Below are 57,671 nucleotides of genomic sequence, written 5' to 3' on the forward strand. Positions count from 1 at the left end.
TCCCAAACCGAAGACCGCCATCGCCTGCCCACGTTTTTCACGGGGGTAGGCGTCGAACAGAATGGATTGAGACAACGGGATCAGAAAGGCGCCGAACATGCCTTGGGCCAGGCGAAAGGCGACGATGGTCTCAAGGCTCCAGGACAGGCCACACATGACCGACATCGTCGCGAACCCGGTCACAGCGGTCAGGATCAGACGTCGACGGCCGACGCGGCGGGCGACAAAACCAGTCAGTGGCATGACCACAACGGCCGACACAATATAACTGGTCAGTATCCATGTGGCCTGATCGGTTGTTGCGCCGAACGCCGCCTGAATATGGGGCAGCGCGACATTGACGATTGTGCTGTCGAGCACCTCAAGAATAGCGCTGAGGACAACAGCAACCACAATCACCGGATTGATGTGGCCTGCTGCCGGGGATGTCATTTTTGGGCCTGCGGTGTGGTATCCACGGTCACCTTGCTACTGCCGCCCACGCGCAATGGGGCATCCGTGGGATCAAGTTCAACCCGCACCGGAAAGCGCCTCGTCACCTTGACCCAATTGCCGCTGGCATTTTCGGACGGCAGAAGCGAAAACGTATCCCCCGACCCCCGTCCGATTGACGCAACTTTGCCCGTCAGGGTGACGCCCGGCATCATGTCGATCTTTACCGTGACCTGCTGACCCGGACGAATGCGCGGCAGTGATGTCTCTTTGAAATTGGCATCCACCCACCAATCAGACGACTCGACGATCGAAAACTGCGGCGCGTTAGCTGAAACCGACGATCCGGGCCTGAGAGTCAAGTTGGCGATCCACCCATCTGCCGATGCAAAGATCTTGGTCCAATTTTGATTGGCCTGAGCAATTTCCACTTGGGCTTGCGATGACAGTATATCGTCCTGTTTGGCCGCCAAACCACTTTGTAAGGCCAACAGGGCGGATTGGCTTGTGGTAAGTTGCGCCGCGGCGCGCGCAAATTCCGAACTGGTCTGATCCAGTGACGCCTGCGCCAGATCACCATCTGAAAACAGCGCCTTAGCACGTTCCAGATTGCTCTGAGCCGTATTGTAGGCCGACTGCGTGCTGTCGACCACTGCTTGTGCAGCCGCGATCTGCGTACCGTAAGACTGCGCCTGCTGCACCGCGCTGTCGAGGTTGGCCTTGGCCTGATCGACCGAGGCTTTGAATTGCGTATCGTCGATTGTGAACAGCAAGTCCCCGGTTTTGACCGGCTGGTTCTCAATCACAAGCACTTCGGCAACCTGACCGGTGATTTGTGGTGCCACGTATATGATGTTCGCCCCCACATAGGCGTCATCGGTCGAAGGGTATCGTTCCTGATGGCGCCAGTACAACAGCAGCCCGACGGCAATTGCGCCCAAGATGACCACCGCGCCAACGACCTTAAGAGATTTCATGAACCAGCCCCCTTCATTTGGCTTGGCCGAACGTCACATTGGAAACGTGTGCATCCGAACCGCCAGATTACCCATGATCCAAACAGTTCCAAGAATGATGATCAGCAGCACCATCGTGGAAAACAGGATAAGGTCCAGATCTTCGCGGCTGCTGCGACGTCGGTCGATGTGCAGGAAATAAACCAGCTGTACGATCAGCTGAGCCAACCCAAGCAGACTGATTGCAAGGTAAACGCCCTTTGTCTCAATGCCGTAACGATAAGCGATTCCGAAAACTGCAAAGGTCAACAAAAGCGACCCACCATAGCCGATCACATAACGGCGGCGCTCGCGGCGATGCATTTCGCTACGTTTATCCATAAGTCAGCCCTCCGAAATAAACGATCGTGATGATGCCGATCCAGATGAGGTCCAGAAAGTGCCAGAACAACGCCAGCCGCACCACGCGTGACATCAGGAGATCAGTCAGGCCAAAGACCCTTAGCTGAATGCCCAGCACGATCAGCCAAATGCACCCTGCTGTAACGTGCAGGCCGTGAAGGGGTACCAAGCCATAAAACGCGGACAGAAAACCGCTACGCTGAGGGATACCGCCCTTTTCCGCCATCGCCATGAAATCGCGGATCTCCAGAACCAGAAAACTGAGACCAAGAACCAGAGTCACGAAGAACCAGAATATGATCCGCCACCGCGGAAGATTGTATTTGAGCGCAAGCATCGCCAGACCCACGGTAAGGCTGCTGGTCAAAAGGATCAGCGTCTGCGCAAAGATGCTTTTAAGGTCGAACAGCTCGTGCGGCCCGGGTCCGCCTGCCTGTGCGTCGATCATCGTGATGTAGATCGCGAACATCAGCCCGAAATAGACCAGATCGCTCATCAGAAAGACCCAGAACCCAAAGGTGACGACTTCGCTTGCCTTGTCGGCACTTGCGTGCCGCCGTCCAAGGTTCAGGCCGGGATAGCTGTGGGTGGGCGCGCGTTTCATGTCACGGCCTCCAGATCAGAGCGGGCCAATCCGCGATTTTCCGGGGCAGTTTCGTGATCACGGTCAACGGGCGTAGAATTGTGAACCAGATCCAACCAGGCTTCGTGCTGCTTACGCACGTCGTCTGCCGGGATGACCCGCTCTGTTTCGGCCTTAAACGTCCACGCGATAAAGGATGCAAGCATCAAGATTGTCATCAACGCTGCCAACCACCAAATCCACCAGACCAGCGCAAACATCCAAACCCCGCTGAGCACGCAGAGACTGAACCCAATGCCAGTGTTTAACGGAACCGAGATATCCTCATAGGCATCAGGCGACGGATACGCGTTGCCGCGCTCTTTCGCGGCGGCGAAATCGTCTCGATCGGTCACATGGGGGATGATGGCAAAATTGTAGGAGGGAGGCGGGGCCGGGATCGCCCATTCCAACGTGTGCGCATCCCACGGATCACCGACCGGAACGCGTGCGTTTTCCCGATTACGGATACTGACCCACAGTTGCACGACCACCGACAGCAAAGCCGCCAATATGATCAGCGCGCCGACGACGGCGACGATCATGTACGGGTGGAAACTCGGGTCCTCCCAACTGAATGACCTGCGTGGCATTCCCATCAGGCCGACGAAATACAGCGGCAGGAATGTAAGCATGAACCCGACGGTCCACAACGCAACCGAGATACGGCCCCAGAACTCGTTCAGGCGGAACCCGAATGCTTTGGGGAACCAATAGTTGTATCCGGCAAGCAGTCCGAACAGCACGCCTGGCAACAGGACGTTATGGAAGTGGGCGACCAGGAACAGTGTGTTGTGAACCTGATAGTCCACCGTCGGGTTGGCGAGGATCACGCCGGATAGCCCACCTATAACGAACAGCATCAGGAAAGACAGGCCATAGAGCATGGGAACGGAAAACCGGATGCGCCCCCGGAACAGCGTTGCCATCCAGTCATAGACTTTCACGCCGGTCGGGATCGCGATTAGCATTGTGGCGATGCCAAACACGGCATTGATCAGCGCGCTTTGACCCATAGTGAAGAAGTGGTGCAGCCAGACGGTGAACGACAACACCGCAATCGACATGGTGGCGATAACCAGTGAGTTGTAGCCATACAGGCGCTTGGCCGAGAATGTTGCGAAGATCTCAGAGTAGATACCGTAGGCTGGCAGAACCAGCAAATAGACTTCGGGATGACCAAACAGCCAGAACATATTGGCATAGTTCATCATGTTGCCACCAAGGTCGTTGGTGAAAAAATGAAAGTCCAGATACCGGTCTGCTGCAAGCATCAGTGCGGCAACGCCCAGAGGCGGCATGGCAAAGACGATCAGGATTGAGCTGCAGATGATTGTCCAGCAATACATCGGCAGCCGCATGAATTTCATGCCAGGCGCGCGCAGCTTATAGATCGTGACCGCAAAATTGATGCCCGTAAGTGTTGTTCCGATGCCTGAAACGACAATGGCCCAGATCCAGTAGTCCGGACCGACACCAGGGTTGAACGCCGCACCAGTGTACGGCGGGTATGCTGTCCAGCCGCCAGTCGAAAATTCGCCCACCACAAGCGAGACCATCAGCATCATCCCGGCTGAGACGGTCAGCCCAAGGCTGATTTGGTTCATCACGGGGAAAGCCACATCGCGAGCGCCGATCATCAGCGGTATCAGGAAATTCGCAAGACCGAACACAAATGGTACGGCGACGAAGAAGATCATAATGGTCCCGTGAGTACTGAAGAGCTCGGCAAAATGCTCGGCCTCTAGAAACCCGTCGCCCTGCCCTGCCGCCTGCTGCGCACGCATTACCACGCCTTCCAACACACCGCGCGCCAGCATGACGATTGCAAAGACGATGTACATGATGCCGATCTTCTTGTGATCCGAACTGGTCAGCCAATCGCGCCACAATGGTCCCCAAAGACGAAACCACGTTAATGATCCGACGACGACGATGACACCGACGATCACTATCGCAGCGGCCGTGTTGGCGACAATCTCATTTGTGTTGGGATCCTGAATAAGCCCTGTGATCGGAAACGCGTCCCAATCCAGGCGGCCGAAGAAGCCAGAACCATTGGTGGTCATTGCTGCGCCTCCCGTCCGAATTCTACCGTCCCTGGCTGCTGGTCGGCGGTCAGAGCATTGTTGCCGTGATACCGATGCACAATTGAATGAAACAGGTTGCTGTCCTCCAGCGTGAAATACAACGCGTTATCTGGCATTTGCGCGGTTCCCAACGCGGCCTGCACCTCGTCCCGGTCCGTCCGCATGGCTAAAATGCGATAGGTCTCGTCATTCAGCGCAATGCCGTTGCTGCGGACCTTGTCGGCCCATTCGTTGAATTCCTCAGCGGACATGGCGACGGTTTGGAACTTCTGTTTGGTGAACCCGCGCCCGTTATATTGGGTGTTCTCGCCCTGCATTGTTGCAGCCACATCCGACACGACATGCAGTTCTGTCGTCATACCGGGCATTGCATAAATCTGGCCAGCCAAAGCAGGGATCATGAAGGACTGCATCACAGTGTCGGTCGTCAGTGTCATTGCGACCTGCTGTTTGACGGGAATGCCAAGCTCTCCGACGCTGGCGATGCCTAGGTCAGGGTAGATGAACAGCCATTTCCAATCCAATCCGACGACCTGAACGTTCAGCGCAGGCATTTCGCCAAAGCGATCCGAATATGGGTCCAATCGGTGGGTCGACGCGTACAGATAGAAAGACAGCAGCGCGACAATCAGGACCGGCACGCCCCACATAACGAACTCCAACGGACCGGAGAAATCCCACTTGGGCCGGTATGTGGCTCCGCCTTCTTTGCGGCGGCGATACCGAAAAGCAATCAGCGGCACCAGAACAAGAACCGGAATAACCGCCAATAGGATCAGGACAGTTGCCCGGAAAAGGTGCACTTTTTGGACAGCGGCAATCGGACCTTGTGGGTCCATGAAACTGTCACTTGCACCGGCAGCTTGCGCCGTAGCAGAGAGAGCCGCAGCGACAATCACAACTTGCATCGCCTTTGGTGACATTCGGAATAGGGCCACGCCTGATTGTCCTCCTAAAGCAAGCTCTCGCGCCAACTATCGGCAGACAAATGAAATTTCTCAAGGCTTTTTCCCAAATAGGTCGGTGCTCTGCTACCGACCCGGATCAACGGTGGGGATGGGCGCAGACAAAACCTCAGGAAAACCGCTGTTGACTTGCGGCTTTGACCAAGCCAGACCTTAAGCGATGCGATGGATCATGTTCGTCCTGGGTCTTTGGTGCCTGTCCACAAGCGCAACCGCACAAGATCGTGCTGCGGTTGAAAGACAATTCCAGTCTTGGCTGCAAGACACCATCTGGCCGAAGGCCAGGGCCAAGGGTGTTTCCAGGCGCACGATGCAGCAGGCCTTTGACGGTGTGACGCTGAACTGGAAATTGCCCGATCTGGTGCCGCCGGGGCAACCGATCAAAACCCCGAAACGGCAAAAACAGGCTGAATTTGGCTCTCCGAGTCGCTACTTCAAGGCGGGTTCCGTACAGGGTGCGACATCAGTCGGGCGGCAAATGGCCCGGCGACACGCCGCAACCTTGTCGCGCGTCGAGGCCGAAACAGGCGTGCCCGCCCGCATCATTCTGGCCATATGGGGTCGTGAGAGCGGCTATGGGCAAGTTCCCATTCGGCACAACACGTTCCAGGTGTTGGGCACCAAAGGGTTCATGAGTACCCGCGCTGACTATTTTACCAAAGAGCTGATCGCGGCACTGCAAATCGCCGAGGCGGGCGATGCACCACCGGGCACAATGAAAAGCAGTTGGGCGGGCGCTTTGGGTCAACCGCAATTCATGCCCTCCAATTTCCTGACCTATGCGGCCGACGGGAACGCGGACGGGAAGGCCGACATTTGGACCTCAGCCGAAGATACAATTGCTTCTATCGGGAATTATCTGGCGCAGCATAGTTGGAGGACCGGGCGAGATTGGGGGTTCGAGGTCATAGTTCCTGACACCATATCCTGCGCACTGGAAGGCCCTGACCAAGGCAGACCCATTCGGGACTGGGCCGAAATGGGAATTACCCGTGTGTCAGGCAAGCCGTTTCCAAGACATGAATTGGCCGGAGAGGGGTATTTGATGATGCCCGCGGGGCGGAACGGCCCTGCCTTTGTCGTCACACCAAACTTCTATGTCCTCAAGGAATACAACAAAAGCGATCTTTATGCCTTGTTCGTTGGACACGTCGGAGACCGCATTCAATATGGCGTTGGCGATTTCACAGGACGCTGGGGCAAGGTGGGAAATTTGTACCGGTCTGACATAGCGTCCATGCAACGCACACTGGAACAACAAGGACACGACGTGGGCGGGGCAGATGGCCTACCGGGTTTTAAAACCCGCCGCTCGATCGGGCGTTGGCAAGAATCGATCGGCCAGACTCCGACCTGCTTTCCTGATGCGGGAATGAAGGCCAGCCTGAAACAGTAGCGATTCGCCCTGTTCCAGAGCCCCCTCAGCTGTTTGACCCGACGGAAACAACCAAACGAAAATCGGCACCCTTCACGAAAATGTCACGAAGCCTCCGAGTTTCAACATAAAATTTCCACTGCACCCCCGTTTCCATTCACATTCCACCTCTGGTTGCCCAATTTTAAGGCAAAGGCTTTAACCTTTTTTGAAATAATGCCACGTTCGACATCAGTGAAAGGCGACTTTTGCAAACACGTTCCCGACTGCAAACCGAAAGACTGCGACGCGGTGTTCATTGCGATCTGAAAAAGCAAAATTCGAACCAGTCCCGGTCTCTTTCTGGGTCGGACAAACATGGTGGCCCTCAGCCATCCTGAAGGGATGCGCGTGGGTTGCTGAAAAAAAAACGGGAGTTGAAAAACATGAACAAGTATATTCGTACATCTCTTGCGGGGCTATTGACCTCGACCATGATAACCGGTGCTGCATTTGCCGCCGGAACCCATCCGACTACCGGCGAAGCGTTGGCGGATGACCAGACCTTTACCTATCGTATTCTGGACGAACACAGCTCGGTCGATCCTCAAGTTGTTGAGGATGTTTCCGGCGCCGAGATCGTGCGTGACCTGTTCGAAGGCCTGATGAACCAGGACGAAGACGGCAATCTGGTCCCCGGTGTTGCCACCGGTTACACCACCAACGACTCCAAAGACGTTTACACCTTTTCCCTGCGCGACGATGCGAAGTGGTCGAATGGTGATCCGGTAACCGCCAGCGATTTTGTTTTCGCCTGGAAACGTGCCGTCGATCCCGCCCTGTCCTCGCCCTATGCATGGTTCATGGAACTGATGTCGATCGAGAACGCATCTGAAATCATCGCAGGTGACAAGTCGGTTGACGACTTGGGCGTTAAAGCCATCGACGACCACACGCTTGAAGTGACGCTCAGCGCACCGCTGCCGTACTTCCCGCAAATGACCACGCATTCGACCACTTTCCCTGCCCCGCAGAAAGTTATCGAAGAGTTTGGCGACGCCTGGACCAAGCCTGAAAACATCGTATCGAACGGTGCATACGTCCTGACCGAGCATCTGCCGCAGGAACGTTCGGTTCGTGAGCGGAACGAAAACTACTGGGATAACGACAACACGATCATCGAAAAAGTCGTGGCACTGGTCATCAACGACGAAAACGTCGCGCTGACCCGTTACCTGGCAGGTGAGCTGGACCGCACAGAAGTTCCCGCAGGTCAGTTCCCACGCTTGCAAAAAGAGCACCCGGAAGAAGCAATCAGCTTCCCGCGCCTGTGTAACTATTATTACACGTTCAACCTGTCCGATGGTGGCCCCGAAGCCTTCAAGGACCCGAACGTCCGTCAGGCGCTGTCCCTGGCAGTTGATCGTAAGATCATCACTGAGAACATAATGGCAGGTGGGCAGCCGCAGGCTTATACCTTTGCCCCGGCAGCAACCGCTGGCTTTGACGTTCCAGACGTAGAAATGGCGTCCATGTCGCAGGCCGAGCGCGACGAACTGGCCAAGGAACTGCTAGCCGCAGCTGGTTATGGTCCCGACAACCCACTGAGCTTTGAGATGGTTTACAACACCTCGGAAGCGCACAAAAAAGTTGCCGTGGCCCTGAGCCAGATGTGGAAGCAAAAGCTGGGCGTCAATGCCGAGCTGGCCAACATGGAATGGAAGATCTTCCTGGAAGAGCGTGGCAACCAGAACTTCGATATGGCACGCGGAGCATGGTGTGGCGACTATAACGAAGCCTCGACCTTCCTCGATCTGCTACAGTCGGATTCCGGTTATAACGACGGCAAGTACAACAACGCCCGGGTTGATGAACTGCTGTCCGAAGCCAAAACCTCTGACGATGCCGCACCTCTGTACACCGAGGTCGAGCGTATCATCGCGCAAGAGACGCCCGTTATCCCGATCTATCACTATGCTGGCGTCTACATGATGGACAGCGATGTCGGTAACTGGCCGGTCAAAAACGTAGAGCAGAACTGGTATTCCAAGAACCTCTACAAAACCGCCGAATAATCTTCCTTAGACCAAGCTTTGCCCCGGAGTTCTTTCCGGGGCAAAGCCAATAATGGGGGCATGAAATGCTTGCCTATATCGTCCGGCGATTGCTGATCGCCGTCCCAACGATCCTTTTGCTGATCGTTGCAAGTTTCTTTCTGATGCACTTCGCGCCAGGTGGGCCCTTCACCTCGGAACGGCCTCTGCCGCCCGCGGTCCTGGCCAATATCGAGGCGCGGTACGGATTGGACCAGCCGCTGTGGAAACAGCTTTGGGATTATCTGTACAACATCGTCGTGCATTTTGATTTCGGCCCGTCCTTCAAATTCAAGGACAGGGACGTGAACGACATCATCGCGCAGGGTTTCCCGATCTCGCTGACCTACGGTTCGCTGTCCTTTCTGGTGGCAACAACCGTCGGAGTCGCGCTTGGGATTGCCGCTGCGATCAAGCACAACAGCTGGATCGACTACTTCGCTGTTGGTCTGGGCATCGCGGCACAGGCGCTGCCGAACTTCATCATGGGCCCGATCCTGATCCTGACCTTCACTCTGTGGCTCGGATGGCTGCCGGGCGGCGGCTGGAATGGCGGCCAGTGGCCGTATCTGATCATGCCGGTTATCGCGCTTGCCACCTCGTATATGGGATCCATTGCGCGGATCACGCGATCATCGATGCTGGAAGTTCTGAACTCGAACTTCATCCGCACGGCCCGCGCCAAGGGTTTGCCAACCAGAACCGTGATCTGGCGCCATGCGCTGAAACCAACCTTGCTGCCCGTCGTGTCTTATCTGGGTCCGGTTTTCGTCTACGTACTGACGGGTTCGGTCTTTGTGGACATCTATTTTTCGACCGGTGGACTGGGGCAGGCCTATGTGGGGTCCGCGCTATCGCGTGATTACGCGGTGCTGTTGGGTGTCACGATCCTATATGGCGTCCTGACCGTACTCGTAAACCTGCTGACCGACCTGGCCTATGCCTGGTTCGATCCGAAAATCCGTTACTGAGGGGCTGGCAATGCTTGGTAAATCACAAAAAGCCGCCCACCTGGCCGATGACATCACCGATTACACGGTCATTCAGGGGCGTTCACTCTGGCAGGACGCACGGATGCGTTTTGTTCGCAACAAAGCCGCCATGGCGAGCCTGTTCATTCTGGCGATGATCGTGTTGTTCACGATCATTGGCCCCTACTTTGCCGTTTGGAGCAACGAGGAAATCGACTGGAACGTCATGGGCGATGTTCGCGGCATGGGAATGCCGTCCGCAGAGACTGGACATTTCTTCGGCGTCGACGATCTGGGTCGCGATCTATACAGCCGCATCATTCAGGCGACGACGACATCGCTGCTGGTGGGTCTGATCGGTGCCGCAACCGCTCTGATCGTCGGTACATGTTACGGTATTGCCGCAGGGTATATCGGTGGCCGCACCGATGGTGTGATGATGCGCTTCGTCGATATCCTGCTGGCCATTCCGGCAACTCTGGTCATCATCCTGTTGCTGGTTGTCGCGGGTCGATCATTCGTCATGCTGTTCATCGCACTTGGTGCGGTTGGTTGGCTGACGATGGCACGAATTGTCCGGGGGCAAACCCTGACTCTGAAGAACCGAGAGTTTATCGAGGCCGCACGTGCGGCTGGGGTCAGCGAATTCACCATCATGTATCGCCATATCCTGCCCAACCTTCTTGGCGTGGTGATTGTGTATGCTTCGCTTCTGGTGCCTGAAATGATCCTGACCGAAAGTTTCATCTCGTTCCTCGGCCTTGGGATTTCCGAACCCTACACGTCGCTGGGTCGATTGATCGCCGAAGGGGCCGGGACGATGGGCTATGGCACCTTGTGGCAACTGTTGTTCCCGCTGACATTCTACGTCGCAATCATCATCACCATGTTCTTCATTGGTGATGGCCTGCGTGACGCTCTGGACCCGAAGGATCGCTGATATGAGCCTGTTTTCCGTAAAAGACCTGGGCGTCCAGTTCAACACCGCCGATGGCGTGGTCGAGGCCGTCAAAGGCATCAGTTTTGACATCAATCCAGGCGAATGCCTGGGCATCGTGGGCGAAAGTGGGTCCGGCAAAAGCCAGACATTCATGGCCGCGATGGGCCTGTTGCCACCTGCCGGGCAGGCAACCGGTTCCGCCATGCTGAACGGTCAGGAAATTCTGAACCTGCCGGTCAACAAGCTGAACCAGATCCGTGGCGACGATGTCGGCATGATCTTCCAGGACCCGCTGACCGCCCTGACCCCGCACCTGCGGATTGGCCAACAAATGCGCGAAGTTCTGCAGGTTCACGAAGGGCTGCAAGGTTCGGCTGCTCGGGCGCGATGCCTGGAATGGCTGGACCGTGTACGCATCCCCGAGGCCAAACGGCGCCTGGACCAGTATCCCCACGAACTGTCAGGCGGTATGCGCCAGCGCGTGATGATCGCAATGTCCATGCTGTGTAACCCGAAGCTGTTGATTGCGGATGAACCCACAACCGCGCTGGATGTCACCGTTCAGGCAGACATTCTGGACCTGATGGTACGCCTGCAAAGGGACGAAGGAACGGCGATTGCCCTGATCACACATGACATGGGCGTCGTCGCGCGTATGTGCGACCGCGTTCAGGTCATGCGTCTGGGTCAATTCGTCGAAGCCGGTGAGACGCGCGAAATCTTCCGTGCGCCCAAGCATGAGTACACACGAACATTGCTGGAAGCGATGCCGCGTATTGATGCCGGCGATGCGCCTAAAGCTCTTGATAAGGTCGATGACCCTCTGCTGAAAGTTGACGACGTCAAAGTGCACTTTCCAATCCATGTCTCGGGCGGATTGTTCGGGCACAAAGTCCCGCTGAAAGCCGTTGATGGAGTTAGTTTTGACATCCGCAAAGGTGAAACGCTGGGCGTTGTAGGCGAGTCCGGTTGTGGCAAGTCCACGCTGGCGCGCGCTGTTCTGCAGTTGATTGAACCCAGCGCAGGTAATGTCAGCTGGCTGGGCCATCCTATTGTCGGGTTGAGACGGCGCGAACTGAACAAGTACCGCAAGGACTTGCAGATCGTGTTTCAAGACCCTCTGGCCAGCCTCGATCCGCGGATGACCATCTCGGCCTCAATTGCGGAACCGCTGAAGACCTATCGCCCTGACCTGACCGAGCGGGAACGCAAGAAGCTGGTCGCCGAAATGATGGAAAGGGTCGGCCTGAAAGCCAACATGATCAACCGCTATCCGCACGAGCTTTCGGGCGGTCAGAACCAGCGCGTCGGCATTGCGCGGGCGATGATCAACAAACCCAAGCTGATCATCTGTGACGAAGCCGTGTCGGCATTGGACGTGTCAATTCAGGCGCAGATCGTGGAACTATTGCGCGAGTTGCAGCAGGAATTTGGTCTGTCGATGATCTTCATCAGTCATGACCTTTCCGTGGTACGCGCTGTGTCGAACCGGATCATGGTCTTGTATCTGGGCCGGATCGTGGAGTTGGGCGACGGAGAAGTGATCTGCTCCGATCCGATCCACCCATACACGAAATCGCTGATCTCGGCCGTGCCAATTCCGGACCCGGACGTAGAGCGCAGTCGCACACGCCTGAAATTGCCCGGCGAACTGCCCTCACCGATGGATCCGAAAGCCGCGTTGCGTTTCCTGCCCAGTCGTTTGGCGGCTGGTGAGAATGACTATGTTCCGCAACTTAGCGAAGTAAAGCCCAATCATTTTGTGGCCGAGCACGACTCGCTCGAAGCGATCATGGCTAAGGCATAACTTTCCTGCCCCGAAGCAAGTCCTTGCATTCGGGGCAGGTTCTTCCTGGCAATATCAAGGACGCAAAATTGTTTCCTTTTTGAAGCCAATACATGCCGATAAGCGCGCTTTATACTAATTTAGCGCCGCAACCGAGGCTATGATTTGGCCGCCTTGAACAAGGCATTTTGACTTCCCAATTCAACGGTGGCACGATTTCTCCAACTTGGCTGGCTTTGCCTATTTGCGTTGATTGTTCCAACCGCGCGCACTATTAGGTGGCGTCGACAAAGCGCATTCATTCGGACAAGACATTTAGTTGAGAGGTAGTATGGGACGTAAGGTCACAAAGGCAGTTTTTCCGGTAGCGGGTCTTGGCACACGCTTTCTGCCCGCGACAAAGTCGGTACCTAAGGAAATCATGACCCTGGTCGATCGCCCGCTGGTTCAATATGCCATCGACGAAGCCCGGGCCGCCGGGATCACCGAATTTATCTTTGTGACATCCCGCGGAAAATCGGCGCTTGAGGACTATTTTGACCACAATCAAATCCTTGAACAAACGCTTAAGGAAAAGGGCAAAGACGACCTGTTGGAAACGCTGAATGCCACCAACATGGAAAGCGGGGCGATCGCCTATATCCGGCAGCACAAGGCCTTGGGGTTAGGTCACGCTGTTTGGTGCGCGCGCCGCTTGATCGGAGATGAACCATTTGCGGTCATGCTGCCTGACGACGTTATTGCCGCGGAAAAACCGTGTCTGCAGCAGATGATGGAAGCTTATGAAGAAACCGGTGGCAACATGGTTGCCACAATGGAGGTTCCTTCCGAAAAGACAAGCTCTTACGGCGTTCTGGATGTAGGCGATAACATCGGGACAGTTGTCCGCGCGCGCGGCATGGTCGAGAAACCGAAACCCGAGGAAGCACCGTCCAATCTGGCGGTTATCGGCCGTTACATTCTGCGTTCATCGGTGCTGTACAACCTCAACCAGAATAAGCAGGGCAGTGGCGGCGAGATTCAACTGACGGACGCAATCGCCGAAGACATCAGAAACGGTGTCCCGGTCTTCGGGTACAAATTCGATGGGCAGCGGTTTGACTGCGGGTCCAAAGCGGGTTTCCTGCAGGCGACCGTCGCCTTTGCGCTGGCGCGCGATGACCTTCGAGAGGATTTGCAGAAATACCTGCACGACGTTGTCGCCACGGGTCAGGCAGCTCAGTAACCAGGGATGACGGCCTCGAAGACGAGGTAAACGGTATCGTTTAAAGGGCAAACTGCGGGCATTGCAGTTTGCCTTTTTCTTTCGGTGTGGATGAAAGGCCCAGGGGGCGATTGGACAGCCCTTCACTCAGCCAGAATATTGGCACGACATTAACCGAGCGTTCTTACCGGTCAGGTGGGATTCATGTGAGGCACGGCAGTCTGGCGCGCAACGCAATTGTCGATCCGACAACCAACGGAGAATGCCCTTTGTCCCAAAATTCGCCCAAATTGAACCTGCCATTCCTGCAACCTTCGCAAGCGCAAAAGCACATCACACATAACGAAGCCCTGAGACGCCTTGATCTGATCGTCCAGCTGAGTGTTGCGTCTACTAATGCCTCAACCCCGCCCGCAGTTCCGGCACAGGGTGAGCTTTATGCCCTTGGATCGACACCCATCGGCGATTGGTCGGATCATGCCGGAGACCTTGCAGCCTGGTTGGACAATGGCTGGCATTTTATAACCCCCAAATCCGGCTGGCGCGCGTGGGACCAAGAGAATAACCGTCTGACAATTTGGGACGGGTCAGCATGGATCGAACCCCCGACTACAACGCAGAACCTGCCAGGCATCGGAATCGCCACCGGGTACGACACGACCAACCGTCTGTCGGTGCGCGCTCCGGCAACCTTGCTAAGCCACGAGGGTGCCGGGCATCAACTGAAGATCAACAAGGCAAATGCCGATGAGACCGCATCCCTGTTGTTTCAATCCAATTGGACCGGGCATGCCGAAATGGGTCTGTCCGGCAGCACGGGCTTTTCCATCAAGGTCTCGCCGGATGGGAACAATTGGTTTGAGGCGTTGAGCTTTGATCCAGCGTCCGGGGTGGCCTCTGGCACGGCCGTGCAAAACAGCGCAGAGGACACAACAGCGGGCCGCCTGATGCGGGCTGACTATGGGTATGGGCCCGGAAATCTCTTGGGGGCGGTCATGCAAAGTGGCGGAACCCCGACCGGCGCTGTGATTGAGCGAGGAGCCACACCAAGTGGTGATTTCGTCCGGTTTGCTGATGGCACCCAGATTTGCACCGCTACACTGGATGCAACGACCTGCTCAAACACCGCAGGTGCACTGTTCGCAAGCTCGTCGGAAGCATGGGATTTTCCAGTTGCCTTCGCGGCCGGCACGAACCCGGCACTCAGCGGCAGCGGGGGCGCGATCAGCAGGTTCATGGGTTTTGATGAACCGTCCGAAACTCAGGTCGTGTACAAAGTTCTTTCGTCTGCTTCTGACGCGACGGTTTTACCACCAACGGCGATAGCTATTGGCCGCTGGTTCTGATCCGCCAGACTGCCCGGGTCTTTGTCCGGGCGGTCACTTCGCGCGAAGTTCTGCCTCGGCTTGCTTCAGAAACCAGGTATAGGTTTCGCGAATCCCGTCTTCGATCCCGATAGTCGCGCGCCATCCCATGTCGGCCAGCCGGGAAACATCCATCAGCTTCCGCATAGTACCGTCCGGCTTGCTGACGTCTTGCGTAATCCGCCCGGTGAACCCGGTGATCTTTGCCACCATCGCCGCCAGTTCCGCGATCGAGATATCTTCGCCACATCCCACGTTGATATGGCTCAGCATGGGTTGGGTATTTGCCTCATACGCAGCACGGGGCAGGTCCACTACGAACAAAGACGCCTCAGCCATGTCGTCAACATGCAGAAACTCGCGCCGGGGCTTACCTGTGCCCCAGATGACAACTTCGTCCAGCCCATCCCGCTGTGCCTCGTGAAATCGGCGGATCAGGGCGGGCAGAACGTGGCTGTTTTCAGGGTGAAAATTGTCACCAGGTCCGTACAGGTTTGTCGGCATCACGGAACGATAGTCCACGTCGTGCTGCCGATTGTAGCTTTCACACAGCTTGATACCGGCAATCTTTGCCACGGCGTAAGGTTCGTTTGTCGGCTCTAGCACACCGGTCAGCAGGGCATCTTCGCGCATTGGCTGCGGCACTGCTCGCGGATAGATGCAGGAACTGCCCAATTGCAGCAGGTTTTTGACTCCCGCAGCAAACGCCTGATGTATCACGTTACACTCAATCATCAGGTTTTTGTAAATGAAATCCGCTGGGTAGGTGTTGTTGGCGTGGATACCGCCGACTTTGGCCGCTGCAAGAATGACAACGTCCGGCCGCTCGGCCTGCATGAAATCGGCGACAGCGGCCTGATTGGTTAGATCAAGTTCCGCATGAGTCCGTGTCACAAGCTCCAGTGACTCACCTGATTCTTGGCGGTCTTGCAAGCGACGCAGGATTGCGCCTCCGACCATGCCGCGATGCCCGGCGACGTAAATCTTGCGCATGCCCCCGGCCTCAGCCATTTTCCAGTGTGACCGGCAATTCGTAACCATGCTGTTTCAGCAAGGCATGACGTTTGGCTGTCTTCAGGTCCTCGGTGATCATTTCAGCGCACATCTGCTGAACCGTCAGTTCCGGCTCCCAGCCCAGTTTGTTTTTGGCGTTCGATGGATCGCCAAGCAATGTTTCGACTTCTGCCGGGCGGAAATATTGCGGGTCGATGCGCATGATCACGTCACCAGGTTTCAATTCAGGTGCACTATCGCCTTCGACGGACTTGACAGTGGCAACTTCATCGACACCTGTGCCTGAGAATTCAAGCGTCACACCCAGTTCAGCGGCGGACCATTCGATGAACTGACGCACCGAATACTGTACACCCGTTGCAATAACGAAATCCTCGGGGGCGTCCTGTTGCAGCATCAACCATTGCATCCGGACATAATCCTTGGCGTGCCCCCAGTCGCGCAGGCTGTCGATGTTGCCCATATACAGGCAGCTTTCCAGACCCTGGGCAATGTTGGACAAACCACGGGTGATCTTGCGCGTCACAAAGGTTTCGCCCCGGCGCGGGCTTTCATGATTGAACAGGATGCCGTTGCAGGCATACATGCCATAGGCTTCGCGATAATTCACTGTGATCCAATAGGAATACAGCTTGGCCACCGCGTAAGGTGAGCGTGGATAAAACGGCGTTGTTTCACGCTGGGGTGTTTCCTGGACCAACCCGTACAGCTCGGACGTAGACGCCTGGTAAAAGCGCGTGTTTTTCTCAAGACCCAAGAACCGGATCGCTTCAAGCAGGCGCAGAGTACCTATCGCATCGACATCGGCTGTATATTCCGGCGATTCAAAACTGACCGCCACGTGGGACTGCGCGCCAAGGTTATACACTTCGTCCGGCTGCACCTCTTGAATGATGCGCGTCAGGTTCGATGTGTCGCTTAGGTCACCGTAATGGAGGTGCAGGCGCGGATTGGGCACATGCGGGTCCTGATATATGTGGTCAATACGCTGTGTGTTGAACGAAGACGCACGGCGCTTGATCCCGTGAACTTCGTACCCTTTTTCGAGCAGAAATTCGGCAAGATATGATCCGTCCTGCCCGGTAATACCAGTAACCAATGCTGTTTTTGTCATAGCCGAATTCCGAGAATATCTGATTTGCTTTTTTGCAGCCTCTGAAACAGCAATAAACTCCTGAATGCAACCCTGCGCCGCGGTCGGGCTTTGATTTCACATGAGTTGACCGACGCCTGCGCAAATAGTTTCAGGTCGACGCGTACAGAGGCACCGATCCCTTTGCGCCTTCCGAAAGCGCTTTGCTCTGATCGCTGCGAACCTTTTCATACAGCGCTAGCGCATCGGCAGAAAACAACTCGGTTGGTGGCTCAACGTGAACAAAGTTGCTTTGGCCGTCCTGCCCGCGCGCGAGCATGGCATAGTCTCGCTCTGCAACCAGCTGCTTGGCATTCGGGTTGAGATAACGGATAGCAAGACCAATTCGCCGGTCACCCGATTGATTGGGACCCGAACCGTGGATCGTCAGCCCGTGATGCAGGGACATCTGCCCTGGTGCCAATTCGATGTGGGTCTTGTCTTCCTCGGCGACATCCACTGCAACCTCTTGTCCGCGCGACAGAAGATTGGTGTCTGAATACGTATCGTTATGCGGAAGGATCGGGTTCTTGTGGCTGGCGCGCACAAAATCCATGCATCCACTTTCGACCGTTGCCGGCGAAAGCGCAATCCAGGCGGTGACCTGATCCGGGGTTTCGCCCATCCCCCAATAGGTCAAGTCCTGGTGCATCCCAACGGTGTGGGCGGTGTGGGGTTCTTTGATGAAGAACTCGGCGGACCAGACCATGATGTCCGGCCCTAGAACACCTTCGACCACATCCAGAACACGAGGATTCATCGCGACCTGTGCCGCCAGCGGCATCACCAGATGCGCATTGACCCGTTTATAAGTGTTCAGCGGCAAGGGCAGGTCTGCGCCAAGCCAGTCCTGTTCTATCCGCTCAAGCTCAGCTCGGGTTGCGGCGGCCTCGTTTTCGGAAAAGATGGTTAGCGGGAAAAGAAACCCATCCTCCCAATATTTGTCGGATTGCGCCTGGCTAAGTGCGACGTCGCGCGTTGGGGTGCTTTCAGACATCTGGCATACCTTTTTGATAACTTGCTTTCCCAGAGTTTTTACCCTGCGATGCCCGCAGGGCGCTTATCCTACCTGCGACGATAAGTTCAGCTTTGCCTTTGGGGCAAGTCACCTCGCGTTTCATTTCTGACACGCTTTCGTGCTTTCAATGCTCCGACCTGATCCATGCTGATCCGACCCCGTGATTGGATCGAGGGCACCCCCTGCCCCCCCGGACCAAAGGAGTCGCACGTACGCCAAATACCGTAGTTCCCATTTCAGCATCCCAGCTGTGCAAAGACACCTGTGCTGCCCGCATTCACCAACCCGCCACCATCGCCGCAGCGGATAACACGGGTGTTCGGGTCTATCATCTCGGGCTGATCGCTATAGGCGATCAAGCCGCTTCCCAGCACCGTATACAGCCCGCTGGGCTGGGGTTCCGAGAAATAGCCTTGGACCTGAACAATGCCGACCGCACCGGCGAACAGTCCGACTTCCAGACGCTCGGCCTCGATCCCTTCGCGTGTTGGCTGCCCGACGACCCGGACAAGATCACCCGCCGACAGATGTTGCGGCTCAAGCCCACTGACAACGCTTGCCCCGATCACAGTCCGGTCCTGGGTGTCAGACCCAAGATATGTGCCGGACAACCGCGCCTGATGCCCATTGCTTGTCAGTTTTTCAATGTGTGAAGCGCGCACTGACTGACCTTGCCACAATCCGCTGATAGCGACCCAATCGCCGACCTGAATGTCTGCCCGCCGTTCGAACGCAACGTCGGTCCCAAGTACCGATATCGTGCCGTCCTGCACGCTAGACACTGGTCCGACCAGCGGCAGGACCTGACGGATGTGTTTTGCGTGCCACCCACCATTTTCCTGAGTTACAACAACCGCAACGGTATGACCCGGCTTCAACTCGCCCGCAGTGATCAGAGGAACCGAGTCGGCAACCGGCATGTGGCCATCGAACAAAATATGCTGCCCATTTACTTGGATGCTGCCCAGATGGGTGATCGTGCCCACGATACCGGTGCCGATAATGCCACCTTCACGATCAGTTTCACCTTTGTCTTCGGCCTGAGTCGGAGCAGGCAGCCAAGACACCATAAAAAACGCCGCGAGCACACGAAGAAACACACCCATGCCTACTCATCCTCTTTCGTGTTTTTACTTGGCACCCTTTGCGGAGAGGGCAGGACAAAAGCGCCCATTGCAAACCGACCGCTGTGATCGCCGTCACTGTCCTTTTCCTGTAACGCGCGAGCGAGGGCATTGATTTCTAGCAACAATGATTGCGCCCGATCTGACGAAAATTGGCGCAACTCTTCAATTGATTCAGGCGACATATGAGAATACCGAACCGCGCGGTCGAAATTTCGCGGTACATCCGGCTCGGCCAGCAGGTTCTGTGTTGCCGCCGCAAGGTGCGCAGACAGTGTCGCCTCGTAGGCCGCCACTTGTTCAGCGCTGCCAGCAGAAGGAAGAAAGGCTTGGGACAACAGGCGAAGATTGCCTTTGCCGACCTGTTCCACGTTCTTTTGGTCGATCAAGGTTTCCAGAACGGTACCTGGGGCCATGTCCACACGCGCGCGCCGCACCAAATCATCAAATCCTGGGCCAGTTTCGTCGCCTTTGCGGCTCAGCAGCCGTGGCGCGCCCAAGTCGTCCAGAAATTCGGGCGTCGTCGACCAAAAGCTGATGACCAGTGCCGCCGCATTACAACTGCGTTTCAAAGGGGCATCATCGTCGGTGTTGCGCAGCCTTTTGACATCCTTGCGATGCAGGCCCGTCAACAGGCTGGCGCGGCTGTCGCTTAGCTTTCCGTCTGTGCTTTGCTCAGCTGCCGTCAGCAGGGCTTGTTTGAGCGCTTCGGTCGCGGTGCCAAGCGTGACCCCATGCGCAACCATTGCCTGCGCCAGTGGGACCAGCAACGCAGACAGGGCGGTTTCAAGAGGAGGTTTGGGATCATTCGACATTTGGGAACTCGTCACGGATTGGTAGTTGATAACATTTTCCTAGAATTAACGAATTCAACGCTTTCGTGTTCAAAATGTGATCGAATGTGATCTTTAATGGGAATTTTTCCCATTATCACTAAGGTGTGACCCCTTCTTGAACTGGAGAATGCCATGCACCTTATCGCAACCGATCCCCAGACAAACTACCCCCCCCTATCTCAAACCGATTTAACCCGCACAAAAAAACCGGGTGCGTTGGACGCGCTCAGCCCCGAAGATCAAGAGCTGTTTCTATCCTTTGGTTGGGGCCCGCAGGTTCCGCCACGCTATGCCACCATCGCCGACGCGCTGCGCCAGTCGTTGCGAGATCAACCCGATGCCACCGCGGTGGAATGCGCGGACCATAACCTTAGCTACCGGGCGCTGGACGAGGCCTCGAACCGATTGGCAAATGTCATGCGCGCCCATGGCGTGAAACGCGGCGACGCGGTGTGCCTGTTCCTGCATCGTTCGGTCGAAATGGTCGTAGGTATCGTCGCCGCCATAAAGCTTGGGGCCGCTTATATTCCGCAGCATGTCGGTGTCGCGCCGACGGAAACCTTACGCCATGTTGCGAATGTAACTGGTGCAAAAATCATACTCAGCCTGAGCAAACTGGCAGATCAAATCCTCGTTGGACTAGACCAGACCCTGATCACAATTGATACGACGATGTTCGACCCGATACTGGACGCCCCGGCCCCCGGCCCTGCTTATCGGGCCAGCCCCGACGATTTGGCGATGATAATGTTCACGTCCGGCACTACCGGCGTTCCAAACGGCGTACAGGTCAGCCATCAGAACCTGGCCAACATCCTGCTGACCGCCCCCGGGGATCTGGGGATGCGACCGGGCTTGCGGGTCGGACAGATCCTGTCGATCTCATTCGACATGGCAGCGTGGGAGATCCTTGGCGCTTTGTCCAATGGCGCAACTTTGGTGATCCGTGGCAAATCGATTCAGGAAACGGCCGAGAAGGTGGATGTGCTGATCGCCACGCCTTCGATCCTGAATGCACTGGACCAGACCCGCTGTACGCAGGTCAAAGCTGTCGCCGTAGCAGGCGAACCCTGCCCCCGACCGCTGGCCGATCGCTGGTCAACTTTTTGCACTTTCTACAATTCCTGTGGTCCGACCGAGACCACCATCATCAATACGGCCGAACCGCATCACCCCGACAAACCAGTTCTGTCGATCGGGCGCCCGACACCAAACAACACGGTCTATGTTCTGGACGACGACCTGCGCCCTTTGCCCATCGGCGAAAAGGGCGAGATGTGGGCTGGCGGCGATTGCGTCACAGCCGGTTACCTCGCCAACCCCAAACTGACGGCCGAGCGTTACCGACCCGACCCATTCCGGCCGGGACATATGATGTTCCGCACCCGTGATCTGGGACGCTGGACTAAGACCGGTGAGTTAGAGCATTTCGGGCGCGTTGACGACCTAGTCAAAGTACGGGGTTTTCGGGTTGAGCTGGACGGCGTTACATCCGCGCTTGAGGCCTCGCCCTGCTGTCAGCAGGCGGTGACGTTGCAATATGACAGCCGCAATCTGGTCAGCTTTATCTCACCGTCGTCGGCCTGCCCCAAGCAGGCGGCACAATCCGTCTCGGATCGCTTGCCATATTACTGCAGCCCCGCCGTTGTAGTCCCGATGGACACGCTGCCCCGCACTCCGCGCGGCAAACTGGACAAGCGTCTACTGCTGGATCTCGCGCGCACCCATATCGCGACAACTGGTGCGGAGTTGAGCTGATGACGACACAGACGACAAATCTTGACACAGGTGGCCTGAACTGGCGGCGGGTGACCCGCCACCCGGCCCTGATGGAATACCGCCGCCTGGTGATGCTTGTTGCATTGGTGAATCTGGCCGCCTTTGGGTTTGGATTGCGCGATGGGACTTGGTTCGCTGAGAATGCATTCACGCTCGGCCCTATTGCGGATATGGCGCTGATCAACCTCAGCCTCGGTATCCTGATCCGACAACAGCGGGTGGTCAACGCCCTGTTCTGGCTGGCCACACGCATTCCCACATCATGGCCACTTTGGATCCGTTGGGGGGCCGGCAAGGTGTTCCACTTTGGCGGGTTGCATTCCGGCGGCACCGTCACTGGGACCATCTGGTTCGGTTTTCTTCTGTTTGCGATGATTTGGAACCGCTCCAACGGCGCCGCCGTGCCCTCAGACCTGACACTGGGCCTGAGCGCCACAATGGTTGTCTTGATGACATTGATGGTGATTTCGGCCCTCGGCCCGATCCGCGCCCGGTTTCACAATGCATTCGAGAAAACGCACCGCTTTGTCGGCTGGACGGTTTTAGGATTGTTTTGGGCGCAGACGATCTCGATCACTAAGGACATGGGGGGCATGTTGTTGCACAGCCCGGCCTTTTGGATGCTCTGCCTGGTCACCTTGTCGATCCTGTCCCCTTGGCTGACCCTGAAACGCGTGAATGTCCGGATCGAAAAGCCGTCAAACCATGCGGTGATTGCGCAGTTTGACTATGGAGATACTCCGTTCCCCGGCAGTTCGAACGCGATCAGCCACACCCCGTTTGGCGAGTATCACTCATTCGCCAATATCCCATCCCCGGACCAGCCGGGTTACCGATTGGCCATCAGCCGTGCGGGCGACTGGACCGCGCGTTTTATCGACAATCCGCCCAAGAAGGTTTGGGTCAAGGGTATCACCACATCAGGTGTCGCACGGATCGAAGTGTTGTTCAAAAAGGTGGTGTATGTAGGCACCGGTTCAGGCATCGGACCGATCCTGCCGCATCTGCTGGCTAAAGAGGTGCCAAACCGCCTGATCTGGTCCACCCGCAGCCCACGCAAAACCTATGGTGACGCGCTGGTGGATGAGATCGAGGCCAACACCGAGCAGCCTTTGATCTGGGACACCGACGAAGACGGCAAACCGAACCTTTCGGCCCTTGCCTTGCAAGCCGTTCGCGACAGTGCGGCTGAGGCGGTCATCGTGATCTCAAACCAAAAGCTGACCCGCAAGGTAGTGCATGACATGGAAAGCCTTGGCATTCCCGCCTATGGCGCAATTTGGGATAGCTGATCATGTTTGAGACAATTGAAACCGAAACACGGGGGCGGGTCGCAACGATCCGCTTCAACCGTCCCGATCAGCTGAACGCGTTGAACACTCAACTAATGAACGAAGTCCTGGCCGCCGCGACCGCGTTCGACAAGGATCCCGGCATCGGCTGCTTGATCCTTATGGGCAGTGATCGTGCTTTTGCCGCCGGGGCAGATATCGGCGAGCTTGCGGTGCAAACCTACGCAACTATGCAAGCAAGTGACTACTTTGCCGAATGGGATAAGTTTGCAGCGCTTCGCCTGCCCAAGGTGGCGGCGGTCAGTGGCTATGCCTTGGGCGGTGGATGTGAAGTTGCGCTGATGTGTGACGTCATTCTGGCCTCGGGCACTGCCAAATTCGGCCAGCCCGAAATCAAAATCGGCTGCATTCCCGGCATTGGTGGCACGCAGCGGCTTACACGGCTGATCGGTCGTGCCAGAGCTATGGACATGATCCTGACCGGGCGCATGATCGACGCGTCAGAGGCCCTGCAGATGGGCTTGGTCAGTCGAGTTGTCACGCAGAATACCCTTTTGGACACAGCACAAGAGGTGGCCGAAACCATTGCAGATTACGCTGATGATATCGTCAATATGGCGCGCACCTGCGTAAACATGGCCGACCAGAGCACACTTGAATCGGGTTTGCGGTTCGAGCGGCAGATGTATCACGCGCTTTATGGATTGCCGGCCCAACAAGAAGGCATGAATGCCTTTCTGGAAAAGCGAAAACCGCAGTTCAGGCGCAGGACCCTGTGATCTTATCCCACGTCGTTAATCACCGCTCGAAAAAAGAGCGGTGATATGACCAATCTTATCGCTTCAGTGCGTTTTCCCAGCCGTGCTATACTCAAAGTCGGAAACCTTGCGGGCCATGGATTCAGAGTCCACAACCAGGTTCGCAAAGATCGTTTCGACCCATGACAAAGCGCCCGAAGTCAGCAAGAACGTCTCTGGGATGACGATCCATTCGCCGATCCACATACCACCCGAACGTTCGTGTTGATGGGTGGTGAATTCGCCGATCTGTTCAGCCCGCTGTCGTCCAAGCCGGGCGACGGCCTCTCCGAATTCTGACGCGCGCTGGTTCTGTTTGTGCGCCATAGCCGAAGACGCGCCTTTACCGGCTTCATGCACCTCGGAACATTCGGAAATATCCGATGAAGACAACAGATTGACGTTATGCGAGATCTTGCACAGCGTCGCACACAGCCCTCCCAGCGCAGTTACAACATCGGCAAGCCCGTCACGGGCGTTTTGCCAATGGGGTTCAACTACATTCAGACCCAAAGTGGCCGCAACGCCTTCCTTGATGCGATGTCCGGTCCCGTTTTCGTAACCGCGCAGATCGCCAACGGGGCCACCAATCTGGGCATTCAAACCGCGAACGCCCGCTTCTTCCAACGCTTGTGAACGCCGCTGCAGTTCAACTTTCCAGACGGTCAGTTTGGTTTCAGCCCGAATAGGCAAGGCATGCTGTCCATTTGTGCGACCGATCATGATAGTATCACCAAGCTGATCGATGTGTTGCTCAATAGCGGTGGTCAGTCTTTGCAGTCCGGTCTGGATGTGCTCCAGACCGATCTTCATTTGCAGGGCCAGAGCGGTGTCCATAATGTCCTGCGTTGTCGCCCTATAGTGGACCTTTTCCGCATGGTCGCCGACCTGCCTTCGCAATTGTTCGACAAGACCAACGATCGGGCGCCCGACAAGCATCATGTCTTCGTGCAACCGCTCGGTATCCAGATTGCAGACTGACACCGCATCCAACGCATCTGCAGCCTCTTGCGGGATTAGGTTTTCCAACGCCTGGTGATGGGCCAGTGTCTGTTCAACCTTCAACCAGGCCGAGATCGTGGCGTGTTCCGACCAGACGGACCGCATATCGGCGCTGGAAAAGCAGTCGCGATAGAGGGAGTGCTCAAGCATCTTCTAATGCTCCCTTCGCGATCTTGCGCTCTTTCATGATCCCGCGGATACGGTAGGCAATTGCCCCTGCGCCGATGACCAGGAAGGCCAAAGCGATCGGACGTTCAACGAAGATCAGGGCGCCACCCTCCGACATCAGCAACGACTGACGGAATGTCTCTTCAGCACCTTTGGCCAGCACGAACGAAATGACAAATGCCGCAACGTTGAAGTCGTATTTCCGCATCAGCCATCCGGCAAAGCCCGCGCAAGTCATGACTGTGACGTCAAACATTGATCCACGTGCAGAATAAGCTGCGACAAACGCGGTCAGGAAGATCAGCGGGTACAGGACATTGGTCGGGATCTTCAGGATAATTCGCGCAACCTGAGTGGCACCGAAGTAACCGATCAGACCATAGGCCACGATACCCAACATCCCGCAGGCGAACAGTTTGTAGACCAGCTCTTTGTCGGTCAGGAACAGGGTTGGTCCGACCTGGATGCCGTGGATCAGGAAAACACCCAAAAGGATCGCACCAATTGTCGAACCCGGGATGCCCAGCGTCAGCAGCGGGGCCATCGACGGACCGGACACCGCGTTGTTTGCAGCTTCGGGTGCTGCGACACCTTCCAGCGCGCCCTTGCCCCACTTCTCGGGGTTTTTGGCGCGGCGTTTGCCTTCACCGTACGAAATGAACGCCGCAATAGCCGAACCCAGACCTGGCAGCACACCGATACCTGCACCGATGAAGCCTCCACGGAACGCATGAGGCAAGCAAGGTTTGTACTCTTCCCATGTCAGGCTGTTGCCGTCTTCCGTGCTTTCATTTTCTTTGGTTTCACCGGTTGCCTTGCGGCGCGTTTCCAACTGGGCAAAGACCTCTCCCAAAACGAATACACCGATCATCAGGGGCACAAGGCCAATCCCGTTGGACAGGTCGAACGAGCCAAAGGTATAGCGCTCTTCGCTTGAGATTGGGTCCAATCCGACCATGGCGATCAAAATACCCATCAGGGCAGATGCCAATCCTTTGACGATTGAGCTGCCGATGACCGAACCGATGACCACGAAGGCTGCAAAGTAGATCGCAAAGGTTTCTGGCGGGCCAAGCTTAAGGGCAATAGCCGCAATGAAACCGACACCGACGACCAGCAGGATATCCCCCATGAGGTCACCGATGACTGATGATATGGTCGCGACCTTCATCGCCTTTCCAGCCTGCCCAGCGCGCGCAAGGGGATAACCGTCAATCTGTGTCGCGGCACTGGCTGCAGTGCCCGGCGTGTTGAACAGAATTGCCGCGATCGATCCGCCATAGCGACCGGATTTACCGATCACATACAGGAAGGCGAGCGCGAATAGTGGCGACATGTAAAAGGTGATGGGCAGCAGCATGGCAATCGCTGCCGATGCGGTCAGACCGGGCGTGGCCCCAACGACCATGCCCACAGCTGCGGCCAGCACGATGGCAAACAGCAAACTGGGGTCGGTTATGACCGAAAGAAGTGCGGGGAAAATTTCCATGACGATTTACCCCTGTATCCAGCTGAGCAGGTCAAAGACCTCGCCATAAGGCGGGTACACACCAAGCAGCACAAAAAAGATGAGGTGGAAGATCAACGGGCACAGAACGACGGAAACCGCCAGACCGATCCAGCTGCGAACTCCGAAGAAGTACAAAACGACCGGCGCAGCGATCGCTGTTGGCAAAAGATAACCAAACCAGCGGAATGACTGCTGATAGATTAGGGCGATGATGAACAGACCGATAATCTGCAGGGTTGCGCCGTTATCCTGTTCCTGACCGGTATCGCCAGCCGGTTGACGGACGGCACCTAACAGTAACAGGCCGGAAAGAAACAGCAGTGCGATGGATGCTGAAAATGGTACGATGCCAGCCCAGGTATCCCCTGGCGAAGCTGCTGGCACTTGCCAGGCGCCCCAAATGGCAACGATGGAAATAAGGGCAAGCACAAGGCCTTCTGCATAGGCGCGCATATCGTTCCTCCCTGATTGCGTTAGATACAAAAAGGCCGGGGGAAGAATATCCACCCGGCCCCGAGGACTTTAGTTGGTCAGACTTTCGACCAGGGGAGCGGCGTCCTCTTTCATGGCGGACAGCGTTGCTTTGGCGTCCGCACCATTCTGATAGACCGGGCCTGTTCCGCGCGAGGCCAGCAGTTCGGCAAATTCGGGTTTCGCGGCGATCTGCTCCAGCGCAGTTTCCATCGCGGCAACGACCTCGGCCGGTGTGCCCTTCGGGGCGAACACGATCACCGGCGAAGAAACAGCGGCAAACGGAATGCCCAGTTCGCCAAACGCAGGCACGTCTTTCATGATGCCATCACGTTCTTGGCTGTTGACCGCCAGGGCGCGAAGCTGCTCTTCAAACCCGGCCAGTTGCTGAACACCTAGGAAACCAAAGTCAGCCTGTTCACCGATCAGTGCCGCACGGGTCGGTCCGCCACCTTTGAACGGTACGTCCTGAGCTTCGATGTCGTTACTGGCCAGAAAGCCCATGCCGCCAACGTGGTGGAAGCCTCCGCGACCCGAATGGGCCCAACGCAGTTGACCGGGGTTGGCTTTGGCCGCGTCGATCACGTCCTGAACGGACTCGAACGGGCTGTTCAGCGGCACCATCAGCGACGTTTGCAGCTGACCGACCTGAGCAACAAACTCAAAGCTGTCCAGTGCATCTATATCGGTGTCACGTGTCATGGTCGACAACAGGAACGAACCGCCCGAAGTCATCATCAATGTATAGCCGTCAGGGCGTGCACCCACGACCGAGTTCGCACCATTCAGACCGCCCGAACCGGGCTTGTTCACGACGACAACTGGAACGTCCAGAATGCCTTCGGCTGCTGCCGAAATAGCGCGGGCATAAGCGTCTGTACCGCCGCCGGCTTTGTAAGGAACAACCAGGTTGATCGGACGTTTCGGCCAGTCGGCTGCGAAACTTGCTGTTGCTGTTGCAGTCACGGTTACTGCCGCCAGAACAGCAGTGAGAATTGTTCTACGCTTCATAGCATCCTCCCTAAGATGCGATCAAAATTAGCTTAAATTCAGTGTTAAAAAAAATGCAAAGATGTTATCTTATCTTGCAAAATCGTAAAGAGTCCGCCTAATGAATATCAAAGCCCTTCGCGCCTTTCGTGCAACCCTTTCCGAAGGAACGCTCGTGGCCGCATCCGAAATCCTGCACCTGAGTCAGCCTGCAATCAGCCGACTGATTTCCGGGCTTGAGGCAGAATTGGGCCTGACCCTGTTTGACCGCAGTGGCCGCAACTTGACGCCGACACGTGAAGGTTTGGCGTTCTACCGTGAAGCGGGGCGTATCTTGGACAACCTTGATGAAGTGCCCCGCATCGCTGCAGAGATCAAAGCCGGACGTACAGAAACACTGCGCGTGGTCACGATGCCGCGTATCGCCCGGGCAATTTCGGCCCCCGCACTTGCGATGTTTTTGCAAGCCCACCCTGATACAAACGTAACCTTGGATATCCGGGCGCGGCGCGAAGCCAGCAAATGGCTTGCCGGACGTGAATATGACATCGGCATCGGGGCATTGCCGGTCGAGCATCCGGGCGTCAGGACAAAACCCCTGCTGCGGGTCCGGGCGCAGGCTGTTTTGCCTGTTGCGCATGCATTGTCTGATCGCAAGTCGGTAACCGCCACTGATCTCGCCCGCGAGCCGGTCATTCGACTGATGAACGGGCTTCTATTACGCGAACAGCTTGATGACATCTTCCGGTCTGCGGGCGTCAATCCCAGACATACCTGCGAAGTCGCGGCGTCCCAGCTTGCCTGTTCGCTTGTCGCGGAAGGCGCCGGTATAACCATTGCTGACGAGTTGGTCGCAGCACAGGAAACAAAAGAACGTCTGGCCCTGGTTCCAATCGCACCAGAGCGCTGGATGACCTTTGGTTTGTTGTACCCCGCAACGCAGGAGAAATCTCAGGCGCTTCAGGATTTTGAGGACGTCCTGTTTTGGCAGGCGTCCGAGCTATGCAAGAACAGCCCAACTTTGTCTCTTGCCTGACAGTCGTTGTCAGGCAGATTCAGGCCCATGTTCCATGCCATGCATAGGCCAAAGCAACGATTGCAACAGAGCCGATGCTCAAGCATCTTGAAACCCCCGATCCACGATCATTCATGGGCTGCGCGAATTGCGTGGCGCAGCTGACGGACACCAAAATGAAAAAGTTGAGCGCAATCGTCGCAGACTGCCGGGTCATCAATTTACCCGATAACAATAGCAGACGGCTTCATATGACCAACTTGATGAACAGGCACGACATCAGTTTTTCATTTTCAGAAGGCAGCGCCGGACAAAGCCATGCCTTAAACTGCGCCCGCGCCCACCTTGCAGCGCTTGAGACAATCAAAACGCTCCCGGCATTGGTTCTGGAGGATGATGTCTCCGCGTCGACCGAAGACCTGACCATTCCTGAAATTCCAAAAGATGCGGACGTTGTTTATTTGGGGGTTTCGCCCTTCGGCTGCTTTCCCTGGACACGTCGCTATGTTCAACGTTTCAGCCACCGCGCGTATTACAACCTTGCACTCGCTTCGACTGAGAACAGTAATTGGCTGAGGCTGCATTCTATGGCCGGCGCAGTAGCTATTCTCTATGTGTCACCAGCAGGTTTGGATGCGTGGCGGTATTCCATGCGGGCGGCCATAAAACAGAGTAAGCCGTTTGATGTGTTCACCGCCTACAAGATGACTTCCCTGAACGTTTATGCACCTCATCGCCCCGTTTTTTACGAAGAACCCAGCCTGCAGCGCCCTCTTAAGCATGTTACCCCGGAACAAAGACTGCAATGGACGACAACACCCTTGTCGCCCGTCAAAGAAGGCACAATCGTCACTATGCCCACCAAAGGCGGGGCAATGCGCGCTCGGGCTGAAGTGTGCGGAGATAACCGTCTTGAATGGTCATTGCTTCAATGAGGTCGGAAAAGGGGTATTCTCAAGTTGCTGGCCACGTAATGTCAGTGTTGTTAAGTAAGGTGCGCCTGCTGATACCACCTTCGACACAACGCCTGGACCCACAGATTGCAACCAAGTCGGAGTGCCAAAGCCTTGACATGCCCCTTTGCAAGGAAACCAACGTCTTTTCAGTACAGCGTTGCAACCGATTGCAAACCCGACGCAATAAGGCGTAGTATTTTCCCATGAATTTGACTGAAAGCCACCCCCGAACCCATCGGTGCCAGCCATGAGTGTGACCCTCAAAGAAGTGGCCGCACTGGCCGGTGTATCTCGCTCTGCCGTATCGCGGACTTTTACCGAAGGCGCGTCCGTATCACCAAAGACACGTAGTAAGGTGGAGAAGGCTGCAGCCGAACTGGGGTACAGCCCAAACGCGTTGGCTTCTTCGCTGACAACCGGACGCACCAAGTTGATCGGTTTGATTTCTAACAACTTCCACAACCCCATTTTTCTTGAGGTCTTTGACCAGTTCACCCGCGCTTTGCAGGAACGCGGCCTGCGTCCGCTGATCGTGAACCTGACCGACGAAACCGAGCCGACAAATTCGGTCCGAATGCTGCGGCAGTATTCTGTGGATGCTGCCATCGTCGCCTCATCTACCTTGCCCCCCAGCTTTGCCAAGGCGTTCCACGATGCAGGTGTTCCGGTAGTGCACACTTTCGGTCGATCTGCGACGTCACCTGAGGTGCATGTTGTAGGCATAGACAACGTTGAATGCGGACGCATGGCCGCGCGCGAGCTGTCGTCGCGGGGGTATCGCCGTATCGGCTATCTGGGCGGCCCAAAAGATGCGACATCGGCGATGGATCGGTATCGCGGCTTCATGGAAGAAGTTGAAAAGCACCCGAAACTCGAAGTGACGCATTGCTTCGCAGGCGCCTATTCATTTGAAGCCGGGCGAGAAGAAATGCTTCAGCAACTGGCGGAAGGCCCTGCAGAAGGGTACTTTTGCGGCGACGATATTCTGTCCATAGGTGCCCTGTCCGCATTGTCCGATCACGGGCTGAAACCGGGCAAAGACATCGGCATCATCGGCCTGAACGACATGGAAATGTCGCGCTGGGAAAGCGTGGACCTGACGACGATTCATCAGCCGATCAAACAAATCATTACCGCATCCGTCGATCTGGTCGAAGAGATGCTGAAAGACCCCGAGCGTTACCCCGAGGCCCGTATTTTCCCCTGCCGTGTGATCGAGCGGGGCACATTGCGGCCCCGACCCTGATCAGCGAAACATCGGTGGGCGCGCGTCCGTCCATGCCCCGTCATTTTTCGCAGACGCCACTGCGGCATGCACGGCTGCGATCGACCGCACTCCGTCGGCAGGTGTAGGCAGACCATCACGCGCCTCTCCGCGAATAGCGTCGGCAAGATCGCAATAGATGTTGGCCACGGCCAGCGGGAACCCTTCGGGATGGGCAATCGCCACACGGGACAATCGTTGCGCATCGTCGTGAAGACCGCCCTCTCCTTTTTCGATGATCTGTGTACGGCCACCGACAGGCGTATAGATCAACTGATTGGGCTGCTCGGACGTCCAGCGAAGACCTCCGGTTTCGCCAAAGACCTGAATGTCAAACCCGTGCTGACGCCCAATTGCCACCGAAGAGGTCCACAACCGCCCGACAGCACCGCCTTCGGTCCGGAAGTTGACCATGGCGTCGTCCTCAAGTTCGCGGCTTGAAATGGTCGATGCCATATCGGCAGACAGGGACTTTACTTCATCGTCACTGATGAAGCTGGCCATGTGCAGCGCATGGATACCGCAATCTGCGAACTGGCCAGACACACCCGCCATCGCCGGATCATAGCGCCACCGCACCCGCGGGTTATCGGCGTCTGTCGCGTCACCATGGTGGCCATGGCTGAAATTCGTCACAACCAGACGAACCTTGCCAATATCCCCGGCGCGAACCATCGCACGCGCCTGGCGCACCATCGGATAAGCAGAGTAGCAATAATTCACCGCACAAATCTTGCCCGAGGTCTCTGCCACGCGGACGATCTCTTCACCTTCTTCCACGGTCATCGTCATCGGCTTTTCGCACAAAACATTGAACCCGGCTTCAAGGAACGTTTTGGCAATCTCAAAGTGGGTGGAGTTCGGAGTGGCGATGGTCACCAGATCAACCCGGTCGGGACGGTCCTTTTCCCCGGCCAGCATTTCCTGCCAGTCGCCATAGGCGCGATCCGACGCCACCCCAAGTCGTTGCGCATATTCTCGCCCAACATCGGGTCGGTGATCCAAAGCACCCGCAGCGAATTCAAACATCCCATCCGCCAACGCTCCTAACCGGTGTGCGGGTCCGATCTGACTGCCTTCACCACCACCAATCATGCCCCATTTCAGCTTTGCCATGGTTCTCGTCTCTCTTAGATGATCTCTTAGTTTTTGTGTTCAGACAGTGCTGACGTCCTGCCACTGCCGTTGCTCTGACGATTTCAGCGCGGCGGCAAGGACGCAGTTGACTTCATGCCCATCACGGAATGTGGGCCAAATCGTTTTGCCCGTGTGAATGGCCTCAAGAAAATCTTTGGCCTCGATGATGATCTGGTCCTGATAACCTGTTCCATGACCGGGGCCCTGACAGAAAGGCTCATAATCGGGGTGCGCCGGACCCGTCAGGATCTTGGTGAAGCCCCTTTCTTCCTCTGGTCCTTCGCGCCGATAGAGCCACAGGGCGTTCTGATCTTCCTGATCGAACCGGATTGCGCCTTTGGTGCCTGTAATTTCATAGGCATAGCCCATCTTTCGGCCTGTCGCGATTCGGCTGACATATATATTACCCATCGCACCACCGGCAAACCGGCACATGATCTGCGCGTGGTCATCATTGGTGACAGTGCCGCCTGGGCGTTCACTATGAACCGTTTCGACTTCGGCCATAACCTCGACAATCGGACCGATCAGGGCCAAAGCACCGTTGACCATATGTGGGGCAAGATCCCCAATTGTACCGTTGGCCATTCCGGACGTTCGCCATGTAGCCGGAGCGTCGGGGTCGGCATAGAAGTCCTCAGTATGCTCACCACGGAACCAGGTTATGTCCCCCAATTCACCGTTGGCTATCAACTGACGGGCAAACTGTGTTGCGGGCGTTCTGACGTAGTTGAACCCGACCATATTGGTGACGCCTGCGGCCTCGGCCGCGGCAACCATCGCGCGCCCATCATCGAGCGACGACCCCAGTGGTTTTTCGCACAACACAGGCTTGCCCAAGGCTAACGCGGCCTCTGCAATCTGTCTGTGCGTTGTTTGAGGCGAGGCAATCACGACAGCCTCCACTGCCGGGTCATTGACCAGCATAGACCAAACCGAGGTCGCGCGATGAAAGCCGTAAGCCGCACGGTATCGCTCGGCGCTTTCGGGCGTGGACGCACAAATCATCTCAAGTCGTGGCCGCAAGGCTGTGTTGAACACTGCGCCTACGGCTGACATCGCGACTGAATGAGCTTTGCCCATATAGCCACCGCCGATTATTCCAATTCCGATTTCAGGCATCTGCAACGGCTCCGAACAATGTATTTGCAACCGGTTGCAAAATCAGTATCGTGTGAATCGATTCAACGCAAGGACCAACGATCCTCGCCAGCCCATTTTTGCCGGAGGACATGACGTGAGCGCTTTGATAGACGGTATCAAAGGAAACCGGTTCGCGGTCTTTGGACGCGCGGGCATGGACCTGTATGCCTATCCCGTTGGTGTTAAAAGCGAAGACGCCGACACGTTTCACGCCGATCTGGGCGGTTCATCGGCAAATATCTGCGCGGGGCTGGTCAAACTTGGCAGCCAGGCATCCTTGATCACTTCGGTCTCAGATGATGCGGTTGGCCGCTTCTGCCTGAATAAACTTGCTCACTACGGTGTAGACACGTCCTATATCCGCGTCGTCCGTGGTGAATACCGCATGTCTCTGGCCGTTTACGAAAGCCGGATCGAAGAATTTCAGAATGTCATCTACCGCAACGGCGCAGTCGACTTTCAGGTGACCGAGGATGACATGGACAAGGTCGACTACGGCAAATTTTCTGCCGTGATATCTGCCGGAACGGTGTTTGCCGCTGAACCCTCGCGCAGCGCCACGTTTCGCGCGTTCGAAAACGCCCGCAATGCGGGTTTGCCGGTAATTTTTGACATAGACTACCGTCCCTACAGTTGGCCATCACCTGAGGTTGCCGCCGAAGTCCTGTCGCGCGCGGGCGAAGCAAGCGATCTAATCGTCGGCAATGACGAAGAATTTGGGTTCATGGCAGGCGACATCGACAAAGGCTTCGCCAAAGCCAAGGAGTTGGCGGCGAAACCGGGCCGGATCGTGATCTACAAGATGGGCGAAAAGGGCGCGGTCACTTTGCTCGATGATCAGGAAATCGAAACCGGCATCTATCCCGTCACAGCAGTCAAACCCAACGGTGCTGGCGACAGTTTCATGGCTGGCCTGCTGGCCTCGATCGCCGCTGGAAGCGAGCTTAAGGTTGCGGCTATGCGCGGCTCAGCCTGCGCCTCAATCGTAGTGTCCAAGCCCGGCTGCGCTCCGGCCATGCCAACAACTCCGGAACTGGACGCATTTCTTGCCGCCCATCCCGGCCCAACGACATAGGAACCTCTCATGCACATCGCTCCCTATGACAATCAGAACAAACCGATCGTCGACGCCGATGATCCAACGGTTCCGCTGAATTACTTCAACATCGTCAAACTGAAAAAGGGCGAAGCATTTGAATATCAGGTGCCCGGATATGAGACGTGTATCGTACCCGCCACGGGCAGTGTCGATATCGATGTAGAAGGCGAGCAGTTCGCCAAGCTGGGCAAGCGGGGCGAAGACGTCTGGGATGGGGATCCGGAAGGCGTTTATGTGCCGGTCGGCGCTAAGGTCCAACTGGTCTGCGTGTCAGATGAAACCGAAATCTTCATAGCGGGCGCCAAGTACGACAAGGTACTGGATCCGTTCGATGTGCGTGAACACGACCTTGTGCAATACGGCAGCGACGACACGAAAACTCATCGCAAAATCAAACACATCCTCGGCCAGAAACAGCACGACAAAGTGGGTCGCCTGCTGATCAGTGAGCTGTTCACCGTGGGTCAGGGCGGCTGGTCCGGCTTCCCCAGCCACAAGCATGACACGAACCGTCTGCCCGACGAGACGCGGCACGACGAGACCTACAATTTCCGTTTCAAACCCAACTGGGGATCGGGCCTTCAGATGTTGCAGCGTGAGGACAACGAACCGGGCGATGCGTACCACATCGTCGACGGCTCAACGATCTGCATCGACAAGGGGTACCACCCCTGCTGTGTTCTGCCGGGATACGAGATGTACTATTTCACCATCCTGGGCGGTCTGACTCAGCGTTCGCTGGTTCAGTACTTTCAACCAATCCATGCCTATCAGGTCGAGACCATTCCGGGCATCAAAGACATGATTGCCAAATTCAAATGACCCTCGCCACGCTCAAAGACGTCCTCACCCCCGCATACGAAAACGGCTACGCTGTTGGCGGGCTTGTTACGCTGGGATGGGAGGATATGCGCGCTTATGTAGCCGCAGCCGAGGCTGAAAATGCGCCGGTGATCCTACAAGCCGGCCCAAGCTGTCGCGAGCACACACCCCTGCCTGTTTTGGGCAAGATGTTTCGCTTCCTGGCCGAAAATGCCTCGGTTCCGGTCGTGGCCCATCTGGATCACGGTTATACATTCGAGGACTGCAAGATCGCATTGGACAGCGGGTTCACGTCGTTGATGTTCGACGGATCGCGTAAGCCATTGCAGCAAAACATCGACGAAACAGCAGCCATTGCAGAAATGGCCCATGCGGCCGGTATTTCCTGCGAAGGTGAGATCGGCTTTGTCGGCTATTCCGGCGGCGAAGGATCGAACGGGACAGATCCAAACGAGGCCGCGCAGTTCGCTCGTCAAAGCAGTGTGGACGCAATGGCCATCTCAGTCGGAAACGTTCATCTGCAACAGAACAAAGAAGGCGGTTTGGATGAAGTCCGCATCGCCGAAATCGACGCTGCGACACGTGTTCCGTTGGTCATTCATGGCGGCTCTGGCGTGCCTGTGGAACAACGAAGCCGATTGGCGCGGGAAACGTCAATCTGCAAGTTCAATATCGGAACCGAATTGCGCATGGCGTTTGGAAACGCTCTGCGCGAGGCAGTCAACCGAGACACTAACAGATTTGACCGCGTGACGATCCTGAAAGAAACCCACGACCCAGTTGAGGCGGCAGCTCGCATGGTCATTCGGGCCTTTGGTTCCCCTGCGCAAAGGTAGGCGTGGGCGTTACGCGTCGCGCTCCATGATCCATTCAACTTCGGGGGCCGGAACAAAGCGCCACTTGCGCAGCGGACCGGCCATAACATTCAGATAATACATCTCGAACCCATAAGGTGCGCCGCATGGGTGATGACCGCGGGGCACGCAAACAACATCGCCATCGGATACAGCCATAGTCTCATCCAAATGCCCATCATCGGTATAGACACGCTGAATCCCGAACCCATTCGCCGGGTTCAGACGGTGGTAGTAGGTCTCTTCCAAATAGGTGATCCGCGGAAAATCATCTTCATCATGTCGATGGCTGGGATACGATGACCAATGCCCGTTTGGCGTAAAAACTTCGGTCACCAGCAAGCTATCAGCATAGTCCTCATTCTCCATCGCGATGTTGTTAATATAGCGCGTATTTACGCCCTTGCCGCGCTCGGTCAACGTAATGCCTTCGGGGCCGATGCGGCGGGCCGCGTGGCCACCTTTTCCGGGGGCTGTACACACCGCAATCACGCAATCCGTTTCGGCTGTGGCCGTCCATTCTGTGCCGTTCGGCAGATAAAGACAGTGCGGCGGCGTCTTCTCAAAAACGTTCATCCGATCGCCCAAAACACCCCAGTCCCGCTCAGCTCCGGCGATGCGGGCCTTGCCCTCGACCATGACCAGAATGACCTCGCGATCACCCGTTGCCTCGGCCACTGTATCGCCTGCCCGAAGGTGGTAAAGCCCAAACCCCACATAGCGCCACCCGGCACTGGCCGGAGTTATGTCATGAACTTTTCCTCGACGCCCAAAGGGCTTTTTGAGTAGGTCAGCCATGTTTTCTTCTCCGTATTGGGCGGGTTTGACTAACCCGCCCTTATTGCCTCAGGCGGCTTGCCTTGATTGCAGTGCCGAGAACGTCTCGGCCAATTGTGGTTCGGTCCAGCCTTCAGACACAGCACGACGCAAAATGTCGGCCTGACTTTCCGGGGCGTTGCCACCTACGGGCGGGTCCGTATCCAGATTGGTTGGGAAGGGATACCCCTCGGCTGTGGCAGCAATGGCCGCGTCCAATTCGGAAGCGACCAACGCGCCGCGCTGTTTCAACGCAACAAGCGACGGAAACACCACCTCGGACATAGACCGTCGGTCAACAACTTCCATTGCGCGGCCAAAGGCGGATGAGATTTGCAACAAGTTCGCCATCCGGTCGATATCCGCACTGCGATTTTCACCTGCCGCATGGAACAGTGCCGGATTGAAGAACACAGCATCCCCCTTGTCCAGCGCCAGCTGGATATAGCAGTCTTCGAAATGCGCGCGGTGGCCCTCGTCATGAAACGCCAGATAGCCCGGCGGATAAAGCTGCGAGAACGGCAGCAGCTTGGTTGGCCCGCTTTCGACCGGCATATCGCAATGGGCGACCGCCCCCTGCAACGTCAGTGATGCCGTGACCAGATGTGCATGTGCGGGATAGCGCGCAGCACTTTCTGCGCTCTGAAATCCAAGGTGGTAATCCCTGTGCGCCTGCTGCGCGTTACCGCCTGGACGCACTTGATTGATCTGTGCCGTGACCTGATAGTTTGGCCCCAACCACGCCTCGCAGGCTGCAGCAACAGCCGTGTTCCCGAAATAGAGGGCAAAGCCCTCGGGGTCGCGCAGGCATTGCTTTTGCAGGGCGTTCCAGATCCGATCATTGGCCCCGGACGCCGCAAAGTGGTCACCCTCTCCCGCGCCGCTTTGGCTTTCGTCAACTATGATCTGGCGAAAGACATCGGTTGCGCGGTCAATCACGGACGTATCGGCGAACGCACGTTTCAGAACGATCACGCCCGACGATTTGTCCAACACATGGCCCCACTCAGCCAGCAGAGCCTTACGCTTACCTACGTTTTCCAGCGCAGGGCGCAGCTCGTCCATGTCATAGACTGGAACGTTCTTTTCGATCGTCGTGGCGTACGGGACGACATCGGCTGTAAGTTTCTGCGAGGTCAACACCTTGAATTCATCCAGATCACAGGATTCCCGGTCGAAATAGCCGATAAAACCTAACTGTTGATCTACCATGATCTTCTCCTTTTTCATGGCTTAGGTGTTAACCCCGTAGGGAGAGTCGTTACGCCTGGACCTCCAAACCCGCCTGTCCACAGGCTTCGAGAATGTGCTCGTAACCTTTCTTGGAGTATTCATATGGCGGTGCCTTGGCCGGGTCCTGTTCGGCCTCGACAACGATCCATCCGTTGTAACCCAAGGATTTGAGCGCATTCGCCACGGCCTGAAAATCGATACAACCATCGCCCGGCACGGTGAAAGCTCCGGCAACGACCGCGTCCAGGAAACTGCGGTCATTTTCTTTTACGTCCTGCACAATGGCCGGGCGGATGTCTTTGAAATGCACATGATGCACGCGATCACCCCAACGGTTCAGCGTTGCCATCACATCGCCACCACCGAATAGCAGGTGACCAGTGTCAAAGCACAACTTTACTTCGGGTCCAGACCCTTCCATCAACCAGTTCACGTCATCCTCTGTCTCGATGACCGTGCCCATGTGATGATGATAGGCCATCGGCATACCCTGGTCGGCCATCCATTTGGCCAGCTCGGTGATCTTGGCGGCATAGGCCAACACTTCGTCTTTGGTCAGCCTGGGTCGGTTGTTCACCGGCGTACCCGCTTGACCCTGCACGGTATTCGAGCATTCCGCATAGACGATGCACGGGCTGTTCAAGGCGACAAACTGCTCAACCTGTTCCCGCACGGCCTCACGTTCTGCAGCGAAATCATTGACCAGCGAGGCACCCGAGCACCACCCGCCACAGAGCGCGATGTCGCTGCCTTCCAGATAGGCACGCAACCCTTCGGTATCGCTGGGCATCCGCTGACCACGCTCCACACCGGTGTATCCGATCTCGCGCGCCTCTTTCAGCGCCTGTTCCATCGTATACGCAGCGGTCAGGTCCGGCAGGTCATCATTCTGCCAGGCGATCGGAGAAATCCCGATTTTCACGCTCATTTCGTGTTTCTTTCCTTGATCGCCAGCTCATAGGCCGCGCGTTTTTCGTTCACTTCGGGGCGGATGCTGACTTCCGGAACCGCCACTTCCCACCACGTCCCGCCGTATTCGGTCGAGGGGTACGGATCGGTGTCGATGACCACCACATAAGGCCCTTTGACATCGCCACGCTTGGCAAGCGCGTCTTCCAGTGCCGCAATCGAGCTGACCTTGACCGAGGTCGCGCCCATTGCCGCGGCGTGGGCCGCGAAATCGATGGCCGAGGGGTTCTCGTGCACAGCATGATCCAGCAGATTGTTAAACTCGGCTCCACCTGTGCCCATCTGCAGACGGTTGATACAGCCAAAGCCGCGATTGTCGGTAATGACCACGGTGAACGAGATACCCATCATCGCAGCCGAAGCCATTTCCGAGTTCGCCATCATATAGGTGCCATCGCCGGTAAAGCAGATCACATCGCGATCCGGTTGCGCCATCTTGATGCCCATCGCACCGGCAATCTCATACCCCATGCAACTGAAACCATATTCCATGTGATAGGCACCCGAACGCGGCGCTTTCCACAGCTTGTGCAGTTCTCCGGGCATGGTGCCCGCCGCGCACATGACGACAGTATCGTTGTTCGAGGCACGCTGGACCGCACCAACCACCTGCATATCGGTCGGCAGCGCATTGCCGTCGCCAGGGGCATCGGTCAGTTTGTCGACCTTGCCGTACCAATCCGCCTTAAGCGTATCTGCCACAGGATCGGCACGGTATCCTTGCAAAGCCGAACCCAGCTCCTCAAGCCCAACGCGCGCATCTGACTGCAGGGGCATCGCGCCGTGCTTTTCAGCATCATAGGCAGCGGTATTCAGGCAAATCATTTCGCGCTGTGGGTTCGAAAACAAACCCCATGAGCCGGTCGTGAAATCCTGCAAGCGCGAGCCAACGGCCAGCACCAGATCCGCTTCAGCGCAGACCGAGTTTGCCGGTTCGCCACCGGTCACGCCCACGGGTCCAAGGTTCAGTGGATGATCCCATGCCAGGGCGGATTTGCCTGCTTGTGTCTCAGTGATCGGGATATTGTGCGTTTCCACAAAACTCTGCAGCGCATCCGTCGCGCCCGAATAGTGAACTCCGCCCCCGGCCACGATGACCGGGCGCTTTGCCGCTTTGATGGCAGCGACGGCGCGGGCCAGTTCGCCTTCGTCGGGGCGAATGCGACGCTGGTACCAGACGCGGGGCTCAAAGAAGCTTTCGGGATAGTCATAGGCCTCGGCCTGAACATCCTGACAGAAGGCCAGTGTTGCCGGCCCGCAATCAGCGGGGTCTGTCATCGTGCGGAAGGCGCGCGGCAGAGCGGTTAGCAGATGCTCTGGCCTTGAGATGCGGTCGAAGTAACGGCTGACAGGTTTGAAACAGTCGTTCGCGCTGACCGTTCCGTCCCCAAAGCTCTCAATCTGCTGCAACACAGGATCAGGACCGCGCGTCGCGAAGATATCCCCGGGGATGATCAACACCGGCAACCGGTTCACATGTGCCAAGGCGGCGGCTGTCACCATGTTGGTCGCACCCGGTCCAATGGACGACGTCACCGCCATCGCACGCGTGCGCCGCATCTGCTTCGCATATGCGATAGCACAATGCGCCATCGTCTGTTCGTTATGGCCGCGATAGGTCGGCAGGCTGTCTTTTACAGCATGCAGCGCCTCACCCAGGCCAGCCACGTTGCCGTGGCCGAAAATAGCCCAGACACCTGCGACAAACGGCTCTCCGGCCTCGTTCATCTGCGCGCCCAAGTAGCGGACCAGAGCTTGCGCTGCGGTCAATCTGATAGTCTTGCCCATATTGATCCCTTTCAACTTGAGGCCACTCAGGCCAATTCGTTGAATACCAGTTTTTCGAAAGCTGGGTCTGCGCAGGATCGCGTCAGACCGTTCCGCCCAAAGACCCTTCCAGCTGGGCCAGTTCCTGACCACCTGCCATCAGGTCCTGTAGTTCTTCGGGCGAGATTTCGCCGCGTTTTGCGGTGCCCAGTGTTTGGCCACGGTTCAACACGGTAAAGCGATCGCCCACAGCCAGCGCGTGACGCACGTTGTGGCTGATGAAAACAACCCCCACACCCTGGCTGCGTACTTTGTCGATGGTCGCCAGAACGTTTGATGTCTGACGCACACCCAGTGCCGATGTCGGTTCGTCCAAAATCAGGATTTTGGCACCGAAATGCACGGCCCGTGCAATCGCAACCGTCTGACGTTCGCCCCCGGACAAAGTGCCGACGGCCTGATCTGGCCCACGCAGGTTGATGCCCATCTTGCGCATCTCTTCCATGGTGATTTCGTCGGCCAGCTTCTTATCGAAGAAGCTCATCCCAGCGACTTTGCGCGTGGGTTCGTTGCCCATGAAGAAGTTCCGGCTGACACTCATCAGCGGGATCATCGCCAAATGCTGGTGCACGGTTGCGATACCAGCTTCAATGGCATCGCGCGGGTCCTCGAAGTGCATAGGTTTGTCTTCGAAGATGATCTCACCTGCTGTCGGCTTGTGGACCCCGGACATTGTCTTGATGAAGGTCGATTTACCCGCACCATTGTCGCCTAGCAGACAGTGACACTCCCCTGGCTTCAGATCAAAGCTGACCCCAGCCAAAGCAATTACGGAACCGAAGTGCTTTTGGATGTCGATCATCTGGATGATCGGCTTTTTGTCCTGTGCATCACCGTGGTGGAATTTTGAATCTTCGGTCATCTCAGCGTTCTCCTGTGATGATGCGACGAATGTAGGTGTTCAGAATCACGGCACCCAGCAGGATCACACCCAGGAACACCCGGAACAGAGAGCTTTCGACCCCGGCAAAGAACAGCCCCTGCTGCACCACGCCAAAGATCAGCGCCCCAAGGGCCGCACCCAAAACCGAGCCGTATCCGCCGGTCAACAGCGCGCCGCCAATCACCACGGCGATGATGGCCTCGAATTCCTTCAGCAACCCGCGATCCGCACCGGCGGAACCGAATTCCATCACCTGACAGGTCGCAAAAACCGTCGCGCAGAAGGCGGTGAACATGAACATCAGAACTTTGACTCTGTTCACCGGAACGCCCGAGTTTCGCGCGGCCTCAGCGTCACCGCCAGAGGCGAAGATCCAGTTGCCAAACTTTGTTTTGGTCAGAAGCACATGGCCGAAGATGATAATCAAGATGGCCCAAATGATCAGCATCGGGATCCCATCAACCACCGGCTGACCCTCGCGCGTACCGCGTTCGAAAGTTTCTATAATGCCATTATCGCCCAGCCAGACGAAAAAGCCCTGCCCAATCTTGCCGCCAAACATCGATGCCAGCCAGTCACCTTCGGCCACATCCCGGATGCCGCCAATGATGGTCTTCCGCTCGATGGTTTGCGGCAGGAAAATGGTAAAGCCACGCAGAATGAACAGGAAGGCCAGCGTTACGATAAAACTTGGCAACCCGGTGCGCACGACGATAAAGCCGTTCAGGGCCCCAATCGAGACGCAAAGTACAAAGGTCACCATAATAGCAATCCAGACCGGCCAGCTAAGAGTAACCGAGAAAATCGCGATCATCATGCCTGCGAACCCGATCATTGAGCCGACAGAAAGGTCAAACTCGCCCGCAATCATAAGCAAACAGGCACCAACAGCGATGATCATGAACTGCGCGGAAACCACGGACCAGTTCATCACGCCCTGGCTGGTGAACATGCCGCTGTCAAAAGCGAACAGCAGGAAAAACGTGAACACCGCGACTGTGCCGACCATTCCGCCCAATTCGGGGCGTATCAGGGCCTGGCGCAGGGGTGAGATCTCTTTTACCCGCTCGTCGCCGCCGACTGCGGATTGCGCTGACTCAGCCATTGTTGCCTCCTTGGCGCGTTCGTCTGAATGCTTGCATCAGGTGGTGCGGACACACGTCATGCGTCCGCACCGTTTTGAAGGTCAGCGGTATTCGCCCGCGAACTCTTCGATCTTTTCCAACCCGTCAGCGGTCACAAAACCGGGGCCAGAGTTGATGTTGTTGCCCGGCAGAACGCCGTAACGGTGGTAGTTTGTCATCACGACAACTGGCAGGTAGGCCTGCAGGAAAGGCTGTTGGTCGATGCCCCACTGGATCACGCCGCTTTTGATGCCTTTGACGATTTCGCCACCCAGATCGAAGGTGCCGAAGTAGATGTCACCGGCCATGCCATTTTCTTCCAGTGCCAGAATGGTCGGGTCAGCCGAAGTCGGGCCAAGTGTCAAAACGGCGTCAGTGTCGGGGTTTGCCGACAGGTATGCCAGAACGCGGTTCTTGATCTCGGCCGGATCTTGTCCTGCGTCGATCATCTGCTCGCCCAGTTCGATGCCCAGACCGTCTGCAAAGCCCTGACAGCGTTCTTGGCTGGATGGCTGCACGATGTAGTGGTTCACGCACAGGAACGAGCTGATGCCATCGCCTTTGGCGCGCTGGCCAGCAGCCAATCCAGCGTCATATTCCGGCTGTCCGACATACATCAGCGCACCAACTTCGCGCGCCTTTTCCGGCGTGCCGGTGTTCATGATGATGACGTCGATACCGGAATCCACGGCGGCTTTGATCGGACCTTCCAGAATGTCCGGGTCGGCAAGCGTGGTGATGATACCATTGGGTCCCGAAGCGGCGGCTTGATCGATAATCCGCGCCATGTCGGCAAGGTCACCGGTGGGCGGGTTGCGATATTCAACCTCAACACCCATCTGATCGCCCGCCAGGGCAATACCGTTCTTGATGGTGTTCCACCAGCTGTCACTGTCCGGAGCATGGCTGACCAGAATATATTTCTCGCCTTCCGCCGCAACACCTGTGGCGCCGGCAAATGCGACTGCGCTGGCCATCAGCACACCTTTTACGATTTTTTTCATTTCCATTCCTCCCAATAGAAAATTCAATCTTGGTGCCGGGTCCGCCCGGCCATTCGGCTAAACCGAATCTCGTCTGCTCCGATCGGTGATCGGGCTTCCTTCAGTTTCCGGATATCCGATCATTTTGCAACCGGTTTCAAAAAACTTCCTCCATCGCAACGGGCCTTTCGGACTGCGCCGAGCGCGTTGCAGCTTCGGCCATCGCCAACGCCGCGACACCATCCTCAAGTGTTACCGGCACGTCCGAGCCGGACTGAATGGCGCGCGTAAACGCATCCCATTCGGCGCGATAAGCGGCCATGTAGCGTTCAAGAAAGAAGTATGTTGGCTTCGCTCCGGTCACGCCGTCGGCTGTTGATTTAACAACTGAGTTCTCAAGGACATTATGCGCCTGCAAAAGACCTTTTGAGCCTAGTAGTTCGACCCGTTGATCATACCCGTATGCTGCCCGCCGCGAGTTCTTGATCACGGCCAGACTGCCATCCGGATAAGTCATTGTTACCACAGCCGTATCCACGTCACCGGCCTGCCCTATTTCCGGATCGACGACCGAGGTTCCCACGGCTGAAATGGTGACAGGAATTTGTCCCGTCAGGTAGTTGGCCATGTCAAAATCATGGATCATCATGTCCCGGAACAACCCGCCTGATACCTTGACATAACTTACCGGAGGCGGCGCCGGATCAAACGACGTAATGGACAATAGTTCAGATTTACCGACCTCGCCCGCATCATAGGCGGCTTTCAGCGTCTGGAAATTTGGGTCGAAGCGACGGTTGAAGCCAAGCATGACCGGTTGACCAGTCGCGCCCGCGGCTTTTTGGCAAATTTTTGCTCGCTCAAGGTTCAGATCGACGGGTTTCTCGCACAGGACCGCTTTGCCGGCCTGCGTTGCCGCTTCGATCAGATCGGAATGCGTATCGGTAGGCGTTGCTATCAGAACCGCATCAATGGTGGAATCACCGATAATCTCGTCAGAGCTTTGCACCCTGGCTCCGTACTCAGCAGCCAATCCGACAGCGGCATCATTCACCGCGTCTGAAATAGCTGTCAATTCGGTTTTGGGGTGTGCCGAAATCGCTTCCGCATGCACGCGACCAATACGTCCGGCCCCCAGCAATCCGATCTTCAACATACGGTCCCCCGAATCAATTCTCAGGTGACACAATCAATATTTTTGCAACCGGTTGCAACATTTAATTTCGACCGCCCTATTCTGCCTTGAAAGGCTCAAGGCTATCTCGGAACTGTTCGATGAATTCCAGAGTCACCAGTGAAGGTTGCTTCAAAATTGGTCGAACAAGAGAAAGAGTATGCGGCAGAAATGGCTTGAACGGTCGATAGCTTAACCCGTGGGCTGCGTATTGGACGGCGTCCAGTTCGCTCACGACGGAAACGCCAACGCCTTTCACGGCCAATTCACATGCCGCCGTGAACTGCCTGACTTCAATATGGGAATTCAATTCCACGTTGGCACTTTGAAACGCTTTTGAGAGCCGTCCAAAAAAGTCGCTGTCGCGTCGCGTGTGGATAATTTTGCGGTTTACGAGGTCCGTCGGAGTAACCTCGGTGAGGTTTTCCAATTCACTTCCGGTGGCGAACACACAAACCGTCCGGACCTCGATATCCCAGCTTTCGACGGCGGGGTGACCGTTAAAGCTGTCTGTGATCCCGAAATCATACTGCTCGCCGATCATCCATTCGAGAATGCGCTCGGGTCTGTCAGGTTCAATCGTCAAAGTGACGCCGGGCCGATCTTTCAAGAATCTGGCGACAACGTCGGGCAAATGGCTGGTGGCGAAACCGGGCAGGCATGCAACACGGATATGACCCGCTTTGCGCTGTGTGATGTCCTGGCTGACGTCAGAGATCTGGCGCATAAGTTCGAGCACACGCTCGACGCTGGGCAAAAGATACCGAACCTCCTGCGTTGGCACCAACCGGCCTTCGCGACGATCGAAAAGCTGAAACCCAAGTGACTTTTCAAGATCCGAAAGCAACCTGCTGACGGCTGGCTGGCTCACCCCCAGGTCGGCCGCTGCCGCCGTGACAGAGCCGTTGGTGGTGACAGCCATAAGGGCTTCTAACTGCCGGACCCTAAGAATTTGACTCATTACCGATCCCAATCTGCCGCCCTCGCCTCATAACACTATGTTATTTTTTTATCCAGTAAATTGGGCTTGAATTATATTTCTGTAACGTTAACGTCGTGAAATCGTCATGTGTGCCGTTTACCCGTTGCGGTCGGTATTCAACGAAGCATCGAACCTGATGCATGGGAGGAATCATGAAAAAGAATTTTCTCGGCGCTCTCGCCGTAACAACTGCATTGTCCCCAGTGGCGGCAATGGCACAAACCGAGGTTCAGTTCTGGCACGCCTTTACCGGCCGCCTTGGTGAGCTTGTCAAAGCCCAAGTGGAAGAATTCAACGCCAGTCAGGACGAGTATGTCGTGGTTGAAAGCCACAAGGGCAACTACTCGGAAACCCTGAACGCAGGCATTGCTGCCTTCCGCGCCGGTGAGCAGCCGCAAATCCTGATGGTATTCGAGGTCGGCACGGCAACTATGATGTCAGCCGAAGGTGCGATCCGACCGGTCTACGAAGTGATGGCTGAAAGTGGCGCGTCTTTTGATCCCGACGCATATATCGGTGCCGTCAAAGGATACTATACGACCACTGACGGGGACATGCTTTCGCTGCCCTTCAACTCATCCACACCGGTTCTGTGGGTCAACCGCGATGCGTTCGAAGCGGCAGGCGTTGATCCAGACACGGATCTGTCCACTTGGGAAAAAGTTGGAGACGTACTTGAACAGCTCAAGGCCGGGGGCGAAGACTGCCCGCTGGTCACCGCATGGCAAAGCTGGATCCATCTTGAAAACATGTCGGCCTATCACGACGTTCCATTCGCGTCTCAGGACAACGGTTTTGCCGGTCTGGATACCGAACTGATGCTGAACGGTCCAGCGCAGGTGGCACACCTGACCGCGATGGGTGACTGGGCCAAGGATGGCAAGTTCATCTACACCGGTCGCAGAAACGAAGGTGGTGCGAACTTCCGGTCAGGCGAATGCGCATTGTTCACTGAAAGTTCGGCAGGTTACGCGGGCATCAAGGCAGAGGCCGAATTCGACTTTGACGTCCGCCCGCTGCCCTACTGGGAAGCCGTCACAAGTGAGCCGCAGAACACCATTATCGGTGGCGCATCCCTTTGGGTAATGGAAGGTCATGACCCTGAGGAGTACAAGGGCGTCGGAGAGTTTCTGAGCTTCCTGTCATCGTCTGATGTGCAGTCGGCCTGGCACCAGAACACCGGATACCTTCCGATCACGGCCGAAGCGGGTGATGCGACCCGTGCGGCAGGTTTTTATGACGAAAACCCCGGCACCGACATCGCAGTGATCCAGATGACCGCGAAAGAGCCGACCGCGAATTCCAAAGGTCTGCGTCTGGGGTCATTCGACCAGATCCGCGGTATCATCGACGAAGAGCTTGAGGCCGTCTGGGCCGGTGAGAAAACTGCTCAGGAAGCGATGGATAGCGCGAAGGAACGTGGTGACGCGCTGCTGCGCCGCTTCGAATCCGCCAATCAATAAGTCATAACTTCATGCGGGCCCTTCTCGGGCCCGCATAGTCATTCTCCAGTGGACTTTCAGGATGGAAAAACGCGTCACCTTTCGCGGCTGGCTATTGCCATTGGCGCTGATCGCCCCACAGGTCATCATTTCCGCCGTCTTCTTCTTTTATCCCGCCGGTCAGGCGGTGTGGCAGTCCCTGTTCATTCCCGACCCGTTCGGTCTGTCGTCGCAGTTTGTGGGGCTTGGCAACTTTGAGTTCCTGCTGAGCGACAAGTATTATCGCGCATCTTTCGTCACAACCGCCGTGTTTTCGACGCTTGTGACGCTCTGTTCAATGATTCCGGCGCTATTTCTGGCAGTTATCGCGGACAGGCTCATTAAAGGTTCGGGTGTTTATCGCACATTGCTGATCTGGCCCTATGCCGTGGCCCCCGCTGTGGCCGGTGTGCTTTGGCTGTTCATGTTCAATACACGCGTTGGTGTGGTGTCATGGTATCTCAGCCAGCTTGGCTATGACTGGAACCATGTCCTGAACGACACCGAAGCTATGGGGTTGGTTGTTGTCGCCTCGGCCTGGGGCCGCATCAGCTATAACTTCCTGTTCTTCTTTGCAGCGCTGCAATCCGTTCCCCGCTCGGTCATCGAAGCGGCGGCAATTGACGGCGCGCATTTCTGGCGCCGGTTCTTCACGATAGTGTTGCCGCTGCTATCTCCGACAGCCTTCTTCTTGCTGGTAGTCAACGTTGTTTACGCCTTCTTTGAAACCTTCGGCGTTATCCACACAATCACCGGCGGCGGCCCGCAACAGGCGACTACAATTCTTGTCTACAAGGTCTTCTCAGACGGGTTTGTCGGGCAAGACCTTGGCTCATCCTCGGCGCAATCGGTCATTCTGCTGATCGTGGTCGGCCTGCTGACCGTGATCCAATTCAAATACGTGGAAAAGAGGGTGCATTACTGATGGCGGCCCAACAACACGGAATGGTCGAGAAACGCGGTGCGGGCATCTGGTTGACCCATGCGTTCATGATCCTTGGCGTTTTGATAATCTTCTTCCCGATCTGGCTGGCCTTTGTGGCCTCGACCGTGACCCAGGCCGACATCGTCTCGCCGCCCATGCCCGTGGTGCCGGGTGATCAGTTCTGGGTGAACTACAAAGCGGCGCTGTTCTCAGGGGTAAACGTGCCGGTTGCGACGATGCTGTTCAACAGTCTGGTGATGGCCATTGGCATCGCGGTGGGCAAAATCATCATCTCGCTACTGTCCGCTTTTGCGATTGTCTACTTCAAGTTTCCCGGCCGCACGACGTTCTTTTGGTTGATTTTTCTGACCCTGATGCTGCCGGTCGAAGTGCGGATCGTTCCAACATTCGAGGTTGTGGCCGGGTTTGGCATGCTCAACAGTTACTACGGTCTGATCTTTCCCCTGATTGCCTCCGCCACGGCAACGTTTCTATTCCGTCAGTTCTTCCTGACCATCCCTGATGAACTGGCCGAAGCTGCCCGCGTGGATGGCGCGCGACCGATGCGGTTCTTCATCGACATTTTAGTGCCCATGAGTCGAACCAATATCGCGGCGCTGTTTGTGATCCTGTTTATCTACGGCTGGAACCAATACCTGTGGCCGCTGCTGATCACGACAGACCCTGAAATGAACACCATCGTGATGGGCATCAAACAGATGTTCCCATCGGGTGATGATTTTGCGCATTGGCCCACAATTATGGCGACCTCAATTCTGGCAATGATCCCTCCGGTCATCGTGGTGGTGTCGATGCAAAAGCTCTTTGTCCGCGGCCTTGTCGATAGCGAGAAGTAAGAAATGGCAACAGTAACACTTGAAAATGTCAAAAAAAGCTTTGGCCCGACGGATGTGATCCACGGTATTGATGTCGATATCGCAGACGGAGAGTTCATCGTGATCGTCGGCCCCTCGGGCTGCGGTAAATCCACGCTGCTGCGAATGGTGGCAGGGTTGGAAACGGTTACGTACGGGGAAATCCGGATCGGCGATGAACGGGCCAACGACAAAGAGCCAATGGATCGGGACATCGCGATGGTGTTCCAGAACTATGCGCTCTACCCGCACATGTCCGTGCGTCAGAACATGGGTTACGGCCTGAAGATTGCCGGACTTCCCAAAGATCAGATCGATCAAAAGGTGACTGCCGCGGCCAAGCTATTGCAGTTGGAACCCTTGCTGGATCGTAAGCCCAGACAGCTGTCGGGCGGTCAACGCCAAAGGGTGGCCATGGGCCGTGCCATTGTCCGCGAACCAGCTGTCTTCCTGTTTGATGAGCCGCTCTCGAACCTCGATGCCAAGCTGCGTGTTCAGATGCGCCTGGAGATCCGAGAGCTTCAGGAAAAGCTTGGAGTCACCTCCCTGTACGTTACGCACGACCAGGTCGAGGCCATGACAATGGCGGACAGGATGATCGTGATGAATGGCGGTATCGCCGAGCAGATTGGAACGCCACTGGAAGTTTACGAAACACCCAGAACTCTGTTCGCAGCGCAGTTTATTGGCAGCCCTGCGATGAATGTGTTTGATGCCCGACGTGAGAACGGGATGGTCAAGATCGGAGAAATTGAGATCGGTGCATCCCAGGGGCCTGATATCGAGGTAAAATTGGGCATGCGGCCAGAGCATCTGTTGTTGGATGAAAACGGTCCGCTGGAAGCTACGATTCAGATTGCGGAACCGTTGGGGGCAAACACACTATTGCATGGCCAACTCATAGGCACTGGCAGCGCGATTACGATAAGCCTTCCGGGTGTCCACCCAATCGAAGGCCAGCATCCGAACATGCGGTTTTCGATCGCCTCAGAGAATATGCACCTGTTTGACCATTCAACCGGTGAAAGGCTGCAAAACTGATGACGTTTCCACAGGTTGAAGCCTTTCGTGGCGGTGAAAACCTGATCCGGGTTGTGGGTCATCGCGGCGCACGCGGCGTTCTGCCTGAAAACAGCATGATCGGCTTTGACTTTTCGCTGTCCATCGGCGTCCCGCTCCTGGAATTTGACGTCGTGCTTACGGCAGATGACGTTCCGGTCATAACCCACAACCACCGACTGCACGCACCGACATTTCGTGACGCCAATGGTCGATTTTTGGTGGGAGAAGAGCCAAAGGTTTCCTCGTTGACCGTCGAACAGATTCAGCAATTCGACATCGGGCGGTTGGACGGGCATTCGGCTTATGGTCGTCGCTTTCCAGACCAGGCCCAAATGGATGGTGTTCGTGTTCCAACGCTGATGAACCTGCTGGAATTGGTCGATGACCCAAAATACAGCGATGCCTGTCTGATGCTCGAACTAAAGTCAGATCCCGATCTGGCCCATGATACGCCCTACAGAGAGAATTTTGTCGGGCGGGTTCTTCAAGACGTTCGCGCCAAGAAATTGTCATCGCGTGCGGTTCTGCACAGTTTTGACTGGACTCTATTGGAAGAATGTCAGCGACAGGCCCCCGATATGCCGTCTTCGTACCTGACGCAGCTTCCAGAGAACGCAGCCGATGTGGGCGAGGACTCATCAAAAACAGTTTGTCCGGACTTTCGTGGCCGTCGCGATGAAATTCCAAAGTTGGTCAAGGAAGCGGGTGGTGGGCTTTGGTGCCCGTACTTTGCAGATGTGACCGCAGAAAATGTTGATCATGCAAAATCGTTGGGCCTGTGTGTTGCAGTGTGGACAGTCAACGAACCCGACGACATAGACAGGATGATCAATCTTGGTGTGGATTCAATCGTGTCGGATTATCCCGGACGAGTTCAAAGACATCTTTCGGATTTCGGCATCAGGTGGAATACCGCGCGATAGGACAGCCAGAATTTGCATGAATGCAAAGGGCACTGTCCTGTCCGGACTTTAAAAGCCGGGTGTCCAATCCTCTCCCCAGACCTCACGCCATAGGAAAGATCGGGGCGAGTTCGATTTGACATGCCCCACATTCCAAAGGGCCCATTTCGGATCCGAATATGGCCCCCACTGCTGATCCAACCGAGCACAAAGCTCTTTCACAACAGACGCATATTCCGGATCATCTGCCATGTTCACACGTTCATCAGGGTCATTCGCCAAATCAAAGAGCGTATGTCCAAATCCAAAAGAGGTGGGCTAAAAGCGGCGCATGAAGTTCCATCGGCAGGTTCGGGTCGAGCGAATTTCCTCCTGCTCCATGAAAATCTCATCGGCCCAATCCGCCGTATCCTGTTCAAGCAGAGGCCGCATCGTACGCGCGTGGCTTTCTCTCGCTCCAATGGTTTAGCGCCTGTGTAATCAAGCATCGTGGCAATGATGTCCGTTGCCCCAACCAGATGATCGCAAACCTGTCCACGGCGCGGCGCGTGCTGTGATTTGATGATCATCGGGATGTGGCTGGCCTCGCAATGCGTATTTGACGGCCGGCTATCTTCGCCATGACCCCAAAAGCCATGTTCGCCTGAAGCCATGCCATGATCGGACATATAGATCACCACGTATCGTCGGTTTGGCTATGCACCTCAGACGGACCTGTTCGGGTGCCTTTGACGTATAGCAAGGAAGATTTCAGACCCGAGACCTAAAGGCATAGCTCATATGCGCACATGGCCCGCAAAGGTCAGCTCAAATGCTTCTAAACAGATACGTCATTGTTCCGAACGCAACCGCATCTTGTGATGGGCGGCAATGCGGCGGGATACATCTGTCGGATTGCCACAGGGATCAATTGCGCCAACTCTTGCGAAGTAACCGCGATCCACATCCGCAAGCGTATCGCAATACACCCGTAGCGATGAAGGCCGTTCAGAAAACGCCAACACCTGTTCGATACGTCCAAGCAGGTTCTTCCGGTCCGTCGCAGGTTCAGCCGGGTTCGCGGCACCGCATTTGAAATGTACCGAGGCTTGCAGACACCGTGCCGATGTAACCGCATTGATCTCGGCCAAGCCCGACGGCACATCCTGATCAGAACCAAGCCGGAAAACAGCCCCCGATATCCCCTTGTCCCGATGGGCGGCCAATGTGTCCAGCATACCGGTATCAGATGCGGAAAAACCGTGATTGATCACATGGTAGTACACTGATCCAGCTGCCAGATCATCTTTGGACCTCATCCGGGACAGATAAATCGGCAGCCCTGTGAACGCCTGCGCAACCGAAATTGCAGGTAGACAGTCTTCATACTTATCCCAATCGATGGTGATCTCCCAACCCGTAAGGACTCCGTACAACGATTGGGCCAACCCAACATCGGCCTCCGTCGGGGCACCAAAGCTGAACAAGGTCGGGCGGACACCCAAACCGTGCAGCGCCCGCAGCCTGTCGACGCGATCGGGGCGTCGGATGTCGGACATGGGTATTCTGATATCGCGGACACCCATCTCAATCAGGGCCAGCAGCGGATAGTCATTTCGGGCCAATTTGCGGTCAAACTCATCCAATCCGCCGGACGGGGCGATTTCGCTGATTTCAGCCCAGTTGGCCCGCAGGTCGAAACCGATGGATGGACGCTTGTTTTCCAATGGGGTTGGCCCTGCCGGACATGCCAGTGCAGCCTCTTGTTCGGCCCCCTGCTCTGCCCCCTGCGTTCTGACGATCTGAACCGTATGCCCATTTTCGTAGATATTGACGACAAAGTAGCCAAGCTTTCCCCGGTCATCCCGACCATACTCGGTACCTTCCGGCGGCGCAGCGCGCAGCATTTCACTGTAGTCCTGCCGCACGAAACTGGTTGCGGGCGCAAGGTAATAGTCAGTCCCCAACACGCGGTCATACCAGAAGTTGTGGGCATGACCGCAGAACATCAGATCCACTTTGTGTGTCTTGAGCAATCCAAGCAGCCACTCTCGGCCCGGAGGATCTGTGTTGTCGTAATGCGGAGCCTCATCTGGCGTGCAGATATAGGCCGGGTGATGATAGGCTAAGACAATGCGCCCAGTTGTCTGTTTCAAAGTGGTCTCAACCCATTGGCGTTGCTCTGCTTCCTCGGGCAGGCCCGAATTGAGCAGTTGGGCATTGAACATCACAAATGTGATGCCCTTATGGACAATGCTTTGGTATTGCGGCCCGAACTCCTGCGTCCAGGCCGCGATCATCGGCGGCGTGGTCGGGGCGGCAGGGGCACCCGAGACGGGTGTATCCCCGATATCGTGGTTTCCCGGTGTGAAATAGATCGGCACCGAAAGCTCCGAGGCTATCCTGCGAAATGCGTCGGCGGCCTGACTGTATATCGGTCCGGATTCGGGAACGGGGTGCACCAGATCACCCAGATGCAGAACAAAGTCGATGTCACGTTGGTTGAGGTCGGACACTACGTGCCGGAACCTGCGATTCGCGCGCGCGTTTACAGGGAAGGGTGAATTGCAGCTGTCTTCATCGACATTGACATGTGTATCGGAGATCACGGCGAACGAAAAAACCCGCTCGCCGAGATGTGTATTTTGTGGAATGGCCATCGCTCAGCCGCCCGTGGTCAAGACTGACGCCTTGCCAGTGCGTGCCGCCTCGATCCGACTGCGGATCAGGACAAATACCGACAGTGCAGTCAGACCCCAGAAGACAATACAGATCGCATTGCGGAAGAAGATCGTCGGATCACCATCAGAGATCAAAAGCGATTGTCGGAAGTTGTCTTCAAGCAACGGCCCCAGCACAAAGGCGATAAGGAAAGGTGCCACTGGAACATCCAGCTTAAGCATCAAATAACCGACCAGCCCCATCGACAGCATGATGAAGACATCAAACAGTGTGTTGTTCACCGCATAGGCACCGTAGACGCACAGTACGAAAACGATGGGGTACAGGATTCTGTTCGGCACCGTTGCGACCCGGCTGAAGAACTTGATCGCGACTTTGCCGACCACAAACAAATAGGCCGAGCTGAGCAGGATGCCCATGAACAAGGCGTAGATCATTGGCAGGTTCTGGTCGAACATCAGCGGACCAGGGCGCAAGCCGTGGATCATGAAAGCACCCAGAATAACCGCCGTAATCACATCGCCCGGGACACCCAGAGCAAGCAACGGGATCATGGTTGCACCGGCAACCCCGTTGTTGCCCGCCTCAGCGGCGGCAATGCCCTCGATTTCACCCTTACCGAAGTTTTCCGGGTTCTTCGAGTTCCGGCGCGCCTCGGAATAGGACAGAAACGCTGCTGGCGCACCCCCGATCCCGGGAATTGCACCCAGGATAACGCCAAAGATACTGCCGCGCACAACGGACTTCAGCACGCGCTTGAACTCGGCAAAAGTCGCGCCTGTGCCCAATTCCTGCTTAGACGCTCCGGGCGGTCGGGCACGTCGCGTCGCACGGTCAATGATTTCGGGCAAGGCAAAGAGCCCGATCAGAACCGGTATAAAGCTTAGGCCGCTCATTAGGCGATAGTCGCCAAAGACAAAGCGTTCCGTGCCATAGATCAGATCCAGACCGACTGTCGCCAAGATCAGGCCAAGCGACGCGGATACGATGCCTTTTGACAGGCTGGGACCGGATACACCGGCGATGATGGTCAGCGAGAAGACAATCAGCGTGAAGAATTCTGGCGGACCAAACCGCAGCGCGAAGCTGGCCAGAACGCCAGCAAACAGGATCAGCGCAATGTTCGAGATCAGATCCGCCACACAGGACGAATACAGGGCAATGTCCAGTGCCTTACGTGCTTGCCCTTTCTGTGTCAGCGGATAGCCATCCAAAACGGTACAGGATGCCGCCGGCGTCCCCGGCGTCTTGATCAGGATCGCGGTCAGAGAGCCACCATAAAGGCCGCCTTTGTAAACACCCAGCAACAGCAAGATGCCCGCCACCGGAGGCATGCTGAACGTAAATGGCAGCGCCAGCGCCACGCCCATCGGCGTGGTCATGCCGGGGATTGCCCCGATCACTGTCCCAATCGCAACACCGATGCCTACGACAAGAATGTTTTGAAGGCTGAAGAAAATCGAAAAGGCTTCGAGAATGATATCCATAGGTTACGACTCCTTTTCACCCAAACATGCCAAGCGGAATTGGAACGTTGGCGACATAGCGAAAGAACAGATACAGCAACACCGGCACCCCGATGCTCAGACAGGCGATCATTACGTATTTGCGTTCGCCAAAAAACAGCATCATCGCGGCAATCAGAAACACCGATGTCACCACCATGCCAAGGGTCGTCAGGCTGAAATAAAAGCCGAACAGGACGACGATCAAAACAAGTGTGCGCAACACCGCCGGGAGTGTGGCCAACTTGTATTGCGCTGCCGCCTCGGCATCTTCCTCATCATCAGCCGGGGGCTGTTGCAGAAAAATGCTTTCCAATATTAGGGCCACTGATGCGAGCACTGCCCCCCAGGCGATTATTCTTGGCCAGAAATCCGGAGACAACGCCGATATCTTCACGCTTCCCGGCACCGCAACGCCTTTTGGAATAAACAAGAATATCGCCGCAAGCCCCACCGCGCAAAAAATGACCCCGGCCAAAAGGTCTCTGCTTTTGGTGAATTGCATTTCGTTTCCTCCCTGGATGGCCGTCATCTGCAAAGTCCGCAAAGACACACCACCTTTGACTTTCGCCTCCGCGTTGACGTCCGGAATCGCACCTCACCCAAACCCTCCGACGGTATGATGCGTTTCACTAAATAGTTGCCAACGGTAAGTAAATAACATATGGTTTTGATAAGGGCAATAAAAAAAACACGTCCAAACAAACCTAGTTAAGGGAGGTAACCTTATGGTTTTTTTAAATAAAATAGCTGCAGCCGCCGGATTCGCTGTGGCGCTTACCGCATCTGCGGCGATGGCGGAGTATCCATCCAAACCCGTCACGCTGGTTGTTCCATACGGCCCAGGCGGCGCAGCTGATCTGGCGGCCCGCATCATCGGCGCCGAGGCCCCGGAATACCTTGGCGGCAATGTGCTTGTGGTTAACCAGGCCGGTGCCGGTGGCGTCACCGGCTCAACCATGGTGGCCAAGGGGAACCCTGATGGGCACACTCTGCTGATGTCACGCGTTGGCTCGCAGGCTACGGTGCCCGCCATGAACACCACCATTCCCTACACGTGGGACGAGTTCACCTTTTTGGGGCTGGTGGAGACCAACCCCTTTGTGATCGCAGTTGGCGCGGATTCCGAATACCAGTCCTTCGAAGATCTGGCCAACGCGATCCAAAGCGGTGAACGTCTGACCTATTCCTCCGCTGGTGTCGGAACATTGCTGCACATGGCTGTTTTGATCCTGTTGGATGATCTGGGCGTCGATCCCGAGGCGTTGATCCACGTGCCCTTCAAAGGGGGCGGCGCAGCAACCACAGGTGTTGTCAGCGGAAATGCCGACTTCATCTTCCACAACCTCTCAGGTCTGATCGGTCCGATCGAAAGTGGTCAGCTTCGCCCCCTGCTGACCAGCACGACCGAACGCGTACCATCTCTGCCCGACACGCCGACCGCCGCGGAAGCCGGTCACCCGGCGCTTGAAGCGGTGGTAGGCTGGTCCGGCGTCTGGGGCCCGAAAGACATGCCGCAGGAAGCTGCGGACAAGTGGGTCGCAGTTCTGGAAAACCTGTCCACCGATGAAAGCTGGATCGCATCCACAGAAAAGCTGGGCTCAATCCCGCAGGTCATGTCACCAGAGGACACCAAGATCTTTGTCGAAGCCCAGTATAACAAATTC

The 57,671-nt window shown here is 56.3% G+C and carries 52 protein-coding genes and 1 pseudogene (2 of these 53 cut by a window edge); 22 read left to right on the forward strand and 31 right to left on the reverse strand.

The genetic code is table 11. The features are described from left to right. The 6 genes in view from AC2FFP_RS17425 to AC2FFP_RS17450 are tightly spaced (at most 33 nt apart) and all read right to left on the reverse strand, a layout consistent with a single transcriptional unit that may run on beyond the window. A protein-coding gene (locus AC2FFP_RS17425; protein ID WP_496769271.1) for a DHA2 family efflux MFS transporter permease subunit crosses the window boundary here: on the reverse strand, window positions 1-432 show its 5' portion. It extends 1,092 nt beyond the left edge of the window; 432 of the gene's 1,524 nt are visible here — the first part of the coding sequence; the start codon lies at window positions 430-432; its stop codon lies off the left edge, out of view. Beyond that, window positions 429-1,409 (reverse strand): HlyD family secretion protein, encoded by a 981-nt coding sequence (locus AC2FFP_RS17430; protein WP_496769269.1) that lies wholly within the window; start codon window positions 1,407-1,409, stop codon window positions 429-431. The genes AC2FFP_RS17425 and AC2FFP_RS17430 overlap by 4 nt, the downstream gene beginning before the upstream one ends. 33 nt (window positions 1,410-1,442) lie before the next feature. Further along, window positions 1,443-1,769, reverse strand: a complete 327-nt coding sequence (locus AC2FFP_RS17435) for a cytochrome o ubiquinol oxidase subunit IV (RefSeq protein ID WP_113790775.1) — start codon at window positions 1,767-1,769, stop codon at window positions 1,443-1,445. Next, window positions 1,762-2,394 carry a cytochrome c oxidase subunit 3 gene (locus tag AC2FFP_RS17440; RefSeq protein WP_282152113.1) on the reverse strand — a complete coding sequence of 211 codons (633 nt, stop codon included), beginning with the start codon at window positions 2,392-2,394 and terminating at the stop codon, window positions 1,762-1,764. Before AC2FFP_RS17440 ends, AC2FFP_RS17435 begins: the two co-directional genes overlap by 8 nt. Then, entirely contained in the window at window positions 2,391-4,481 is a 2,091-nt protein-coding gene (locus AC2FFP_RS17445; protein ID WP_496881287.1) for a cbb3-type cytochrome c oxidase subunit I, read from the reverse strand. Before AC2FFP_RS17445 ends, AC2FFP_RS17440 begins: the two co-directional genes overlap by 4 nt. Continuing rightward, the gene (locus tag AC2FFP_RS17450; protein WP_496769265.1) at window positions 4,478-5,440 is read right to left on the reverse strand and encodes a ubiquinol oxidase subunit II; all 963 of its coding nucleotides are present in this window, start codon (window positions 5,438-5,440) and stop codon (window positions 4,478-4,480) included. The genes AC2FFP_RS17445 and AC2FFP_RS17450 overlap by 4 nt, the downstream gene beginning before the upstream one ends. Window positions 5,441-5,639: 199 nt before the next feature. Between AC2FFP_RS17450 and AC2FFP_RS17455 the strand changes: the two genes are divergently transcribed. The 7 genes from AC2FFP_RS17455 (at window position 5,640) to AC2FFP_RS17485 (ending at window position 15,161) form a co-directional block, all read left to right on the forward strand. Next, complete coding sequence (locus AC2FFP_RS17455; protein ID WP_496769263.1) at window positions 5,640-6,863, forward strand: lytic murein transglycosylase; 1,224 nt, start codon at window positions 5,640-5,642, stop codon at window positions 6,861-6,863. 404 nt (window positions 6,864-7,267) lie between these two features. Beyond that, the gene (locus AC2FFP_RS17460) at window positions 7,268-8,896 is read left to right on the forward strand and encodes a peptide ABC transporter substrate-binding protein (protein ID WP_496706595.1); all 1,629 of its coding nucleotides are present in this window, start codon (window positions 7,268-7,270) and stop codon (window positions 8,894-8,896) included. Window positions 8,897-8,961: 65 nt separating this feature from the next. Further along, on the forward strand, window positions 8,962-9,885 hold the full coding sequence (gene oppB, locus AC2FFP_RS17465; protein WP_058277210.1) for an oligopeptide ABC transporter permease OppB: 924 nt from the start codon (window positions 8,962-8,964) through the stop codon (window positions 9,883-9,885). A gap of 10 nt (window positions 9,886-9,895) precedes the next feature. Beyond that, window positions 9,896-10,825, forward strand: a complete 930-nt coding sequence (locus tag AC2FFP_RS17470) for an ABC transporter permease subunit (protein WP_496769260.1) — start codon at window positions 9,896-9,898, stop codon at window positions 10,823-10,825. Between the two features lies 1 nt (window position 10,826). Beyond that, window positions 10,827-12,632, forward strand: a complete 1,806-nt coding sequence (locus AC2FFP_RS17475; RefSeq protein WP_496881288.1) for an ABC transporter ATP-binding protein — start codon at window positions 10,827-10,829, stop codon at window positions 12,630-12,632. Between the two features lie 310 nt (window positions 12,633-12,942). Next, the gene (galU, locus tag AC2FFP_RS17480) at window positions 12,943-13,836 is read left to right on the forward strand and encodes a UTP--glucose-1-phosphate uridylyltransferase GalU (protein WP_496725075.1); all 894 of its coding nucleotides are present in this window, start codon (window positions 12,943-12,945) and stop codon (window positions 13,834-13,836) included. Window positions 13,837-14,084: 248 nt separating this feature from the next. Further along, window positions 14,085-15,161: a DUF2793 domain-containing protein gene (locus tag AC2FFP_RS17485; protein ID WP_496769256.1), complete on the forward strand. Its 1,077-nt coding sequence runs from the start codon at window positions 14,085-14,087 to the stop codon at window positions 15,159-15,161. A 33-nt stretch (window positions 15,162-15,194) separates the two neighbouring features. On the opposite strand, the gene fcl is transcribed toward AC2FFP_RS17485, so the two are convergent. From fcl to AC2FFP_RS17510, 5 genes are all read right to left on the reverse strand, one after another. Beyond that, a complete protein-coding gene (gene fcl, locus AC2FFP_RS17490; RefSeq protein ID WP_496769254.1) occupies window positions 15,195-16,172 on the reverse strand; it encodes a GDP-L-fucose synthase in 978 nt (325 codons plus the stop codon). Window positions 16,173-16,182: 10 nt separating this feature from the next. After that, window positions 16,183-17,307 (reverse strand): GDP-mannose 4,6-dehydratase, encoded by a 1,125-nt coding sequence (gene gmd, locus AC2FFP_RS17495; RefSeq protein ID WP_496881289.1) that lies wholly within the window; start codon window positions 17,305-17,307, stop codon window positions 16,183-16,185. 130 nt (window positions 17,308-17,437) lie between these two features. Further along, the gene (locus tag AC2FFP_RS17500) at window positions 17,438-18,322 is read right to left on the reverse strand and encodes a phytanoyl-CoA dioxygenase family protein (protein ID WP_496769249.1); all 885 of its coding nucleotides are present in this window, start codon (window positions 18,320-18,322) and stop codon (window positions 17,438-17,440) included. A 257-nt stretch (window positions 18,323-18,579) separates the two neighbouring features. After that, window positions 18,580-19,449 carry a DUF5666 domain-containing protein gene (locus tag AC2FFP_RS17505; RefSeq protein WP_496881290.1) on the reverse strand — a complete coding sequence of 290 codons (870 nt, stop codon included), beginning with the start codon at window positions 19,447-19,449 and terminating at the stop codon, window positions 18,580-18,582. Window positions 19,450-19,451: 2 nt separating this feature from the next. Then, the gene (locus tag AC2FFP_RS17510) at window positions 19,452-20,282 is read right to left on the reverse strand and encodes a DUF6502 family protein (protein ID WP_496769246.1); all 831 of its coding nucleotides are present in this window, start codon (window positions 20,280-20,282) and stop codon (window positions 19,452-19,454) included. Between the two features lie 153 nt (window positions 20,283-20,435). On the opposite strand from AC2FFP_RS17510, the gene AC2FFP_RS17515 reads away from it, so the two are divergent. The 3 genes from AC2FFP_RS17515 to AC2FFP_RS17525 are packed head-to-tail and all read left to right on the forward strand — an operon-like array spanning window position 20,436 to window position 24,153. Next, the gene (locus AC2FFP_RS17515; protein ID WP_496769245.1) at window positions 20,436-22,061 is read left to right on the forward strand and encodes an amino acid adenylation domain-containing protein; all 1,626 of its coding nucleotides are present in this window, start codon (window positions 20,436-20,438) and stop codon (window positions 22,059-22,061) included. Beyond that, window positions 22,061-23,374 (forward strand): ferredoxin reductase domain-containing protein, encoded by a 1,314-nt coding sequence (locus tag AC2FFP_RS17520; protein WP_496769243.1) that lies wholly within the window; start codon window positions 22,061-22,063, stop codon window positions 23,372-23,374. Before AC2FFP_RS17515 ends, AC2FFP_RS17520 begins: the two co-directional genes overlap by 1 nt. 2 nt (window positions 23,375-23,376) lie before the next feature. Further along, window positions 23,377-24,153 (forward strand): enoyl-CoA hydratase-related protein, encoded by a 777-nt coding sequence (locus tag AC2FFP_RS17525; RefSeq protein ID WP_496725091.1) that lies wholly within the window; start codon window positions 23,377-23,379, stop codon window positions 24,151-24,153. A 63-nt stretch (window positions 24,154-24,216) separates the two neighbouring features. Here the strand turns inward: AC2FFP_RS17525 and AC2FFP_RS17530 are convergent, their stop codons facing one another. The 4 genes from AC2FFP_RS17530 to AC2FFP_RS17545 form a co-directional block, all read right to left on the reverse strand. Next, complete coding sequence (locus AC2FFP_RS17530; RefSeq protein ID WP_496725093.1) at window positions 24,217-25,323, reverse strand: lyase family protein; 1,107 nt, start codon at window positions 25,321-25,323, stop codon at window positions 24,217-24,219. Next, window positions 25,316-26,830: a tripartite tricarboxylate transporter permease gene (locus AC2FFP_RS17535; RefSeq protein ID WP_496740357.1), complete on the reverse strand. Its 1,515-nt coding sequence runs from the start codon at window positions 26,828-26,830 to the stop codon at window positions 25,316-25,318. The genes AC2FFP_RS17530 and AC2FFP_RS17535 overlap by 8 nt, the downstream gene beginning before the upstream one ends. A 6-nt stretch (window positions 26,831-26,836) precedes the next feature. Continuing rightward, window positions 26,837-27,304: a tripartite tricarboxylate transporter TctB family protein gene (locus AC2FFP_RS17540; protein WP_109310957.1), complete on the reverse strand. Its 468-nt coding sequence runs from the start codon at window positions 27,302-27,304 to the stop codon at window positions 26,837-26,839. A 69-nt stretch (window positions 27,305-27,373) separates the two neighbouring features. Beyond that, the gene (locus AC2FFP_RS17545) at window positions 27,374-28,333 is read right to left on the reverse strand and encodes a tripartite tricarboxylate transporter substrate binding protein (protein WP_472725086.1); all 960 of its coding nucleotides are present in this window, start codon (window positions 28,331-28,333) and stop codon (window positions 27,374-27,376) included. A 100-nt stretch (window positions 28,334-28,433) separates the two neighbouring features. Between AC2FFP_RS17545 and AC2FFP_RS17550 the strand changes: the two genes are divergently transcribed. From AC2FFP_RS17550 to AC2FFP_RS17560, 3 genes are all read left to right on the forward strand, one after another. Beyond that, window positions 28,434-29,348, forward strand: a complete 915-nt coding sequence (locus AC2FFP_RS17550; protein WP_282152132.1) for a LysR family transcriptional regulator — start codon at window positions 28,434-28,436, stop codon at window positions 29,346-29,348. Between the two features lie 74 nt (window positions 29,349-29,422). Further along, a complete protein-coding gene (locus AC2FFP_RS17555; RefSeq protein ID WP_496769239.1) occupies window positions 29,423-30,262 on the forward strand; it encodes a hypothetical protein in 840 nt (279 codons plus the stop codon). Window positions 30,263-30,530: 268 nt separating this feature from the next. Next, on the forward strand, window positions 30,531-31,529 hold the full coding sequence (locus AC2FFP_RS17560; RefSeq protein WP_496706616.1) for a LacI family DNA-binding transcriptional regulator: 999 nt from the start codon (window positions 30,531-30,533) through the stop codon (window positions 31,527-31,529). Here AC2FFP_RS17560 and AC2FFP_RS17565 read toward each other — a convergent pair whose 3' ends face one another. Then, window positions 31,530-32,663 carry a Gfo/Idh/MocA family protein gene (locus tag AC2FFP_RS17565; protein ID WP_496769237.1) on the reverse strand — a complete coding sequence of 378 codons (1,134 nt, stop codon included), beginning with the start codon at window positions 32,661-32,663 and terminating at the stop codon, window positions 31,530-31,532. A gap of 39 nt (window positions 32,664-32,702) precedes the next feature. Then, the gene (locus tag AC2FFP_RS17570) at window positions 32,703-33,806 is read right to left on the reverse strand and encodes a Gfo/Idh/MocA family protein (protein ID WP_496769236.1); all 1,104 of its coding nucleotides are present in this window, start codon (window positions 33,804-33,806) and stop codon (window positions 32,703-32,705) included. 115 nt (window positions 33,807-33,921) lie between these two features. On the opposite strand from AC2FFP_RS17570, the gene iolC reads away from it, so the two are divergent. From iolC to AC2FFP_RS17585, 3 genes are read left to right on the forward strand one after another with little or no spacing between them, the layout of a single operon-like run. After that, window positions 33,922-34,902, forward strand: coding sequence for a 5-dehydro-2-deoxygluconokinase (gene iolC, locus AC2FFP_RS17575; RefSeq protein ID WP_496881291.1), 981 nt, complete (start codon window positions 33,922-33,924; stop codon window positions 34,900-34,902). 9 nt (window positions 34,903-34,911) lie between these two features. Next, on the forward strand, window positions 34,912-35,748 hold the full coding sequence (locus AC2FFP_RS17580) for a 5-deoxy-glucuronate isomerase (RefSeq protein WP_496769232.1): 837 nt from the start codon (window positions 34,912-34,914) through the stop codon (window positions 35,746-35,748). Further along, the gene (locus AC2FFP_RS17585) at window positions 35,745-36,584 is read left to right on the forward strand and encodes a class II fructose-bisphosphate aldolase (protein ID WP_496881292.1); all 840 of its coding nucleotides are present in this window, start codon (window positions 35,745-35,747) and stop codon (window positions 36,582-36,584) included. Before AC2FFP_RS17580 ends, AC2FFP_RS17585 begins: the two co-directional genes overlap by 4 nt. 9 nt (window positions 36,585-36,593) lie before the next feature. Here AC2FFP_RS17585 and iolB read toward each other — a convergent pair whose 3' ends face one another. The 9 genes from iolB to AC2FFP_RS17630 all read right to left on the reverse strand — a co-directional run bounded on the left by iolB (window position 36,594) and on the right by AC2FFP_RS17630 (window position 46,572). Further along, window positions 36,594-37,400, reverse strand: a complete 807-nt coding sequence (gene iolB, locus AC2FFP_RS17590) for a 5-deoxy-glucuronate isomerase (RefSeq protein WP_496881293.1) — start codon at window positions 37,398-37,400, stop codon at window positions 36,594-36,596. A gap of 48 nt (window positions 37,401-37,448) precedes the next feature. Next, window positions 37,449-38,630, reverse strand: a complete 1,182-nt coding sequence (locus tag AC2FFP_RS17595) for a phytanoyl-CoA dioxygenase family protein (RefSeq protein WP_496881294.1) — start codon at window positions 38,628-38,630, stop codon at window positions 37,449-37,451. 49 nt (window positions 38,631-38,679) lie between these two features. Continuing rightward, on the reverse strand, window positions 38,680-39,579 hold the full coding sequence (gene iolE, locus AC2FFP_RS17600) for a myo-inosose-2 dehydratase (RefSeq protein WP_496881295.1): 900 nt from the start codon (window positions 39,577-39,579) through the stop codon (window positions 38,680-38,682). Further along, a complete protein-coding gene (gene iolD / locus AC2FFP_RS17605) occupies window positions 39,576-41,408 on the reverse strand; it encodes a 3D-(3,5/4)-trihydroxycyclohexane-1,2-dione acylhydrolase (decyclizing) (protein WP_496845114.1) in 1,833 nt (610 codons plus the stop codon). The genes iolE and iolD overlap by 4 nt, the downstream gene beginning before the upstream one ends. Before the next feature lie 82 nt (window positions 41,409-41,490). Beyond that, window positions 41,491-42,309, reverse strand: a complete 819-nt coding sequence (locus AC2FFP_RS17610; protein ID WP_496769223.1) for an ATP-binding cassette domain-containing protein — start codon at window positions 42,307-42,309, stop codon at window positions 41,491-41,493. Between the two features lies 1 nt (window position 42,310). Then, a complete protein-coding gene (locus tag AC2FFP_RS17615) occupies window positions 42,311-43,435 on the reverse strand; it encodes an ABC transporter permease (RefSeq protein WP_496769221.1) in 1,125 nt (374 codons plus the stop codon). 81 nt (window positions 43,436-43,516) lie between these two features. Further along, complete coding sequence (locus AC2FFP_RS17620) at window positions 43,517-44,458, reverse strand: sugar ABC transporter substrate-binding protein (RefSeq protein WP_058277254.1); 942 nt, start codon at window positions 44,456-44,458, stop codon at window positions 43,517-43,519. Between the two features lie 136 nt (window positions 44,459-44,594). Continuing rightward, complete coding sequence (gene iolG / locus AC2FFP_RS17625; RefSeq protein WP_496845116.1) at window positions 44,595-45,593, reverse strand: inositol 2-dehydrogenase; 999 nt, start codon at window positions 45,591-45,593, stop codon at window positions 44,595-44,597. A 76-nt stretch (window positions 45,594-45,669) separates the two neighbouring features. Beyond that, the gene (locus AC2FFP_RS17630; RefSeq protein ID WP_496845117.1) at window positions 45,670-46,572 is read right to left on the reverse strand and encodes a LysR substrate-binding domain-containing protein; all 903 of its coding nucleotides are present in this window, start codon (window positions 46,570-46,572) and stop codon (window positions 45,670-45,672) included. A 173-nt stretch (window positions 46,573-46,745) separates the two neighbouring features. Between AC2FFP_RS17630 and ugpB the strand changes: the two genes are divergently transcribed. The 5 genes from ugpB (at window position 46,746) to AC2FFP_RS17655 (ending at window position 51,859) form a co-directional block, all read left to right on the forward strand. Further along, complete coding sequence (gene ugpB / locus AC2FFP_RS17635) at window positions 46,746-48,056, forward strand: sn-glycerol-3-phosphate ABC transporter substrate-binding protein UgpB (RefSeq protein WP_058277255.1); 1,311 nt, start codon at window positions 46,746-46,748, stop codon at window positions 48,054-48,056. A 61-nt stretch (window positions 48,057-48,117) separates the two neighbouring features. Further along, window positions 48,118-48,999 carry a sn-glycerol-3-phosphate ABC transporter permease UgpA gene (gene ugpA, locus AC2FFP_RS17640; RefSeq protein WP_170415890.1) on the forward strand — a complete coding sequence of 294 codons (882 nt, stop codon included), beginning with the start codon at window positions 48,118-48,120 and terminating at the stop codon, window positions 48,997-48,999. Window positions 49,000-49,019: 20 nt separating this feature from the next. Beyond that, window positions 49,020-49,856 carry a sn-glycerol-3-phosphate ABC transporter permease UgpE gene (gene ugpE / locus AC2FFP_RS17645; protein WP_496769325.1) on the forward strand — a complete coding sequence of 279 codons (837 nt, stop codon included), beginning with the start codon at window positions 49,020-49,022 and terminating at the stop codon, window positions 49,854-49,856. Between the two features lie 3 nt (window positions 49,857-49,859). Then, on the forward strand, window positions 49,860-50,915 hold the full coding sequence (gene ugpC, locus AC2FFP_RS17650; RefSeq protein ID WP_496881296.1) for a sn-glycerol-3-phosphate ABC transporter ATP-binding protein UgpC: 1,056 nt from the start codon (window positions 49,860-49,862) through the stop codon (window positions 50,913-50,915). Next, on the forward strand, window positions 50,915-51,859 hold the full coding sequence (locus AC2FFP_RS17655) for a glycerophosphodiester phosphodiesterase family protein (protein ID WP_496769214.1): 945 nt from the start codon (window positions 50,915-50,917) through the stop codon (window positions 51,857-51,859). The genes ugpC and AC2FFP_RS17655 overlap by 1 nt, the downstream gene beginning before the upstream one ends. A 48-nt stretch (window positions 51,860-51,907) precedes the next feature. Here AC2FFP_RS17655 and AC2FFP_RS17660 read toward each other — a convergent pair whose 3' ends face one another. The 5 genes and pseudogenes from AC2FFP_RS17660 to AC2FFP_RS17680 all read right to left on the reverse strand — a co-directional run bounded on the left by AC2FFP_RS17660 (window position 51,908) and on the right by AC2FFP_RS17680 (window position 56,509). Next, the gene (locus AC2FFP_RS17660) at window positions 51,908-52,120 is read right to left on the reverse strand and encodes a hypothetical protein (protein ID WP_496769333.1); all 213 of its coding nucleotides are present in this window, start codon (window positions 52,118-52,120) and stop codon (window positions 51,908-51,910) included. Between the two features lie 197 nt (window positions 52,121-52,317). Further along, window positions 52,318-52,518, reverse strand: a pseudogene (locus AC2FFP_RS17665) (sulfatase-like hydrolase/transferase); the annotation flags it as partial. 150 nt (window positions 52,519-52,668) lie between these two features. Beyond that, a complete protein-coding gene (locus AC2FFP_RS17670; RefSeq protein ID WP_496769213.1) occupies window positions 52,669-54,477 on the reverse strand; it encodes a metallophosphoesterase family protein in 1,809 nt (602 codons plus the stop codon). 3 nt (window positions 54,478-54,480) lie between these two features. Continuing rightward, window positions 54,481-55,986: a tripartite tricarboxylate transporter permease gene (locus AC2FFP_RS17675; protein ID WP_496723089.1), complete on the reverse strand. Its 1,506-nt coding sequence runs from the start codon at window positions 55,984-55,986 to the stop codon at window positions 54,481-54,483. Window positions 55,987-56,002: 16 nt separating this feature from the next. Then, window positions 56,003-56,509, reverse strand: a complete 507-nt coding sequence (locus tag AC2FFP_RS17680; RefSeq protein WP_496769211.1) for a tripartite tricarboxylate transporter TctB family protein — start codon at window positions 56,507-56,509, stop codon at window positions 56,003-56,005. A gap of 223 nt (window positions 56,510-56,732) precedes the next feature. Between AC2FFP_RS17680 and AC2FFP_RS17685 the strand changes: the two genes are divergently transcribed. Continuing rightward, window positions 56,733-57,671, forward strand: partial view of a Bug family tripartite tricarboxylate transporter substrate binding protein gene (locus AC2FFP_RS17685; protein WP_496769208.1) — the 5' portion only. 39 nt of this gene lie beyond the right edge of the window; only the first 939 of its 978 coding nucleotides appear in the window; its start codon is at window positions 56,733-56,735; the stop codon falls past the right edge of the window.

The organism is Ruegeria sp. YTSC004 (genome assembly GCF_059609805.1).

Excerpts from the sequence above, each read along its gene's own strand:
- AC2FFP_RS17430 (WP_496769269.1), bottom strand. The coding sequence starts at position 1,409 with ATGAAATCTCTTAAGGTCGTTGGCGCGGTGGTCATCTTGGGCGCAATT.
- AC2FFP_RS17435 (WP_113790775.1), bottom strand. The coding sequence starts at position 1,769 with ATGGATAAACGTAGCGAAATGCATCGCCGCGAGCGCCGCCGTTATGTG.
- AC2FFP_RS17440 (WP_282152113.1), bottom strand. The coding sequence starts at position 2,394 with ATGAAACGCGCGCCCACCCACAGCTATCCCGGCCTGAACCTTGGACGG.
- AC2FFP_RS17445 (WP_496881287.1), bottom strand. The coding sequence starts at position 4,481 with ATGACCACCAATGGTTCTGGCTTCTTCGGCCGCCTGGATTGGGACGCG.
- AC2FFP_RS17455 (WP_496769263.1), top strand. The coding sequence starts at position 5,640 with ATGTTCGTCCTGGGTCTTTGGTGCCTGTCCACAAGCGCAACCGCACAA.
- AC2FFP_RS17460 (WP_496706595.1), top strand. The coding sequence starts at position 7,268 with ATGAACAAGTATATTCGTACATCTCTTGCGGGGCTATTGACCTCGACC.
- oppB (WP_058277210.1), top strand. The coding sequence starts at position 8,962 with ATGCTTGCCTATATCGTCCGGCGATTGCTGATCGCCGTCCCAACGATC.
- AC2FFP_RS17470 (WP_496769260.1), top strand. The coding sequence starts at position 9,896 with ATGCTTGGTAAATCACAAAAAGCCGCCCACCTGGCCGATGACATCACC.
- AC2FFP_RS17475 (WP_496881288.1), top strand. The coding sequence starts at position 10,827 with ATGAGCCTGTTTTCCGTAAAAGACCTGGGCGTCCAGTTCAACACCGCC.
- galU (WP_496725075.1), top strand. The coding sequence starts at position 12,943 with ATGGGACGTAAGGTCACAAAGGCAGTTTTTCCGGTAGCGGGTCTTGGC.
- fcl (WP_496769254.1), bottom strand. The coding sequence starts at position 16,172 with ATGCGCAAGATTTACGTCGCCGGGCATCGCGGCATGGTCGGAGGCGCA.
- gmd (WP_496881289.1), bottom strand. The coding sequence starts at position 17,307 with ATGACAAAAACAGCATTGGTTACTGGTATTACCGGGCAGGACGGATCA.
- AC2FFP_RS17500 (WP_496769249.1), bottom strand. The coding sequence starts at position 18,322 with ATGTCTGAAAGCACCCCAACGCGCGACGTCGCACTTAGCCAGGCGCAA.
- AC2FFP_RS17505 (WP_496881290.1), bottom strand. The coding sequence starts at position 19,449 with ATGGGTGTGTTTCTTCGTGTGCTCGCGGCGTTTTTTATGGTGTCTTGG.
- AC2FFP_RS17510 (WP_496769246.1), bottom strand. The coding sequence starts at position 20,282 with ATGTCGAATGATCCCAAACCTCCTCTTGAAACCGCCCTGTCTGCGTTG.
- AC2FFP_RS17515 (WP_496769245.1), top strand. The coding sequence starts at position 20,436 with ATGCACCTTATCGCAACCGATCCCCAGACAAACTACCCCCCCCTATCT.
- AC2FFP_RS17520 (WP_496769243.1), top strand. The coding sequence starts at position 22,061 with ATGACGACACAGACGACAAATCTTGACACAGGTGGCCTGAACTGGCGG.
- AC2FFP_RS17525 (WP_496725091.1), top strand. The coding sequence starts at position 23,377 with ATGTTTGAGACAATTGAAACCGAAACACGGGGGCGGGTCGCAACGATC.
- AC2FFP_RS17530 (WP_496725093.1), bottom strand. The coding sequence starts at position 25,323 with ATGCTTGAGCACTCCCTCTATCGCGACTGCTTTTCCAGCGCCGATATG.
- AC2FFP_RS17535 (WP_496740357.1), bottom strand. The coding sequence starts at position 26,830 with ATGGAAATTTTCCCCGCACTTCTTTCGGTCATAACCGACCCCAGTTTG.
- AC2FFP_RS17540 (WP_109310957.1), bottom strand. The coding sequence starts at position 27,304 with ATGCGCGCCTATGCAGAAGGCCTTGTGCTTGCCCTTATTTCCATCGTT.
- AC2FFP_RS17545 (WP_472725086.1), bottom strand. The coding sequence starts at position 28,333 with ATGAAGCGTAGAACAATTCTCACTGCTGTTCTGGCGGCAGTAACCGTG.
- AC2FFP_RS17550 (WP_282152132.1), top strand. The coding sequence starts at position 28,434 with ATGAATATCAAAGCCCTTCGCGCCTTTCGTGCAACCCTTTCCGAAGGA.
- AC2FFP_RS17555 (WP_496769239.1), top strand. The coding sequence starts at position 29,423 with ATGCTCAAGCATCTTGAAACCCCCGATCCACGATCATTCATGGGCTGC.
- AC2FFP_RS17560 (WP_496706616.1), top strand. The coding sequence starts at position 30,531 with ATGAGTGTGACCCTCAAAGAAGTGGCCGCACTGGCCGGTGTATCTCGC.
- AC2FFP_RS17565 (WP_496769237.1), bottom strand. The coding sequence starts at position 32,663 with ATGGCAAAGCTGAAATGGGGCATGATTGGTGGTGGTGAAGGCAGTCAG.
- AC2FFP_RS17570 (WP_496769236.1), bottom strand. The coding sequence starts at position 33,806 with ATGCCTGAAATCGGAATTGGAATAATCGGCGGTGGCTATATGGGCAAA.
- AC2FFP_RS17580 (WP_496769232.1), top strand. The coding sequence starts at position 34,912 with ATGCACATCGCTCCCTATGACAATCAGAACAAACCGATCGTCGACGCC.
- AC2FFP_RS17585 (WP_496881292.1), top strand. The coding sequence starts at position 35,745 with ATGACCCTCGCCACGCTCAAAGACGTCCTCACCCCCGCATACGAAAAC.
- iolB (WP_496881293.1), bottom strand. The coding sequence starts at position 37,400 with ATGGCTGACCTACTCAAAAAGCCCTTTGGGCGTCGAGGAAAAGTTCAT.
- AC2FFP_RS17595 (WP_496881294.1), bottom strand. The coding sequence starts at position 38,630 with ATGGTAGATCAACAGTTAGGTTTTATCGGCTATTTCGACCGGGAATCC.
- iolE (WP_496881295.1), bottom strand. The coding sequence starts at position 39,579 with ATGAGCGTGAAAATCGGGATTTCTCCGATCGCCTGGCAGAATGATGAC.
- iolD (WP_496845114.1), bottom strand. The coding sequence starts at position 41,408 with ATGGGCAAGACTATCAGATTGACCGCAGCGCAAGCTCTGGTCCGCTAC.
- AC2FFP_RS17610 (WP_496769223.1), bottom strand. The coding sequence starts at position 42,309 with ATGACCGAAGATTCAAAATTCCACCACGGTGATGCACAGGACAAAAAG.
- AC2FFP_RS17615 (WP_496769221.1), bottom strand. The coding sequence starts at position 43,435 with ATGGCTGAGTCAGCGCAATCCGCAGTCGGCGGCGACGAGCGGGTAAAA.
- AC2FFP_RS17620 (WP_058277254.1), bottom strand. The coding sequence starts at position 44,458 with ATGAAAAAAATCGTAAAAGGTGTGCTGATGGCCAGCGCAGTCGCATTT.
- iolG (WP_496845116.1), bottom strand. The coding sequence starts at position 45,593 with ATGTTGAAGATCGGATTGCTGGGGGCCGGACGTATTGGTCGCGTGCAT.
- AC2FFP_RS17630 (WP_496845117.1), bottom strand. The coding sequence starts at position 46,572 with ATGAGTCAAATTCTTAGGGTCCGGCAGTTAGAAGCCCTTATGGCTGTC.
- ugpB (WP_058277255.1), top strand. The coding sequence starts at position 46,746 with ATGAAAAAGAATTTTCTCGGCGCTCTCGCCGTAACAACTGCATTGTCC.
- ugpA (WP_170415890.1), top strand. The coding sequence starts at position 48,118 with ATGGAAAAACGCGTCACCTTTCGCGGCTGGCTATTGCCATTGGCGCTG.
- ugpE (WP_496769325.1), top strand. The coding sequence starts at position 49,020 with ATGGTCGAGAAACGCGGTGCGGGCATCTGGTTGACCCATGCGTTCATG.
- ugpC (WP_496881296.1), top strand. The coding sequence starts at position 49,860 with ATGGCAACAGTAACACTTGAAAATGTCAAAAAAAGCTTTGGCCCGACG.
- AC2FFP_RS17655 (WP_496769214.1), top strand. The coding sequence starts at position 50,915 with ATGACGTTTCCACAGGTTGAAGCCTTTCGTGGCGGTGAAAACCTGATC.
- AC2FFP_RS17670 (WP_496769213.1), bottom strand. The coding sequence starts at position 54,477 with ATGGCCATTCCACAAAATACACATCTCGGCGAGCGGGTTTTTTCGTTC.
- AC2FFP_RS17675 (WP_496723089.1), bottom strand. The coding sequence starts at position 55,986 with ATGGATATCATTCTCGAAGCCTTTTCGATTTTCTTCAGCCTTCAAAAC.
- AC2FFP_RS17680 (WP_496769211.1), bottom strand. The coding sequence starts at position 56,509 with ATGCAATTCACCAAAAGCAGAGACCTTTTGGCCGGGGTCATTTTTTGC.